The following is a 57,294-nucleotide window of genomic DNA, read 5'->3' as shown; positions in this document are numbered from 1 at the left end:
TGCGCCCGAGCCCCTGGATCGCATTATCGGCCTTCCAGCCGGGCTCCAGAAGGAAATGCACCCGCAGGCGCTGGTTCTTCGCACCAAGATCGGCGTGATAGCTGCGCCCCGTCCCCCCGGCATCGGAGAAGATCAGGATGCGCTTGGTGTCGTCCATGAACGCCTGTGTCTCGCCGAGGTTGGAGGAGGCAGGGCGGTTCTCGACCTTGAGCCGCCCCTCGCGCGTTGTCACGATGCGCCGCTTGCGCCCCGTGACCTCAGCCACCGCATCGCCCCCGAAATGCCAGAGGATCTGGTCGAGCGCGCCCTGCACCGGAGCAAGCGCCCCAAGATGCTCGATCAGATCGTCCCGCCGCCGCTCCGCCTCGCGGCAGATGATCGGGTTGCCATCACCATCGCGGGCAGGGCGAGATCGCAGATCGCCGTTCTCGTCGGTGTAGGGCTCGAAAAGCTGCGTCGGGAACGAATGCATCAGATAGTCCATGATGTTCTCGCGCGGCGTGAAGTCGACCTGCAGATCGTCCCAATCCGAAGGCGGGATCTCTTCGAGCCGCCGTTCCATCACCGCCTCGCTGGTCGAGACCACCTGGATCACCGCCGAATGACCCGCCGCCAGGTCGGCCTCGATGGCGCGGATCAGCGAGGGACACTTCATGGCGGTAATGAGATGGTTGAAGAAGCGCTGCTTGTTGCTCTCGAAGGCCGAACGCGCGGCGGATTTCGCCTGGGCGTTCAGTGTGCCTGCTTCGGAGGAAATGCCCGAGGCCTGCAGCGCCGCCTCCAGGTTGTTGTGGATGATCTGATACGCATCAGCGTAGCTGTCATAGATCGCGACCTGGGCGGGCGTCAGCTCGTGGACCAGCATCTCGTATTCGACCCCCGCGTAGGAGAGCGAGCGCGCAAGATAGTGCCCGAGCGCCTTCAGATCGCGTGAAATCATTTCCATGGCGGCGATTCCGCCCGCCTCCATCGCGGCAACGAATGCTGCCCGTGTTACAAAAGGGAAGTCTCCGGTTCCCCAGATCCCAAGTCGCGAGGCATAGGCGAGATTGCCGACGACTGTGGCGCCAGTAGCCGAGACGTAGAGGACCCGCGCATCGGGCACGGCGTTCTGCAGCGCGAGGCCCGCAAGACCTTGCTGGGAGGCCTTTTTGTCACCGCGGCCGGACTTTTCGCCGGCGGCATTCGCCATGGCGTGGCTCTCGTCGAAAGCGATGACCCCGTCGAAACCTTCCCCGAGCCAGGATGTCACCTGGTCGAGACGGGAGGCCTTACCCTCGCGTTCAGCCGAGCGGAGCGTGGCATAGGTGACGAAGAGGATGCCCTCTGGGAGACGGATGTCACTGCCCTGGCGAAACTTCGACAGCGGCACGATATCGCTTTCGCGACCGCCGAGCGCCATCCAGTCGCGGCGCGCATCTTCGATGAGCTTGTCGCTCTTCGAGACCCAGACTGCCCGGCGGCGCCCCTGTAACCAGTTGTCGAGGATGATGCCCGCGACCTGCCGCCCCTTGCCGCAGCCCGTGCCATCGCCAAGAAACCAGCCCTTGCGCAGGCGGAAGGCACCGTCGTCGCCCTCGGCCGCTGCCATCAGCTGGCCCTCGATCTCGCCACGTTTGAACCAGCCTTTGAGATGCGTCTCATGCGCATTGCCCGCATAGATGACACTTTCGAGCTGCGGCGCGGAGAGGAGACCGTCCGCGACAAGGGTTTTCGGCAGGAGCGGGCGGTAGGTTGGTACGGGTGGCGGGACCGAGGCCATGGCCGCTGATTGCACAAGTGCTGCCGGATGTTCCGCCGCACCGTCGATTTGGATCGCCTGAAGGTCATAGGCCTCGTAGACCGTGTCCTGCAGCGCGCCCTCGGGTTCGCTCCAGGCTTTTGGCAGGTAGTCGAGCGGGGCCGTCTCTATGTCGTCAAAGGGATGCCTGGCGCGTTCTTCGGCGAGGGCGCGGGTTTCCTGGCGTGCGGCGTTGCGCAGGGCGTTCAGGTTGGTGCGGGGCGGGCGAGACGGAACCGACAGGGCCGAACTCGTCGGGCAGGGCGGAGGGCTCTGGCGCTCGGGGCAATGGGCGAGCACTGCGGTGAGAAGATCGGCCGTGGTCGCGCGGATCGGATGATAGGCAGCCTCGATGTCAACCCGTGCGGCCTCCTCCGCGACGACAGTCCGCTTGTCGATCACCGTCAACCGCGTGTCGATCTTGGTGCCATGCCGCGCAAAGACCTTGCCGTCGATGGCGGCGGAAAAAACGGCGTCGGCGCCCTGTCCAATCCGCTGGAATGTCGATTGGAAGCTTTTCGTCGACGGGCGAAAGCTCTCGCCGGTGATGACGACCAGACGCCCGCCCGGCGCGAGGCGCTCCAAGGCGGACAGAACATGGTGGCTGGTGGCCTGCCGGAACTTACCCTCGACATGATTGGCAGCGGAGAAGGGCGGGTTCATCACGATGACCGATGGCGTGATCGACCGATCTAGCCTGTCGTCGATCGACGCGGCATCGTGGTCTGAGACGACGGCATCCGGGAACAAATGACCCAGCAAGGCGCGGCGGGTCTCACACAACTCGTTCAGCGCCAGTCGCGCTCCAGCGATCCGGGCGAAGATCGCCAGCATCCCCGTGCCGGCCGATGGCTCGAGCACCAGGTCGTCGCTCCGAAACCCTGCCGCTTGCGCGACGATGGCCGCGAGAGGCAGTGGGGTCGAGAACTGTTGCAGACGGACGCTGTTTTCGGAGCGCCGGGTGTGCGACGGTGCCAGACCGGCGAGACGTTCGATCATGCTGAGAAACGCTCGTGGCGAGGCAGCCCGCCGCTGCATCAGAGCGCCATAGCGCGAGAGCATCAGGATTTGGGCGACCTCGGCAGCCTCATACGCGTCCTTCCAGACCCAGGCGCCGCTGGTGTCACTGACACCGAAGATATCTTGCATGGCGGCGCGGAGAGACGCCGCGTCGATGGGCTTGCCCGCCTCAAGCTGCGGAACAAGAGCGGATGCGGCCTGCATCAAGTTTTGGGCAAAATCGCAAGAAGCACGTAGGGCAGGGGCCTCGGCATCGGTTGCAAGTGGGACGGAATGGGGGTGAGCGTTCATCGGCAATCTCCGGGGTTGAGGGTTGGCCCCGAGCCCCGTGCGCACTCTCTCACCCGGGAGGGGTCACCCCTCCCGCCCAGTCTCTCGCTCTTTCATGGCCTCGAAAATCGACGTCTTGGCAACGAGAGCTTATCCACAGAATCTGGGGATGATGCTGTGGGCGTTGTCGCGCAAACCCATGCCAGGCTGTAGGAACAGGACCGTGCCTGCTCTTTAGGCACCTCCAACTAAACGGACCCGACACACAGCACGCTCGGGGACCGAATGGCCAACGAGGAGAAATCGCAAGAATTCAGAATGGGGATCTGCAAATAAAAAGGCGGCATCCGGGAGGAGGTGGATGCCGCCAAATATTCCGGAACGGTTCAGGGAGGAGGAGAGAACCGATCACAGGATTAAAGATAGGGGCAATGCTGCCCGCACAATGGACAGGCTATGACATTTCTGCAATGCAGCAATACGTGCGATTGAGCGGCGGCTCATCATCGCTCCGGTGTGTCGCGGCACGTTATTCTATGGAGGAGCGGTCAATGCGCCGGTCGCGGGCGGCACATGTGGATCTGACCGAGGAACGGCAGTCCGCGCCTCCGGCAAACAATGCGTCTCATAGTCGCCAACAAACCCCCAGCAGGCATCAACCTCCTCGCCGTTCTGCTCGATGACATAGCCATAGACCCGTCCGCCGAGATAGGCGTCGTAGTCAACGATCTCTCCACGTAAGACGTCTTCAGCCTTTTCGCGCAGCGTCTTGGTGGCGCGTTTCACACCGAATTCTTTTCGCACATCTTCGAGCGTAACATAGACGAAACCGACCTGGCCGGAATCCCAGGGGCAGTGGAACCCGATGGTGTTCATCGCGAGGCCGGAATGGTCGTAGAGAAATACGGGCAGAATGATTGCCGTACGCTCGGCGCGGCCGCGCAGGCGATCCATTGAGAGATCGCTCTGATCCGAGACGCCCGCGAGGTCGCGCAAGAAGGCTTCGGGATTGTCGAAGCGATGACTGTCGCCCAGCCGATAGCGCCGGTGCCAGCAAATCAGCGTACTGAGGTTGGACCACTCGCGCGGGCTTTCAGGATCGGGATCTTGGTAGATCTTGATCGTATGGCCTTGGTAGACCTCTTCATGGACTGGGTATCGCATGTGGATTTCCTCTCGTTGAACGAAAACGACCCGCCAAGCCGGTAGGGCTCAAGCGGGTCGGCAAAGTGTTGGAAGGCGTGGCCGCAGGCGCCGCTTATGGTTTCAGGCGGCGGCGCGGTTCTGACGATGCTGAAGGTGCTCGACCGAGACTTTCAGCAGCCAGTCCTCGAACCCGAGCAGGGTCTGCTGATTGGCGACGGCTTGGATCCAGTCCGCACGCGGATCGCTGCCGATCTGCGTGGGATCGTTGTCGATCCGGCCATTGGCCATCCACGGCTCCGGCTGGATGCGACCGAGCCAGTCCCCCAGCGAGGGGATACGCCCTTGGCAGTCCTCGCGCACATGTTGTTCGCCGATCCATCGGATCGGGACGACACGCCCCGCGCTGTTGGTCAGGCTGCGACCGAGCAGTCTTTCGGCATCATAGATCCCGACCGTATGATGTTTTTGGGCTCTGTGAACGAAGAGGCCTAGGTGCTCCTTTGATGAGTCGAACCAGTCATGCACGAACTGATAGTCATCTGGCACACCGCCGAAACGGCGGGCGGAGCTTTCGGCGTGATGGAGGGGATGTGCCATGTCAGAGCCCCTCATGTTCGGTGGTCTCAGTCTCGATATAGCGGTTCGAGTGACTGACATCGATCTTGTCGGACTCGAGTGCCCAGGTCAGTATTCCGTATCCGCCTTCATTGTTCTCGAAGCCGGGGCTCAGCGCATAGGCGAAGTCCCAGCCGAAATCCTCCACTCGGCGGCGCATCTCTTCGGTCAGTGTGATCGTATCCGGCGTCATCACGACATCCTCAACATTGCCGGAATCGCCATAGCCTTCATATTGCACCTCAATGCCGGTCACGCCGAGGCCGCGTAGTTCGGCGAGCAGGGCTGCCCGGGTCTCGACCCGCCGTTCGGCTGCACGTTGTTGGGCCTCCAGCATCTGCGCATAGAAATCGGTTGCTTGTGTCATCTTGTGGTTCCTTTCGAACGGAGAGGGGAGGGCGACCGTCGAGCGAGGCCGCCCCGTAAGTTTCCTGTGGACGAGCTTCAGGCCGCCGCCGCGCGGCGCTTCTCGGCTGTGCGGTCGACGAGGTTGAAATACAGGTTCTCGGTCGCGCGCTTGAACCCCGGGGGTTTGCGCGGGGCAAGGCAGCGCACCGAGGCGCTGCAGCTCTCTCCATGCTCCATCGCGAAATGCGTCACCTTGCCGATCAGGTCGTCCATGCCCGCGGCCTGGATGCGCTTCTCGGGGTAGCTCGCCATCATCTGGAACTCGGTGACGACAAAAGCGCCATCACGATGCGCGGGGTAGAGGGTGATCTGGTAGTCGAGTGTCTTGGCCATATCTGGTCTCCTGCGGCGGGTGGGGCGCGACCATCGCGACCTGCTGAAACCCGCCAGCGCGAAAGGACCGCCCTCGAGGTGAGAGCGGTCCGGGGCGGTGCTGGGGAAGAGAGGTCGTCAGTATTCCGAAGGGAGCAGCAGGGTCAGGACCCGGCGTGTCTGCGTGGGATCGGACGGCACGGGGGAGCCGTATTGGTAGTCGGCGTCATAGAGGTCTAGCTTGAACCAGACCGTCGTGCCCTCAAAGTCGATGACCCCCATTTCGTGCCAGCCATGGGGATCGCTGTCGGTGTTGAAGCGGTCGAAGGCGGCAACGCGACGGGTCAGTTCCAGCAGGGCATCGGGCCCGAGTGCTGCGACGCCACCTGTCATCACAAACTGGCCCTGCGGGGCATCGGCAGCGGGGTTGTTCCCGAGGATCGAACGGCGAAAGGCATCGTTCTGCGCGGCGATGAGCGCTGCTTCCTGAACGGGGTCGAGGTCGAGGATGGTGGTCATGGGGTTTCTCCGGGACGGGCCAGCCGATCCGGTATCGGCTGTAGGCAACCCGACAGCCGGAAAGGGCCGCCCTCGATGTGAGGACGGCCCAAGGCTCATGCTGTGATTAGATCGGCAACCGTTTCGTCAGGCTGCACCCCCGCTGAGGAAGGCGGGCAAGGAAGATGGTTCACCGCTCTCCGCATCGGCCAGAGGATCTGCGGCTGGCACATCCCCTTCCTCGATCTCCGGCGCCTCAACAACCGTGTGGGCGTCGCCATCTGTCGCACCTATGAACACCATTCCGTCGGGCAGCCAGCGCGTCGTCTTGCCAACCGTCGCGGCGTCGAAACCCTCAGTCTCGCCGGCGGTCTCCGCGAAAGCCCGCTCCATCGCCGCCGCGATATCGCCCTTTCGCTCGCGATTGCGATCCTCGGCGTAGTCGTCGCCGATCAGCTCGCGCGCGGTCGCCACCGCATGCCCCTTGTTGACCCGTCCCCAGTAGTTCTGCGCGGTCGGGCGCCAACAGGCCGCCACATCGACATCAAGCCGCGCACCAATCTCCTCAATGATCGGGGAGGGGCGATTGTCGGTGCTGAGTTGCGGCTTGACCGCCAATCCCGTCGCCCAGGCGAACAGCGCTTGCTTATTCGCTACAGGCAGTGCCGACATTGCCCGGAAGTCCTCGGGTTTCTCTAGTTTCATCCAGTCGATGGCGAGATCCTGTTCCAGCGCCTCGAGCATCTTCTGCGCGACCGTGCCTTCATGCAGCACATCGTGACCCGAGGCCTGGAAGGGCCGGATCGAGATATCGAGTGCCTCGTTGTTGTAGGATCGCCCGAGTGCCTGCTCGCAGAGCGCGTAGAGTATCGCGTCGAACGCCACTTCAAAATCCGCCGCAAGATGCGCGCGAAGGATGTGTTGGCGCGTCGCGCGCAGATCATCCGCCAAGCTCGCCGAGATGCCGTCCGCCTTACGAAGTGTCGCGGCCGGGTCCGATATCGGCACCGGTGTGCTGGATGTTGGCGGCGTCACATGCGGGCGGGCAGCGGAGGAGACGTCGCCCGCATCAGCAGTGGCCTCGTCCGACTCGGGCGCGGTAGGAATATCCTCAGGCCGCACCAGGCCCTTCTCGACCCGCAGCGCCCCGTCATGTCCGATGGTCAGAACCACGCCGGCGATGGAGCGATCTTCTTGCGCATAAGGCTGCCGCTCACGCTGCAGGGCTTCGATCTCGCGCAAGCGCGGCTCAATGGCGTAGTACTCGTCGGTCTCCGCGTCCGTCCAGTCCTCACCGTCATTCTGCGCCGCCAGTTCTTCTTCACGCGCGATGAGACGCTCTTCCTCGGCCAGCAGATCCGGGTCAGGTTCGATGTCCTGCGGATAGACCCGCCCGAAACTGCGAAACGCGCCATAATCCACCGAGAGATGCACCTCGACCCATTTCCACTCCGCCTCGAAGGGTTTGGCCGCGGATTGCAGCTTCTCGATGGCGAGGCGCTCCAGAAGTTCGGGGTTTTCCATATGGGCGCTGGCACGGTCGTCGAAGAGATCGCGAAGCAGAACGCCGCCCGCCGCCTCGTAGGCCTCGATGCCAACAAAGCGCCCAAGGGCCGAGTTCGCCGAATGCGCGGTCTCAGTCAGGTGGCGTTTGATGCTCTGCGGATGGATGTGATAGCCGCCCTTCACCGCGTTCCAGACCGCCAGCTGGCGATCATGGTCGTCGGTCAGCGTGAAGGCCATCACGCATTCGAGGGTCAGATCACCCGAACGAAACTGTTCGATGATCTCGGGTGCGACGCGGGCGAGTTTGAGGCGGCGACGCACCAGGTCGACGGAGACGCCGAACTTCAGCGCAATCTCGTCTTCACTGCGTCCCTCGCCGATCATCTTGTCGAAGGCTTCGAACTGGTCAGCGGGGTGCATCGCCGCGCGTTGGAGATTCTCCGTGGCGGAGGTGAGGATGGCATTGCCCTCGTCTTCGACAAGACATGGTACAAGGTGATCGGCGGAGATTACTCCGTCTTCGGCGAGCTGTTTCAGCGCCTTTAGGCGACGGCCACCCGCGTCCACGGCAAAGCACGTCTCGGAGAGCGCATGGACTACCAGGTTCTGCTTGATGCCGTTCTCGCGGATGCTGGCAAGAAGCTCGGCGTCGTCGCTGGCGCTGGCGGCGACTTTGCGGACGTTGAGCGGACTCGGTTCCAGCTGGTCAAGTCGGATCAGTCGGATGTCGGCGGCGCCCTCAGGCGCTGCCGATCCCGCGGCTTCGGTCTGCTTAGAGGTGGCGGGTTTCGGTCGGGTCGTGGTCTTGGCCATGGTCAGGATCCTTGTCTCGCCGGACCCGGATGAGCCTCTCTCTATCCTTTCAAGCCCGGCACCCGGGCTTCCCTTTCTCTGGCTTTTCTCGAATGCCGATGATTCCGATTTTGACGACAGTCCACACGTAGACCCCTTTGGGGCATGTCTCGCCTGTAAGAATTTCGATTGCAAAAAAATACTTGCGCGCTCGAACAGCATCTCTTTGCATTGGTTATACCAATTCGGTATGCCAATATGTGAAAATATATTGATTCGAGGGAGCAACAAAATGGCTGGACCACTGGTAGGTATGAAGGTACTCGACATGTCGCGAATTCTCGCCGGGCCATGGCTGGGGCAGATCCTCTCGGATTTCGGCGCTGATGTCTGGAAGGTTGAGCGCCCAAAGACTGGAGACGATACCCGGCAGTGGGGGCCTCCGTTCGTACAGTTCGACAAACGCGAGGGGCGCGATGCCGCTTATTTCTTCGCGGCAAATCGTGGCAAGAAATCGATCTGTCTCGACCTGAAGGATGAACACGACCTGAATGTCCTGCGCAGCCTCGCAGAAAAAGCGGATGTCCTGATCGAGAACTACAAGTTCGGAGATCTGCGCCGGTATGGGTTGGACTTTGAGACATTGCGCAATACGAACCCAGGCCTTGTCTATTGCTCGATCACTGGTTTCGGACATTCGGGACCCTACAAGAAACACGCTGGCTATGACATGGCGATACAGGCCATCGGTGGCATCATGAGCCTGACCGGCGAACATAAGGACCGTCCAGGCGGCGGTGTTCAACGCGTCGGTGTCCCAATTGCCGACCTGCTGACTGGAACCTTCGCCGCTTCGGCCGTGATCGCCGCCTATCACCACAAACATCTGACAGGCGAAGGCCAGCATATCGACATGTCGCTTCTGGATACGCTGGTCGCCTGCCTAGCGAACCAGAACATGAATTACCTTGCAAGCGGGACTGTGCCCCAGCCGATGGGCAATGAGCATCCCAACATCGCACCCTATGGGGTCTTTCCGACTTCTGACGGCGAATTCGTGCTGGCCGTGGGGAACGACCGGCAGTACGCGGCGTTCTGCCGTGTCTCTGGTCTTAACAACGCCGCAACTGACAGCCGGTTCACCACCAATTCCGACCGGCTCAGTAATCGTGAAGACCTGACCGCGCTGATCAGTAAACGCACACGGCAGCACAGCACCACTCACTGGATGGAACTCCTGAACGCCGCGCATGTACCTTGCGCGCCGATCAATAATTTGGACGCAGTGCTTTCTGATCCACACGTTCTGGCACGGGGGATGCTGATTGACCTGCCGCATAGCGGTAGGGAAACGGTCAGGCTCGTGGCAAATCCGGTGCAGTTCTCCGGCACAAAGATCGAATACACCGCCGGTCCGCCGTTGCTGGATGAGCACCGCGAGGAAATTCTGAAGATGGTGCGGGATGAGCTCTCTGAGTCTGTCCACTCATGACTTGGAACAAAAATTCCAAACGTGTAGCGTACAATGGTGGTTGGGAGCAGATCCCGATCGCGCGTCCGTATTCCTAACCATGAAAGACCGCAATTGAATAACCAAAAGGCAATAGCCCAACTTCTGAACTTCATTCGCGAGCGGAGATACGAGAGCGGTGAGCGGCTCCCTTCGGAGCGGGAGTTTGCGGAAAAGTTCAAAACGACGCGACAGTACGTTCGCGAAGCCCTCACCGCTCTCGAAGCGATGCGGGTTGTCGAGCGGCGGCCGAGTTCAGGGATATTTCTGCGCGACCTGAACAGCGAAAGCAGTTTTGAAACGCTGGTTCTTCGCGCCGATTCAGACCTGCCGCTGCAAAAGAAGGAAGTGATGGACTCGCTGGAAACGCGTCGCATCCTAGAAGTTCAAGCCGTCGAACTGGCATGTGAGCGCCGTACCGACGAAGATATCTCCAAGCTTGAGAAGAACCTCGCGGAGACACGCACGCTGCTGGACAGATCAGAGTCGATCGAGGTCGCGGACCGCGAGTTCCACCAGCTCATCGTCCTGTCTTCGGGAAACTTCGTGCTCGTCCGGTTGATAAACGCCTTCTACGAGATGTCCCAGTTGCGACGAAAGCTCTTCTTTTCGGAGCAGTCACGTTGCAAGAGATCCTTTGCCGAACACAAGAAAATCTTCGAAGCCATCAAGAAGGCAAAACCGGATGTTGCCAGAAATGCGATGAACGCCCATTTGTCGGAGACCGTAAAGAGCTGGGAAAAACTCCTCACGGACCAAGGCGATAAAGACACGTAACTGGCAAGTTATTTAGGCGCTCTGGCGTTCGAGAACATCGCCAACCAAGCTTTTGTTCCCGGCTTTGCCTCCCACTGTTTGGCATCGTTCATAACTGATAGTCCCGCCTGAACGGCAGGGCGCGCTTTGATCGAGTTGTACCAGCGCTGGATATTCGGATAATTGGCTAGGTCCTGTCCCTGCATCTTTCGCGGACGCACCCAAGTAAACAGCGAAATATCGGCAATCGAGTAATCGCCAGCAACGTAGCCGCGCCCTTCAAGTCTCGTTTCCAGCACCTGGTACAGACGGGTCGCTTCATCGGTGTAGCGTTTGATGGCGTATTCGATCTTTTCCGAAGCGTAGACTCTGAAATGATGCGCTTGGCCCAGCATCGGGCCGAAGCCGCCCATCTGAAACATCAGCCATTCGAACACTTCAATCCGTTGCCGCGGATCCTCGGGAATCAGCTTGCCGCATTTCTCCGCGAGATAGATCAGAATCGCACCCGACTCGAAGACGCTGATAGACTTGCCGTCCGGTCCTGAAAAATCGACTATGGCGGGAACCTTGTTGTTGGGGCTGATCGCCAGGAACGCGCGGGCGAATTGATCGCCCGCGGTTATGTCTATCGGTTTGACAGTGTAATCAAACCCGGTTTCTTCGAGCATGATCGCTGCCTTGTAGCCGTTCGGGGTCGGCCAAAAATATAAGTCGATCATGACCAATCCCCCATCAGGCCGTCAGCTTCAAGCCGTTCGGCCTGTTTATCAGAAGGCCCGGGTTCATGATCCATGATGGATCCACCTCCTTCTTCGACGCGGCCAGCATCCGGGCATAAACCGGGTCGATTTCCTTGTCGAAGAAGGGTTTGAACGTACGCCCGACCGCGTGGTGGTGGGTGATCGTCGCGCCCAATTCGATCAGCGCCTGCGATGCCACGTCCGACAGCGCCTGATAATCTTCAAGACAGCGGTCATGCGTCGACGGAGCCATGATCGAGTAGTAGGGTGCCGGGCCATCCGGATAGAGGAACGAGAACCGTCGGCAGACGATGCCGCCGCCCGTGATACGTTTCTCGGCATCGGCAATCCGACGCATGAGCTCTGCGTCTATGCTCTTGAACTTGTCCCACGTATAGGCAGTCTCGAACGTAAAGCTAACGATGCCCATGGCTGCGCGAATGTGCATCAAGTATGGTAGATAGCGGAACTGTTTACGCCAGCTTCCCTGCGCGCCCGAACGGCTGGTTCCAAGCGCGTCAGATCCCGTGCCAGCCTGCTGACGGACGACGCCACCATGATCCCGGCAGATCTCGAGCCCGCGTTCCAGCCAGGCGTCCATCGGATGATCGGCTGACTCGAAGCCCAAAAGAAGCATTGATTCGGAGCCATCCCCGGCGCCATAGAAATAGGCGTCCTTTTCATCCAGGTACCGGCAGTTCGCGGGGAAGAGGCCCGCTTGGGTAATCTGCCGAACCGCATCTGCACCCTCATAGAAGTCTTTGAACGCAATCGACGCATTGGCGCGGAAATTGACACGCCCCTGAAGGCGCATCCAAGCCTCGGTGATGATCCCATGCGTGCCTTCAGAGCCGATGAAGGCTCGGTCCGGATCGGGACCCGCACCCGATCCGGGCAGGCGTCGGTTTTCCACGGTACCTGTCGGCGTGACAACCCGCAAGCTTTGGACCGATTCGTCAATATGAGTCAGCATGGTGGCGTAGTGACCCGAAGACCGCGTCGCGATCCATCCGCCTAGGGAAGAGAATTCCCAGGACTGAGGAATGTGGCGCAGGGTGAAGCCGTGCGGCTTGAGACCTTCCTCCAGTGCAGGTCCCAAGATGCCAGCCTGTATCCGCGCACTACGCGAGACAGGGTCAACCTCGAGGATCTGGTTCATGTTGCCCAAGTCAATGATGACTGCGCCTTCACAGTCTTCGGCTGGAGCAAAGAACCCGCCCGTCACGCTCGAACCACCACCAAAAGGAATCGCTGCGTAGCCGTTCTCGCCACACCAATCCAGCACAGCCTTAATCTCTTCCTCATCGCGGGGGTAGGCGATCACGTCAGGCGGGTTATCGAAGTTCCGCCGATAGATTTGCACCATGTCCTTGAAGCCCTTGCCGTAAGTATGAACGACACGGTCCCATTTCTCGGTGGTGCAGAAATGCGCGAGACTGGCGGGCGGCGTGATACGCGGTGCACGCAACTCGATTTCATCCAGCGTCGGATCGGGCAACAGTTTGAAACCTTCGACACCCAGCCGCTTCGCAACGCGTTCGCACATTGAGTCGATTTCGGACTGGGGCACCTCGTCGCCTTCGTAACCCCACGTCCAGAATTTCCGTTTGCGGCCAAAATACCGCCCATCAGTTGTAGTCAATTCCCATCTCCTCCGATTTTTTCACGGTCCGGTCAGCGGTGGTTCATCGAATCAGGTGATTGTCGGAACTTCAAACCGGTGATACCAGTTTGGGTGACCAATTTTAACAAGTCAAGCGCCTTCTTGCCCCGCCCTGGCTACTGAGTCACGGGAATGACCACGTAAAATTCCTTGACGCAGAGCCAAGTTCGTTTAATCTGATCATACCAGATTGGTAATACCACACCGGGGCTCCAAGTGCCGAATCGCCGAATGCAAACTGCGGCCAGGCAATGCCCTGATGAGTTTGAACACTCGCAGGAGACGCAAAAGCGGCCATACAACAAACACTTAGCGCGGCGTGTCTCTCATTGAACTTCTAAGGGAGGAAACTAAAATGAAATTAACTGGAAAACTACTGTGCTCAGCATTTAGCTCGGCGCTTGTCGCAACTAGCTTGTTGATCTCGAGCACAGACCCGGCGCAGGCCGAATTCCCAGAACGCCCAATACAAGCGATCGTTCCTTGGGGCGCCGGCGGCGGCGCGGACGGCATCGTGCGCAAGATTATGAGCATCGCAGAGCGGGAATTGCCGGAATCGATATTCGTCGAGAACTTGGATGGGGGCGTGACCTCGATCGGGATCAACAGACTGATGAATTCCAAAGCCGACGGTTACACAGTCGGTGCGCTTACCTACGACAGCGTTGTGACCGTGCCGTGGGAGAATATTTTACCTGGCTACAGCCTCGACAAGCTGGACATGATCGCCTTGGTGACCACTGAACCGAACGCCATGATCGTTGGCGGTGATACGCAGTACGATTCTCTGCAGACACTTCTGGGCGCTGCAAGGGCCGCTCCCGGCGAAATCAAGGTCGGCATCATGGGACTGGGCTCCATGACGCATCTAACCCTGCTGCAACTGCAAGAACTGACAGGGACAAAGTTCCGTATCGTTGCCTATCCGGATGGCAGCGCTGGCCAAAAGGAGGGCGTATTGTCGGGCGAGGTCGATGCCGCGGTCACGAGCCTTGGTGATTTTGCGCCACTGCTGACGGCAGGTGATGCGCGTGGTATTGTCGAATTTAGCGCCGATAGGAACCCTGGCTTTCCGAATGTTCCGATCAGTAGTGACGTCGGTCTAAGCCTTGAGACCGGCAGCTTCCTGTTGTTCGCAGTTCCGACAGGCACGCCGGACGAGGCCAAGAAAACTCTCGAAAACGTGATCAAGGGGGCTTGGGAAAGCGACGAGTTTCAGGATTGGGCGAAGAAAGTCGGAGTGACGGCCACCTGGATGGGCAGCGACCAGGTTACGGACTTCGCGTTGGATTTCCAAGAGACTATCTTCGACAAGCTCCAGGAACTGACGGACCAGGGCATTCTGCAGTAGCGCAGGACGAGAAAGGCCCTGTCTTAAACTGCCCGGTTTTGACCGGGCATGCAACCAATCGAGCCAAAGGATACCTAAAATGACCAAATCAGCTCGGCGCTTTCCGGTGCACGAATTGATGTTACCGTTGATCCTGTTCGCCGCCACAACCCTTTATTTTGCTGATGCCCTGCGCAGCGGCACACTATTCCGCTATGGTTTACCAAGCGCAGGCTTTATGCCCGTCGCGCTGAGCCTAGCGATGTACGCTGCGCTGATTGCTGTCGTGGCTGGCGTCATTCGGCGTTGGAAATGTAGCGTGAACGAGGTTTCATTGCCCGATGAGTCGGGCGGAATACCCGATCTTCAGGATCTAGAAACTGACACCACCAAGCCGAACCACATCGCAACCCTAGTCGTCATGGGAGTTTGCCTTCTTTACGTTTTGGCGTTCCGACCCCTTGGCTTCGTGTTTTCAACATTTCTGTTTTCGATTGGCCTGCTCGCGGCGTTCCGCTTTGGTTGGACAAGAGGACGAATCGGAATTGCGGTCAATCTCGGGTTGGCGGTCGGGATTTGTGCATTGGTCTACCTTTTCTTCACAGGCATTTTCGGCATCCAACTGCCTCGCTGGGGAGAGTGACCTAAATGGAGCAGCTTGTAAATATTGCCGGTGGCTTCCAAGTCATCGCACAGCCTATGGTTTTCCTTTATCTAGTCGCCGGCTTTTTGATCGGCACCTGTTTCGCTGCGATACCCGGCTTGACCGGGACTCTCGCGATCGCCCTGATCCTACCGATCACATATTCGATGGACGTCACCTCATCGCTAGTTATGTGCGCAGCGATTTTCATGGGTGGCCAGTACGGAGGTAGTATTACAGCCATCACGGTAAATATCCCGGGAGCGCCTTGCGCGGTGATGACCGCGTACGAGGGGAACATGTTGATGCGGAAGGGAAAGGGCGCGATTGCTTTGCGACATGCAGCACTTGCTTCGATGTTTGGTGGCGTGATCGGGGCAATCCTGTTGATGGGCCTTGCCCCGTTCATGGCTCAAGCCGCGCTTTTGGTGCAAACACCAGGGAAATTCTCGCTGATCCTATTCGCCTTCTTCGTGATCATCATTTCAAACGATCAGTCAATTTCCAAAGGTATCGTGGCTACGCTCTTGGGTCTCATGGTTGCTACAATTGGCATCGACGTCGCCAGTTCGAAGGCACGTCAGACCTTCGGCATACCAGCCCTCGTCGAAGGCATTGACCTAATGGCTGTTATCATCGGTGCATTCGCAATCAGCGAATTGCTTGTACAGGTCGCGTCCTATCGGGGCGAAATGCAGGTCAGCTCGAAGTCCGCCACCGGTAGTCGTTGGAGCATACGCGACTTCGTCCCACGCTTAGAGGACTTCCGGTTGATCGGTGCAGCACGCTACTTGAAATTTGCGAGCATCGGCTATTTCGTTGGGGTCCTGCCTGGGGCAGGCGGTAGCAGTGCGGCGTTCGTGTCCTATGCGGAGGCAAAGCGCAGTTCAAAGCGTCCTGAGGAGTACAACCATGGCTCTATCGAAGGTATCGCTGCGGCCGAAGGAGCGAACAATGCAATGTGCGGCGGTTCACTCGTGCCAATGTTGACTTTCGGCATCCCTGGCGATACGACAGCCGCGGTGATCTTGGGCGTTCTCATCATCAATGGCCTGCAGCCGGGACCACAGCTGATGACGGAGAACTTCGCAATCGTGACCCCGATGATGGTCGCGCTGCTGGTGGCCGCACTGCTGATCCCAATCACCTTGTTGTTTCTCGGACCTTTATACATGCGCCTTGTTTCCGTAAACAAAGCCGTTCTGTTTTCCGGGATTGCGGTCGTCGCCATGGTCGGCGCCTATGTGTCTACCTTCTCAATATTCCAGATGGGGGCAGCGTTGGCCGTAGGCGTCGTCGCCTATTACATGCAGCGCGGTGGCTATCCGATGGTTTCGTTCCTACTGGGCTTCATTCTGGGGCCTGATCTGGAGGTCTACATGCGGCGGAGCTTGGCAATTACCGACGGTAGCCCGTCCATATTCTTTACCAATCTAGACAGTCTTTTCTTCCTCGGCCTAATCGCCGTGTTCCTCTACTTCATGGTTCTACGGAAACCCTCTACAAGCGGTGTGCAGAATCAAGATTCTGCGTCCTGAAGACTGATTGGTGTAAGATGGAAGCTTTCAGATGAACTGTCTTCAACCTGCCTCTGATAAGGGTTTTACGCTCCCTGCCGGGGCTGGGCTCAAGTGGTCCGCAACAATCCCCACGATCAAGCCGTCGGAAACGCCAGATGCCCCGAGGCAATGACTTCGGCTATTCTGGATCCGGTTCACCTTGTGAAAGCGAAGCTGCGATTTCTCGGATAATTCCACCAAGCTTTTCCCGGGCTTCCGACGTGGCTTCCACGCTCGTCATGGATATGGCCAGACCTGCCACCGGCATGCCGTCCAACCCGAAGATCGGGGCGCCGACACAGACCATGCCTTCGCGGATTTCGCCGTCATCCAGAGCGTATCCCTTTTCCCGGCATTGCTGTGCGGCCACCTCAAAACGTCCCACATCCCGGACGCTTCCGGCGGTCAGGGGCGCCGGCCACGGCCGGTTCAGAAATGCCGCGCGCTTCGAGGCGGGCAGGAATGACAGCATCGCCTTGCCGGTGGCGGAATAGATCGCGGGCAGACGCATGCCGATCTGGAACGTGAAGTCCAACGGCTTCTCCGCGTTCTGGCAGGCCAGATACACGACCTGTTCACCATCGAGATACGAGAGGGTCACCGTATAGGAAGCAAGGCGTGGATCTGCGTCCATAATCCTGCGAAAATCCGAGGCTAGCGATGAACGCCGCAGATAGGCCGCGCTCCAATTCAGGCAATGCTGGGTCAGACTGTAGCCGACAGGCGCAGCAAAGAGCACACCGGCCTCCACCAATGTCTCACAGACCCCATAGACGGAGCTTTTCGGAAGCTGCAGATCGCGGGCTAGTGCCGACACACCCAGCGGCCCCGGGCTGGCGGCCAGCCTGTCGAGAACGCTCACCGCCTTTGCTGCGGCTGGAGCCCGGCGTTTCGATGTCCGGATGGTGGCCATATCCGAACCGGGTGCGGTCGGTTTGCTTGACATTCTTCGGCATCCTCTCGTATATTCCATATAACGAACGGCGTTCCTTATATGAAACAATCCATTGGAATGCAAGCCCAAACTGAGGATACCCAATGCGCATTGCCCTGAAAGACAAAGACCTTCTCAAATCGGCATGTCTGGTGAACGGCGCATGGGTCACCGCACGGCCTGGCGCCACTCTCGATGTCACGAACCCGGCGGACGGATCTGTGGTCGGCCGCGTTCCGATGATGTCCCCCGAAGAAATCCCCGAGGTGATCGAGGCCTCGCGCATCGCCCAGGCAGATTGGGCCGCCTGGCCCGCGAAAGAGCGCGCGGCCGTATTGCGCCGGTGGTTCGATCTGCTGACGGAACACAGCGCGGATCTGGCGCTGATCATGACGTTGGAGCAGGGCAAGCCACTACATGAGGCGCAGGGGGAAATCGCCTATGCCGCTTCATTCATCGAATGGTTCGCCGAAGAAGCCAAGCGCATCTATGGTGACATCATCCCGGCCCCGAAGCGAGAGCAGCGCATCACCGTCCTGCGCCAGCCCATCGGAGTCACGGCTGCAATCACACCCTGGAACTTCCCCGCCGCGATGATCACTCGTAAGGCCGCGCCCGCGCTTGCCGCAGGCTGTTCGATGATCGTCCGCCCCGCCGATCTGACCCCGCTCACCGCCCTGGCCCTTGGGGAGCTTGCCTGCCGCGCTGGCCTGCCGGCGGGCGTCTTGCAGATTGTCACTGGGCATGCAGCGGGGATCGGCAAGGTGCTCACCGACAGCAACGTCGTGCGCAAGCTTTCCTTCACAGGCTCCACCGAAGTCGGGCGTTTACTGATGGGGCAATGCGCCACCACGGTCAAGAAGCTGTCGCTCGAACTCGGCGGTAATGCCCCGTTCATCGTGTTCGACGATGCCGACCTCGATGCTGCAGTCGAGGGCGCGATGATCTCCAAATATCGCAATGCTGGGCAGACCTGCGTCTGTGCCAACCGCATATTGGTACAACGTGGTGTCTATGATGCGTTTGCCGAAAAACTTACCAAGAAGGTAAGGGCCTTGCGAGTCGGTGCGGGCACCGAAGAAGATACCGATATCGGCCCTTTGATCGAGGCGAGGGCGCTTGAAAAGGTCGAGAGCCATATTGTCGATGCGGTGAAGAAGGGAGCAACGCTCTTGTACGGAGGCCGACGGCTTGGTGGACTGTTTCTCGAACCTGCAATCTTGACGAATGTTACTCCGCAGATGGCCGTCGCCGCCGAGGAAACCTTTGGTCCCCTTGCCCCGCTTTTCACCTTCGATACAGAAGGAGAGGCTATCGCCATGGCCAATGACACGATCTTCGGCCTTGCGGCCTATTTCTACACCCGTGACCACGGACGCATGGTCCGCGTGTCCGAAGGTTTGGAATATGGCATGGTCGGCCACAATACCGGGCTTATTTCCAACGAAGTCGCCCCTTTTGGCGGCATCAAGCAGTCTGGCCTCGGGCGCGAGGGATCGAAATACGGGATCGAGGAATATCTCGAGATCAAATATCTCTGCAGCGCCGTTTGACGCCGCATTCGCGCGCTGCTGTCAACACGACCGCATTCCAGACCGCCCGTGTACTTTGTCTTGGGCGGGATGTCGGCCCTGAAACACGCAAAAACGACAGCCCCGATCTCGCCCTGAAAGGATATGCCATGAAGACTTACAGCACCGCCCTTGTGGACGGCAGAATCGTCCCGTTGGAGGGCGACCGCAATTCGATCATTGCCAGCCCGCTGACGGGGCAGGACGACCGCCGCACTTGCCACGGCGATGCCGCGGATGTCGATGCCGCCGTGAACGCGGCCCGTACCGCCTGCGACGCATGGTCCCAGACCGATGCCAGCACACGCCACAACGTGCTCGAGGCGCTGGCCGCCGGGATCGAAGAGCGCTCCCAAGAAGTGGCCGCCGCGATCACCGCCGAAGTCGGTACGCCCGAAAAAATCGCGCACGCAGTTCAAGCCGGGCTGCCCGTGCATGTGCTGCGCGGTTTTGCCACCGAACTGGACGGCGCACTGGCGGATGAAACCATTGCCCATTCAAAGGTTCAATACCGTCCTGTCGGCGTCGTTGCTGCGATTACGCCGTGGAACTATCCCTTGCATCAGCCCATGGCGAAAATCGGCGCGGCTCTCGCCGCCGGTTGCACATTGGTCATGAAGCCCAGTGACATGACCCCGCGCACCAATGCCCTTATGATGGAAATTCTGGCCAATACAACCCCGCCGGGCACCGTCAATGTGGTGCCCGGCGATGCCCGGACCGGCGAAACGCTATCCGGGCACGCGGACATCGACGCCGTCTCCTTCACCGGATCTGTCGAAGGTGGGCGTGCGGTCGCCCAGGCGGCAGCCAAGGCGCTAAAACCCTGTTTCCTAGAACTCGGCGGAAAGTCGGCGGGCATCCTGTTGGACGATGCCGCGCCGGATGTTGCGCTGAAGTCCATGGTCAACGGCGGATTTCTGAATAGTGGCCAGACCTGCAACGCGCTGACGCGAATTCTCGTGCCGAATACAATGCTGGACGAGGCTGCCACAAAGATCGGTACGCTGGCCGACAAAATGGCCGCGCGACTTGGCCCGTTGATCTCACAGGCCCAGTTCAACCGTGTACAAGGCTTCTTGGAGCGGGCGGATAAGGACGACACGGTCAGGCTGATCGCCGGTGGCCCTGGGCGCCTAGAAGGCCGGGAAGAAGGCTTTTTCGTGCGACCTACTGTGTTTGTGTCACAGAATGCCGACGCCGACATCGCGAGGGAAGAGGTCTTTGGTCCCGTCCTGGTGGTGCTGGGATACGGTGACGACGACGATTTGATCGCGCTGGCCAACGGTACCGACTACGGTCTGGCCGCCGCGATCTGGGGCAACGATACTGCCCGTGTCGATGCAATCGCAAGGCGCTTGCGCGCAGGTCAGATCGACGTGAACGGGGCGCCCTTTAATCCCCGCGCCCCCTTCGGCGGTTTCAAACAATCGGGCAGCGGCCGCGAACTGGGCCTGCACGGCATCCGAGAATTCCAGCGCCCGGTTTCAATCCAGAAAAAATCCTGAGGCCGCCTGGGCCCGAACTTGTAACTCCAATGCCCAGCCTCCAGCATTCGTGGGACACTGGCAACACCGATTGTGGAGATACAGATTATTTCAGGTTCAATTCAGGACGCTATGGACAGGACGATCCGGCACGGCGAACCGCGGAACCCTGCCCGCCACGCGGCACTCCTGCCGGGCATGGGCGTATTGCAACCGCCATGCCCGGCAACAGCGGGCGTCACCCGAAAACGGAATTGTCCCGCTGCATCAGGTGCTTGGCGATGATAATCTGCTGAATCTGCGTGGTCCCTTCGTACAGGCGCAGCAGGCGGACGTCACGATAGAACCGTTCGACCTTGTATTCACTGATGTAACCCGCGCCACCGTGAATCTGAACGGCCCTGTCGGCAACTCGGCCAACCATTTCGGTGCAGTACATCTTGGTACAGGCCGCGGCCATGCTCAGTTCATCGTTTCGACTGCCTGCGGGCACAGTGTCGTAAAGGGCCGCCGCGTTCTTCAGCATGGACTTCGCAGCGTAGAGTTCGGCCTGGCTGTCGGCGAACATGCCCTGAATCAGTTGGAAATTCGCGATCGGCTGCCCGAACTGCTTACGGTCCAAGGCATACGTCATTGCATCCCGTATCAGACGATCCGCCATTCCGCAGGCCTGGGTCGCAATATGCAACCGGCCCCGGTCGAGCACCTTCATCGCGGTGTAAAACCCCTTGCCGGGGATGCCGCCGATAATGTTTTCCGCCGGTACGCGCACATCTTCCAGGATCACGTCAGCGGTACGGGTACCCCGCTGCCCCATCTTTTTGTCGTGCTTGCCGATCGTCAGCCCATCGAGGCCTGCCGGAACGACAAAAGCCGAAATGCCTCTGGCCCCCGCTTCGCCAGTGCGAGCCATCAACGTGAAGGCGCCGGCGCGGTTCGCATTGGTGATGAATCGTTTCGTTCCATTCAGTACATAGAAATCGCCATCCTTCACCGCGCGCGTTTTCAGCGATGCGGCATCCGAACCGACCTCCGGCTCAGTCAGGGCAAAGGAGACGGTGATCTCTCCGGATGCGAAGCGCGGCAGCCAGGTCTCCTTCTGCTCCGCGGTGCCATCCATCAGAATCCCCTGCGAGCCGATCCCGACATTCGTTCCGAACAGAGACCTGAACGCAAAGGACGTATGGCTGATGTCATAGATCAGCTCGGCCTCCTGTGCCATCGACAACCCGATGCCGCCGTATTCCTCGGGGATCGAAAGCCCGTAAAGACCCATCTCCTTGATGTCCGAAACGATATCTTCGGGGATGTTGTCGTTTTCTTCGACATAGTCCTCAGCCGGGATAAGCCGTTCGCTCACGAACCGCTGAACGGAAGCGCGGAGAAGGTTGAAGGTGTCGTCGTCAAGTGCCATTTTCTATCCTTTGAAAATCGGGAACCGCGGGGAGGGGATTGGCCGGAACCGGGTCAACGCCTGTCGAACGCACCGCTCTGACGCGCCCGGTCGATATCTGTCTCGGAGTATCCTGCCAGCTCTTTCAGGACGGTCCACGTGTCCTGTCCCCGCATCGGCGCGGCTTTCGTCGCGCCGGTAAGCCGGCCGTCGAACAGCATCGGACTCTGGATATTGGGGACCCAGCCAAGCTGAGGATGGGCCAGTTTGGCGACCAGGCCGAGGGCCTTGGCCTCGCCACTCAGAAGCGCCCCCTTTAGATCACGCACCTTGCCCGCAGGGATCCGTGCACGGGACAGTTTCGATTTCAGTTCGTCCCAGTCGAGCCCGAGAAAGAAGGGTTCCAGGATTTCGAACAGCTTCTCGCGATGACGCAAGCGGTCGGGGCCAGTTTTGTATTCGGCCGAAGCAGCGATGTCGTCGCGTTCGACGACATCGCGGAACAGGCGCGCGAAGATCTCGGAGTTTCCGCAATGCAGAAAGAAACTCGCGTCCCGGCAACGGAAAACACCGGTGGGGCAACTGTCAGGGCTGGTGTTTCCATGACGTTCGGGGGATGTGCCCCGGCACAGGGTTTGCATCGCCGCATATCCGGTCATGGACAGCGCGCTGCCGAACAGCGGCACTTCGACATGACACCCATCCCCTGATACCTGACGGCGCACCAGCGCCGCAAGAACGGCATTCGAGGCAAACAACGCCGTGGCAATATCCATGACCGATGAGGCCGAGCGCACCCCGTCCCGGTCGCCATGTCCGTTCATCGAGACGAACCCGCTTTCGGCTTGAACGACCGAGTCAAAACCAGGGCGGTTCGCAAATTCGGTGTTCTTTCCATAGGCCGAAACCGAGCAATACACGATAGAGGGCCGGATCTGCCGGATCGCCTCATAGTCGAGGCCGAGCCTCTTCATCACCCCAGTTGCGAAGTTCTCGATCAGGACGTCCGCATCTGTCAGCAAGGCATGGATGGCCTTCTTCCCCTCAGGATGCTTCAGGTCAATTTCCATGCCGAGCTTGTTGCGGTTGGCCCAGAGATATGCGGCCCCCTCATCGGGAGCATTTTCGTCATGGGGCGGATAGGACCGGAAGCGATCGCCTCCCGGAGATTCGATCTTGACTACCGTCGCTCCCAAATCAGCAAGGAACATGCTTGCCAGCGGACCCGCCAAGTAGTGAGTCAGATCAAGAACCCGCAGTCCGCTCAGTGGACCTTTGGCGTTCTCCCCGGTCGGGCAGGGCAGGGATTCTATTAGTTCGCGGTCAAACATCGTCAAAATTCCGTCTTTCAATGAGCACCGTACCCGGTGCGGTTGCGTCAGGTGTTATCGGCCCCTTTCAAGTCATCCGCCTCGTCATCCGAGGCGCCGGTGGCCCCCACCCAGATGGCTGTCACCGAAACGAGCAGGGCCAGCGCGGCGAAGATCGCCACGAACATTGGGTAGTCTGAGAAGAACAGGCTTCGCTCGCCGACATGGAACAGGGTTACGCAAACAAAGGTCAGGCACAGAATGGATGCCAACGTTTTCATGAGGTTACCTCCTACAGGTCGAGTGTTTGTGGAAGCGGGAGTAACGTGTGCCTTCCCTCATACGCTTTGCTCCGGGTTGGGCCGTGCCCGGTACTTCTGCAAGGCTACGACGGAGAACAGGAACAACAGCCCGAGAAGATCCGTGCTCCATCCCGTAAACATCAGCAGAACTGCGGCACCCAGCAGCGTGATTCGTTCCACCCAGTGAAGGGACTGGACCATCCAGCCACACAATGCCGCAGACAGACATGTCACCCCCAGAATAGCGGTTGTCACAGACAACATGATGGCGCCGGGCGTGCCGATAAGCAGCAGTTCCGGGCCATAGACGAACATGAACGGAACGATAAAGCCGGCGGCTGCCACGCGGAACGCGGTCAGAGCGGTCCGCCCAGGTTTCGTCCGCGCCACCCCAGCCGCAGCGAAGGCGCCGAGAGCCACCGGCGGGGTCACATAGGACACCACGCCGAAATAGAGTACGAACATATGGGCTGCCAGCGGTTCCACCCCGGTCCGTTCCAGGCCGGGAATGATCAGCGCCGCCAATGTGACGTAAACCGCCGTCGTCGTCATACCCATACCCAGGATGATCGCTGCAATTGCGGTCAGCAGAAGCGAAGGCAACAGACTGCCCTGAGACAGCTCCAGGATCAAACTGCTGATCCGCAGTCCAAGGCCGGACATCATCACGGATCCTACGATGATACCCGCCGTGGCACAGGCCATCACGACTGGCACGGCGGCCCGCGCAGTCTCTTCTAGGCATTCAATAAAGCCGCTGAAAGTTAGCCGGGTCTCACGGCGAGCATAGGACAGCGCGATGGTAGTCACGCATCCATAGAATGCGGCGACCGTGGGCGTGTACCCGATAATCAAGATGGCGGTGATCGCGACGATCGGCAGCAACATGTACCCACGCGAGCGCAGAAGGGGCCAGAGCCGGGGGATTTCGCTTTCCGGCAGCGCCCCGATATTGCCCTTCTTCGCCTCCAGATGGACAGTCACGAAGATTGACCAGAAATACAGGGCGGATGGGATTGCTGCGGCCAGCATAACCTCTCGGTAAGGGACGCCGGCAAACAGCGCCAGGATGAAGGCGGCCGCACCCATGACGGGGGGCATGATAACGCCGCCAGTCGAAGAAGAGGCCTCGATTGCAGCGGCGATTTCGGGTTTGTACCCGCTGCGTTTCATTAGTGGGATGGTCACCGCCCCGGTCGTTACGACATTGGCGATCACGCTGCCGCTGATCGTGCCGGTGCAGGCGCTGGAAACCACTGCCGCTTTCGCCGGGCCGCCAGCATACCGTCCGGTGGCCGCCGTTGCGAGGTCCATCAGCAATTTACCCACGCCTGTTTTCAGGAGAAGCGTGCCGAAGAACAGGAACAGTACGACGTAGCCGGCAGTCACCGAGACCGGGATTCCCAGAAGACCGGAGGTCTGCACGAAATTGGTATCGACAAAGGCTGTCCAACTGACGCTGGTCCCTCCTAGCATCCCCGGCAAAGCGCCCGAGATAAGTGCGTGGGTCATTAACAGGACAGCCAGAAGCGTCATCGCCATCCCGACTGCTCGGCGCGTGGCCTCAAGCACCAGAACGATAAGGATAGTGCCCATGACGACATCGGAACCCGACAGATACCCAGTCTGCATTTGAAAGGTGTCTGAATCCCGGATGACATATATCAGAATCGCCGCGCTCAGACCCACCGCGAGGATCCGCGTGGCCAGATCAAAGCGCCTCCAGGCGGCCGATGACATTTCCTCCCGCACCGGCAGAAGCAAGTAGCACAGCATCAGCGCGAGGCAGACATGGGTCAGCCGAAAGTTCATCGCTCCCGGCGCGGGATAATATCCGAAAAACAGGTGATACAGGGAAAAGAACACCGACAGAGTAAGAATGGTGAACTTTGCGGATGTCCGGCTGAATTGTATACGCATCTGGCACCGTCGGGTTGAAGAGTTTCGAAAGATATAGGCGCACTCGAAAGGCGCCGCATGGCGTCAAACGAACTTGGGTGTTCGCAAAGCTCCGCCGCCAATGTGACGGCGCGCTCCGGTTGGGGATCGAGTCCGGGGCGCGCTCCGATTGTCACTCGGCGATGGACACACCTTGTTCTTCCAGATAGCGCAGGGCGCCGGGATGGAACGGGATCACCGCAGCCTTGGTCGACGCCTGAATGTCGAATGCCTCGCCCGACTGTCCCGCGAACAGGTCGACAAGATCCTCGCGATGTTCATAGAGAACCTTAACCATCTCATAGGCCCGTTCTTCTGGCAGATCCTTGTTCACGATGAACACCTGCATGACGCCGATGGTCGGAACGGGCTGGTCGATGAATTCGTACATGTCGCTTGTAACCTCGTCAGCGAAGAAGACACCGCCTTCATTCTGTTTCGATTCGAGGATACTTGACCTGACCTCATCATCGATCGGAATGAGGCGCACCCCCGGATTGCTGTCTAGGCTCATGATCGTCGAGGCCGCGCCACCAAGGAAGAACAACGCGTCAAGCTGGCCGTTGACCATCATGTTCATGCCATCGTCGTGACCCACGCCGAAGACATTTCCGCCGCTCGACTGGATACCGTCGAATGTAAGTCCGGCCCCGGTCTCAAGAACCATTTCCGCGATATCCCGTGTACCCCAGCCGATCGGGGTGGGGTTGATGCGCTTGTCGGAAAGATCTCCGAGCGTTTGGACGTCGCTGCTCTCGGGCACTGCCACCTGGAGTTTCCCCGGGGCGATGGCGGCAAGGACGCGCAGATTTTCGAGCTCCTCACGGAACGGGGCCGTGCCGGCGTATGCCTTCTGCGCCAGATCGGTATAGATAATTCCGACATCCGCTTCGCCGGCATTCACCTGCCGGGCATTGGGAACCGATCCGCCCCGCGAACTGGTGACCGTCAGTCCTTCGATATTCTGCTCGAGGATCTGCGCATAGCGTGCACCGAGCGAGTACCAGAGTCCTCCAGGCGAAGCAGTCACAACCTTCATCCGGTCGGCGTCGGCATGACCCATGGATGCAAGAACGCAAGTGGATGCGACCACCGCAGCCAGCAGCCCGCGGTTCGCCGTCTTACAATGTGTGAGAATACTCATTTCTTCCTCCCTTTGATGTCTAACAACAGCTGGAATAGGTCCCGCCCTCCCCAGCTGGGCGATGCAGGCCTTGTCATCAAAAGCCCGATCACCATAGTTCACTAGGTGAACATATCGTTCACTAAATGCGAAGACATCGATAAACTCTCCAGGAAGACCTGTCCAGTACTTTTTAGGATCACTGCTGTTGCCCGCCTATCGCCCCATGAGCATCAAAGGTGTGTTGACAGGCTGCGATTGTGTCAGTAGGTTCAAGCTTATCCACCTAGCGAACAAAGTAGTCATTAGATGAACACATGAAGAATAACCGATCAATCGAACGCTGCTTGCTGATTTTCCGTATGTTCCGTGTCAATCCACACCCAACGGCCAGCGAGCTTGCTCGCCTGACAGAACTGCCGCGGGCCACTGTGTTGCGCTTTCTGCACACCCTGGAAAAAGAAGGTTATGCAGCGCAGGATAGCGAGCGATGGCGGCTGACCGCAAAGGTACTCGAAATCGGATTTGCCGCACTTGACAGCGCAAACGTCAATGAATTGGTCCAGTCCAGCCTCGACGCTCTTGCCAACAAGTTTGCGGGAACCGCGAACATCGGCGAGAAGTCCGAAAATCGGGTCACGATCATTGCACGCGCCGTCGCCAGCCCACAGGTCCGTCGCTTTCATGTAACAAATCTACGCGTCGGCAGCACCCTTCCCGACAATAGCGCATTGTATCAGGCCCTATCGCTGACTTCTCCTGAGGAATACAGCATGAAGTTTTACGAAGACGTCAATCAGCTTTCGCTGGCGGTGCTGCTCCACAGCGGAAGAAGCAGGCTCTTGTCACTCGGGATATCGACCAGCCGCGATGTCCTGAACGATGAAAAATGCATCGAGAGCGCGATAGAGGTCATCAAGAGCGAAGCGCATCGCATCGGTCACATCATGGGCATCGACCCAGTTTATTGATGAGAACATGCCCCTCTCCGAAAAATCCAACAGCATAGATGGTGCCCCATGATCGACAACACTTTCACCAATGGAATCCTTGAGATTTGCATCAACCGGCCAAGCAAAAAGAACGCCCTGAACCATGAAATGTACCATGAGCTTGAGCGGCTGTTTCTGGAGTACGGGCAGCTTGCTGACTGCAGTGCAATTGTCATCTACGGTGCAGGAAACTCGTTTACAGCAGGTGCAGATCTTAATGACTTCAAGACCAAACGGGAACCCGGTGATTCACCAGCCGTGAAGTTTCTCCGCGCGCTCTGCGATTCCAGAGCGCCGGTCATTGCGGCGGTTGAAGGTGTGGCCGTCGGGATCGGAGCGACACTGCTGCAACATTGCGATTTCGTCTATGCCACCTCCGGCGTCCGTTTCCGAATGCCGTTCGTCGCCCTCGGCTTGGGTCCCGAAGGCGCTTCGTCTTATCTTCTGGAGCAGATCGTCGGGCGGCGGACGGCGCGCGACTGGTTGATTACAGGACGTTTCTTCAATGGCCAGGAAGCTCTTGAGGCAGGTTTCGTCACTGAACTTGTCGCCGACGGCACCACGCTGGAAAGAGCGCGTGAAACCGCAAAAGGCTTGAGCGAACTCCCGATCAACAGCGTGCGGACAACCAAAGAGATGCTGGGACAATGGCATTGTACCCAGACCCATACGGCCTTCAACAATGAAGTTAAGATGTTTGCCAAACAGTTGGCTTCGTCGGACACCCAGAGCACAATCACATCAACAGGTAAGGCAGGCGGCTGACGCCTGCCCGGTAATATCTGCGACAACAAAACAGGACACTTACAATGTTAGAATCGGTTGACCGGATTCTGGTCGTCGTGAACGACCTGAATGAGGCACAGAATAATTATAGCAACATCCTCGGGGCTGCGCCTGTCCGCGATTACCGCAGCGATTTCCTTGCTGCCGACGTGCGAGTGATGGAGCTGGGAAAAAGCTGGGTCGAACTGGTCAAGCCCAGTGACGACGGCCCGGCAATGAAGCGGCTTCAGCGCTCGGGTGAAGGGTTGCTGTTCGGAGGCGTGAGCGTCTCCGATCTCGATCTCTTTTCAGACCATCTGAATCAAAAAGGCATCAATTTCACCAAGGCGGACGGGCGGATCTATCTCGATAGCGGGCAATTGTATGGCCTGCCCCTGGCCGTAAGCGAATCGGGCGCCCGGATCTCTGGTCAGGACAGCGCTTTGACAGCGTTTCTTTACGAACTCACCGTCGTCTTGAAAACGCAATGGACACGGGTTGCGGATGATTATTCCGGCTATTTCGGGCTAGATGCCAAGAATCGCGTTGGTATCACCTTTCCGCGCTTCGGATATGAGGGCAGCCTACTGATGTTCAATGACGAACATCTTGACCGAATCGAACTGTCGGAGGCTCATGATCCCGCCTATCCCATGGGGCGGTTTTCCTCCAAGCACGGTGACGGCCTTTACATGTGCTATGTCGAAACCAACGACATTGCCGAGTTGATTTCCCGTCTGGAACATCACGGTGCCCGCTATGTCCGCCGCACCGATACACCTGTCGAACGCGACGGCCTATGGCTTCATCCTTCCGCACTCAATGGCGTGCTTATGGGAGTGTCTCGCAGGACTCTGGCTTGGCAGTGGTCTGGCAAGCCCGACCGGGTCGAACCGCTGGATTGATGAACGTCCGTTGCCAGACCCGAGATACCGCTATCCGGATGTGGCATAACCGGGCAACGGCCGCGCGCATGGATTTGCGTAGCCGCCCCGAAAACAACCATAATCGGTCGTCCACCGAAAATATCTGAACGCCAAGTAATCGTGGCGGAACGATTGCGCCGGCCCCGACCGATCGCGTCCGAAATTAGGAAGGGAGAACCGCCGATGAAAGTACTGGTGTCTGTGAAGCGCGTGATCGATTACAACGTGAAAGTTCGCGTCAAAGCGGATGGCAACGGTGTCGATCTTGGCAATGTGAAGATGTCGATGAACCCGTTCGACGAGATCGCGGTCGAAGAGGCGATCCGCCTGAAAGAGGCCGGCAAGGCCGAAGAGGTGGTCGCGGTGTCGATCGGGGTGAAACAGGCCCAGGAAACCCTGCGCACCGCGCTGGCCATGGGCGCCGACCGGGCGGTCCTGGTCGTGGCCGCCGATGACGTGCATCAGGATATCGAGCCGCTGGCCGTGGCGCAGATCCTGAAAGCGATCGTCGACGAAGAACAGCCGGGCCTGGTGCTCTGCGGCAAACAGGCGATCGACAACGACATGAACGCCACCGGCCAGATGCTGTCGGCGCTGCTAGGCTGGTCCCAAGCGACGTTCGCCTCCGAGGTGAAAGTTGAGGGCGACGCGGCCATCGTGACCCGTGAGGTCGATGGCGGTCTGCAGACGATCAAGGTGCAACTGCCCGCGATCATCACCGCCGACCTGCGTTTGAACGAGCCGCGCTACGCGTCGCTGCCGAACATCATGAAGGCCAAGAAAAAGCCGTTGGACGAAAAGACGCCCGCCGATTACGGAGTCGATGTCACGCCGCGCTTGACCGTTGTCACAACGTCCGAGCCCGCCGTGCGCGAAGCCGGTGAGATCGTTGGTTCTGTCGACGAGCTGGTGGCGAAACTCAAAGAAGCGGGGGACGTGTAATGTCTGTACTTCTTCTTGCCGAATTAGCCAATGGCGAACTGGCGCTGGACGCCACCGCCAAGGCCGTAACCGCCGCCAAGGCGATCGGCGATGTGACCGTTCTGTGTGCGGGGGCCTCGGCATCCGCAGCGGGCGAAACCGCCGCCAAGATCGACGGTGTGGCCAAGATTCTGGTCGCCGAGGACGCCTCGCTGGGCCATGGCCTGGCCGAACCCACTGCAGCCCTGATCGTGTCGCTGGCAGGTGGCTACACCCACATCGTGGCGCCCGCGACAACCGATGCGAAAAACATCCTGCCCCGCGTCGCGGCATTGCTGGATGTGATGATCCTGTCGGACGTGATCGGTGTTGTTGACGCCGACACGTTTGAACGTCCGATCTATGCCGGTAATGCGATCCAGACCGTCAAATCGGGCGATGCGACTAAGGTCATCACCTTCCGCGCCTCGACCTTTGACGCCGCTGGCAAAGGTGGGTCAGCCGCTGTGGATACCGTTTCGGCGGCGGATGCACCGGGCCTGTCCGAGTGGGTCGAAGACAAGGTCGCCGCAAGCGATCGCCCCGAACTGACCTCGGCCGATGTGGTCGTGTCGGGTGGTCGTGGCGTCGGCTCGGAAGAGAATTTTGCCCTGATCGAAAAGCTCGCCGACAAACTGGGCGCAGCGGTCGGTGCCTCGCGTGCCGCCGTCGACAGTGGCTATGCCCCGAACGATTGGCAGGTCGGTCAAACCGGCAAGGTCGTCGCCCCCGAGCTCTATGTCGCCATCGGCATCTCGGGCGCGATCCAACACCTTGCAGGTATGAAAGACAGCAAGATCATCGTCGCCATCAACAAAGACGCAGAGGCCCCAATCTTCCAGGTCGCAGACTACGCACTCGTTGCCGATCTTTTTGATGCCGTGCCAGAGCTGATCGAGAAGCTATGAACCAAGCTGGTTATTTACATAAGTTCACTTATGCGATTTTTGGCTGACCCCAAATTTCACTGTAGAATTCGTCCTCTACAACCTCCCTGTGGACGACCGACTGGCGGCACCGGTATTGCCGGTGCCGCCCTTTTCCGAAAGAACGATTGAACGGCCCAGAATGTTTGCGAGACGGATCATCCCGTGACCTGCGTATCGGCAGGCATCCCATTCCGGCGATCTCGCGCCGTTGCAAGATTTCTATTCCACACATCCGAATGTAACATATATCGCGTGGCGATATTTCGCGCACCGTGTCCGTTTCACGGGCATGAACTTGCGGGACCGTGTAGCACTGAACATCCAAGACTTGAGACGCGCCCGCGGCCTCAGCCAGGAGGAGCTTGCTCATCGGGCCGACGTGAGCCGCGGCCATGTGGGCAAGGTCGAGAACGCCAAGTTCGCGGCCTCCCTCGACCTTCTCGAGCGAATCGCCAAGGCCCTGAAGGTCGACGCAGCCGAACTCTTCACAAAACGCTAGCTCCTTCCCGCCAGCCATCGCTCGGTTCGGTTTTCATGCGCCGCAATCGCTAGTCTAACGGTATGGCAGGAGTTCTATGCGCAAGAAAAAAACAGGTTGGCCCTTTCAGGAAGGGTTTATCATCGACGGAACACGGGAAACCCATGTGTTCACCGACTACCGCTGGAATGATGGATCCGTAAGTCGGCGCGAGTTTGTCGATCCGGAAAGCTACGACGTGAGACTTGTCATCGTGCGGCCGTTTTCACTCAAGCTGCCAGGTGGCGAGGATCAGTAGGAGAACCACTCCGAGTGGCCCATGTTGCCCTCGAAGTCGCCATACTCGACCATGATGCTGCGGGAATAGAAGTGCCATAGACCACCGCTGGTCGGGTAAGCGATCTCTTGACCGCTTTCCGAGATGAATGTCGCGGGCCATGGGGTATACGATCCGTAGACCCGCTGAATGTACCGGCAAGACTTGTTCTCGCGATCGCAGGAGCGGATCGACCAATCCCACTGACGCGGCTCGTCGCGCGGTTCGTAGGAGCGCCCGGTGAACCAGATCACATGGGTCCGGTTCAGCCATTCGTATTCCGGCAGGTTGGTATCGAGCTCACCCTCGCCGCCGGGCCCACCCAGCTCGACTGGAACATGGGCAAAGGTGCAGACCCCGAAGGGCGGTAGACTCGGCCAGGGCGTGATCCGACGAATCATGGTGCGATAGGCACGGGCGCAGACGGCGCTCGGGGGGAAGCCGCCGGCCATGCAGAGCATGATGGCGCAGTCAATATCATAGGCCTGCGCCTTCTCCGGGACCCCAAGAGACGCCAACACCCCGAATGCCGCCGACATCACCTGTCGTTTCATGTCACTCTCCCGCAAAAGTTGCAGCAACTATGGTGCAGTATGTATTTTTCTGCAATATGTCGTATTGACTCCATATGACTTTATGGCCTTAGTGTCGTGCAGTAGAAGGGCTCTCAACGGGAGAGTCCGAACATGCCGATAGCGCGCAACCAGATCCTGGTCACCATCGATGGTGTCAAAGACCTTAAAGATGAAGGGATAGCGTTCCGCTGCCGGTATGAACTCGTGGGGTTCACGGACGATGGCAAGCCGCGCTACCAGTGCATCTACCTGCGCGAGGGCGAGCCGGAAGCCATTCTGGTCTCGACCCGGATCACCCCGCACGGGCCGGAACCGCGGTATTTCAACATATGGCCGGGCCTCTTCAAACATCACCTTGAGTTCGGTGACGGGCGCGATCTTCGCTTTGGTCCTGACTACAGCATCTCCCTCGAGGAGCGCGGCTGACGTCATCGCCTTCAGCCGCGACGGCACGGCCCGGACCTTTGGCTGGACTTTTCACGGGGGAAGACCTGCTTGGGCGGGACTGGATGATTCCGCTGATGCAGAGGTTGTACTGGCCTCGCTGGATGCCACGCTACCGTCCGGTCGCGACAACGTCCTATCTCTGATCCGCGCCACCGCCGAGCGCCATTCCGGCAATCGTGCCCTGAATCTGGTCGACCTCGATACGGAGGGTTGGCAGGCCCTGTTCCGCGCCCTTGTCGAAGCCGAAAGCAGCTACAACTCGACGGCCGTCAGTCCAAAGGGGGCCTATGGCTTGGGCCAGTTGATGCCGGACACAGCCCGGGCCCTCGGGGTCGATCCGCGCAATCCCGCCGAGAACCTCGACGGCGCGGCGCGCTACCTGCTCGCACAGCTGGCCACCTTCGAGAATATCGACCTGGCGCTCGCGGCCTACAACGCCGGTCCACACCGCGTGGTCGAATATTCAGGCGTGCCGCCCTTCTCCGAGACCCGGGACTACATCGCGCGCATCCACCGGATCCGATCTCGTCTGGCGGGAGCGCCCGTTTCCGCGCCGGATATCCGTGTCGTAGACCGCGCCCCAAATCGGGTGCCGGTCCTCATCGATCTTCAGTAAAACAAGGGAACTTCGCATGCTTCGACATCGCCTCAGCCACCTCTTGCCTGTCGCTACAACCTTGGCGGCTTTCGCAACGCCTGCTCTCGCGCAGGACTTGTCACCGATCCAGACCATGCTGGAAACCGTCGAGGCCGCGCTGACCGGGCCGATCGGGATTGCGGTCGCCACGCTCGCGATCATCGGCACCGGCTTCATGTGCATGATGGGACGGCTGAACTGGGGCTGGTTTGCCTCGGTCATCATCGGGATCGTGCTGATTTTCTCGGCCGGCACCATCGTCGACGGCTTCTCCTGATGAGCCGGAAAGCAATGTGCCTTTCCCGCAAGACGGAATCCTGCGGTCAACTCGAATGCGCCCATGCTTCGCAAACGCTGCCTCGAGCCGACCTGCGGATTCATTTTCATCTCTGAGCAGGGAAGCATCGAAGTGGCAGAACGATCCCCCCTCTTTCTGGGCCTCGCCCGTCCGCCCAAGTATCTGGGCCTCCCTGTCGGATACCTCGTGGTGCTGGCGACCGGGGTCGTTCTGCCGTTCATCTGGACCAAGTCGATGGTCTTCTTCCTGATTGGTCTCGTCGCCTATCCGATCCTCTGGTTCGTCGCCGACCGCGAGCCGCATTTCTTCGAGGTGCTGCGGGTCTCCTACGGCTCGGTGCGCCCGACGAAGAACCGAGCCCTGCACGGAGGGGACAGCTTTGGCGCTTGATGCGGGCACACTTTCCACTCACGGACCCGCCCTGCATCAAGCGGGCGGCGGGGAGTTCGCGCGGGAAAGCTACCTCGCGGAACACCTGCCGTATTTCGCGCTTGCGGGTGACGATGTCATGGTGCTGCGCGAGGGCGACTTGATGGCCACCCTGCGCCTCGATGGGCTCAACCCGATGACCAGTGAGGACGTCCGGCTCGATGCGCTCAAACGCGCGGTCGCGGCCATCGTCGCCCAGACGGGCAACGCCTTCGGCTACTACATTCACCGTATCTCCGTGCCGCAAGATCTTGGCATGCGCACCATCGAGGGCGACAGCTTCGCTGCCGCGATCGATGCGCGCTGGCAGGCCCATGTCAAAGACCTGCGCCCGGCCAAGCGGCAACTCTATCTCAGCGTCATCCGACGCCCCGACATCACCGCCCGCATACCGTTTCTGCGGGCGCTGGCCCGCAAGGCCTGGGTCAAGGATCGTGCGACACGCGTGCAGGAGCTGAACGAGGTCATGGGCTTTTTCGAGGTGGCGTTGTCATCGGCCAATCCCGTTCGGTTGACCCGAAAAGGCGGCGAGTGGCTGGGCTACCTCAACACGCTGAACGCGGGCAGCTTCTCCCCGATTGCTTTCGGCCAAAGCGCCTTGCCCCTTTCGCACACCCTGAGCAACTGCTGCGCCACTTTTGACGGCGACGTCGTGACCCTGACCGACGCGGTGACCGGGCGGGTCAAATACGGCGCGCTCTTTTCGATGAAGACCTATCCGGCGCTCACCGATGTCACCCTGCTCGACGCGCTCGACCTGCCACTCGACATCGTGCTGACGAACTCTTTCAGTCCAATCCCGAACAACATCATGGCCGAGCGCATCCAACGGATCATCCGCCAAATGCATGCCTCCGACGATGCCGCCGTCTCCTTGCGCGAACAGCTCGGACAAGCCGCAGACGACCAGGAAGCGGGCCGCATCGCCTTTGGAGACCATCACCTCTCCATCGCGGTCTATGCGCCAGACCGCCAAACGCTCGAACGGGCAGCCGCCCAGATCAAGCGCGTCGGCCAGGAGATCATGTCCGTCATCGTGCGCGAGACCATGGCGCTGAAGGCGACCTACTTCGCGCAATCGCCCGGCAATTTCGGCTACCGGGCGCGCAAGACGCCAATCTCCTCGATCAACTTCGCCGACTTCGCGGCCCTTCACGGCAGCGTCGAAGGACGTGGACCAGAACAGTCGCCCTGGGGTCAGGCCATCTCCGTGCTGCCCACGGTCGGCACCTCGGGCTATCGCTTCAATTTCCACGAGGCAGGAAGCCCAGGCAAGGAACCGACCGTCGGACATACACTCGTTCTGGGACGCACCGGCACCGGCAAGACGCTCACCACCGCCTTCCTCGCGGCGCAAGCGCAACGGGTCGGCGCGCGGCTCTTCTTCTTCGACAAGGATCGCGGGTTAGAGATGGCCGTGCGCGCCCTCGGCGGTCGCTACAACGAAATCCGCGCCGGGGTGCCTTCGGGCTTGAACCCTCTCGATACCGAGATCGACGAGCGCGGCCTTGCCTGGCTTTCCGACTGGCTTTCGACACTTCTTACACGAGGCGGCACTCTCACCGGCGAGCAGTCGCGCCACATTCAGAGCGCCGTGGCCCAGAACGCCCATGCCGGGGGTGCCCTGCAGAAGTTTTCGAGCTTCGAGACCCTGTTCCAGTCGCTTGATGACGATGGTGAGCTCCAGTCCCGCGTCGCCGAATGGGCCCCGGGCGGGCGCTATGGCTGGGTCTTCGACGAGCCGGAACATGGTGCCGGGCTCGAACTGGCCTCTGACATCATCGGTTTCGACATGACCGAAATCCTCGACATGACCACCGAACGCATGGCGGTGCTCTCCTACATCTTCCGCCAGATCGAACGGCTGGTCGAAGACCGCCGCCCCACCATCATCGTGCTCGACGAGGCCTGGAAGCTCCTCGACGATCCGTATTTCGGGGCGCGGCTGGAAAACTGGCTGGTCAGGCTGCGCAAGATGAACTGCGTCGTGATCATGATGACGCAGTATCCGAGCCAACTGCGGGATAGTCGCGTCGGCAAGACCATTGTCGAGACGGTCCCCACCCAGATCCTTTTCCCGAACGACCGCGCCACCATCTCGGATTACGACTTCCTGCGCGTGAACGCCAAGGAGGCAGCACTCCTCGTCCAGCCCACCATCGGCCAACGCATCGCGCTCGTCCGCTCGGCCGGCGACAGCGTCTTCGTCGATGCTGACCTCTCCGCGCTTGACGAGTTGCTCCCCATCCTTGGCGGCGGCGGTACCGGCGAAACCCGCGTGCCCGCCGATTGGCGCGCCAATCCCGATTTCTGGAGACATGTGATATGAGTAGAAAACCCCACCTCGCGCTTTGCGCCGCCGCGAGCCTCCTGTCGGCTTGCGAACAGTACACCGAGAAAACCTCTCCCTGCTTCGGACGCAACGGCGAGCCGCAGGTGACGCGGTCCACCCTCACCTTCTCGACCATGGGCGCACCGGTTCAGGAGGCTGCAAAGCATGACTGCAGCTTCGAGCCCCTCCCCCGTCCGGAATGACCCGCGCCGCGATCATATCCGCCAGCATCTGCCTCGGTCTCAGCGCCCTGCCCGCGCATGCACAGGGCGTGCCGACGCAGGACAATTCCACGATTGGCCGTGCCATCGCGCAGGTGACGGCGCTGGTCGAGGATCTCGGCGTCCAGCAGGACAAGGATCGCACCGAATCCACGCTGGCCGACGTGCAGGCCGACCAGCTGCGCGTCCTCGAGGAGATGACCGCGGCGATCACCGGCCCCGGCTTCGATATCCGTTCGCTCGAGGGCAATGCGGATTTCGGGGTGGCGGCGGTCTATCCCAATACCGACCCGAGCCCCATGAACAGCCGCCTCTTCGGTGAGGGCCGCGAGACGGTCGAGATGATGATCGTCGAGGTTGCGGGCGAGTTCGCAGGCGCGCCCGGTGTGGCCCGCGCCGGTCTCTCGGCCACCCAGTGGCGCTGCCTCTTCCAGGCCCTGATCAAGCAGGAGAGCCGCTTCAACGTTGCGGCCCAAAGCCCGGTCGGGGCCTATGGCCTGACCCAGCTCATGCCCGGCACCGCCTCCGATCTCGGCATCGACCGCTATGACGTGAAGGACAACTTGCGCGGCGGCGCGCGCTATATCACCACCCAGCTCAACCGTTTCGGCAACATCCCCCATGCGCTTGCGGCCTATAACGCGGGCCCCGGCCGGGTCACCGAATATGGTGGCGTGCCGCCCTTTGCCGAGACCCAGGGCTATGTCCGCAACATCTCCAAGTTCTACAACGAGTACCTGGCCGTTGTGGGCGGCGCCGACGCGCTCGGCACGCTCTCGCCCTCGGACTTTGCCCTAGCCGAATATGCCAGCATCTCCGAGGCCGGCGTCTATTACGCCGCCGACAGTTCGGCGACCACCGATCAGGTCATCAACCGCCTCCGCGCGATCATCCTGCAGATCGACGCGCAACCCAATGCCAAGGCGGCCTGGGAACTCAACACCTACGCAAAGGCCGAGATCGGCCGCATCCTCAACCTCCGCGTCCGGCTGATGGCCGCAAACCAGCAGCGCGAGGCGGCCTACGCGCAGCACCTCGTCGCCGACCGGCTGGCCGAGCGCGACTTCATGCAGATGGGAGTTCCCGAATGAGACGATTTTTTCTGGTAACCGCCGCTGTCCTCCCGCTCGGATGCGGCGGCCCAGCTACCGCTCAGGGCGTGCCGACCTTCGATGGCTCACAGCTTGGCCAGCTCGTGGCCCAGCTCGAGCACATGGCCGAGGACCTGAACGTCCAGATGCAGCAGCTTGCCACGATGCGGCTGGAGTTGGAAACCCAGCTGTCGCAACTGACGAACCTCGAGGCGCAACTGACCTCGCTGATCGAGGGAAGCGAGCTGGGCGAGCTTTTTGCCACGGTCGAGGAGTTCCGAGCACTCCGCGGCAAGCTGGTCGCCCCTCTCAACACGGCGCAGTCACTTGCCAGCGGCGATTTCCTGAGCGGCTTCAATCCCGGCGCGGAACTGTCCGCTTCGGTCGAGCGGGTTCTCTCGGGCAGCGGCTTCACCTCCGAGCGCCTGAGCACGCTTTCGGGATCAGACCAGCCCGCCGACAACCGTATCGCCACCTCGGCCGGGGCCAGCGCCATGCTGTCAGTTGCTGCGCAGGAAAGCCATGAAGAGGCTGGCCAAAGTCTTGAGAGGCTCGAGACCATGGTCGGGCTTATCGACGATCAGGACGGGCTGAAAGCCGCCGTCGATCTCAACACCCGCGTCACCGCCGAGCTCGGCATCATCCTGACCCAGATCTGGCGGCTGGAAGCGGCCCAGGGCGTCAGCGCGGGACAGCTCGGCGTCGTCGATGCCGCAACCCTCGCGGATGAGCGCAAGTTCCGCTCGATGGCAGTGGATCCATGAGAATATCAATGCGCCTCGAAATCCCAGACATTCGGTCCCTTGGCCTCGCCGCGCTTGTCGCGAGCGCCCTGCCCTGTGCCGCGCTGGCCCAGACCCTGAGCACGAACCCGTCCGGCGACACGCCTTTCAACTCGATGGCCATCGCGCGGGACGAGGGCGATGAATGCCGTGTCCCCAAGCCGCCCATTGATCTGGCCGAGACCGCCTACCTGCGCAATGGCTACCGCGCGATCCTGCGCATCCTGATCGCCGAAGAGGCCCTCGCCTCTGAAAGCTGCACCTGCCTGATGGACCAGTTCACCTGGGATCAGGCACTGGACGCCCTGCCCCGGTTCCAGACCTCCGACAACCCGCGTCTGCCCTTCAAGGTGCTGGAGCTCTACGCCAAGGCCGATGCGCTGGAAGCCCAGGTTGCGGAAGGCTGCGCCGAGTAGATGGGGGTTATTCGCGACATCCTGGGACAGGTCGACGCCGCGGTGAACACCGTGGCGCAGGACGGCTTTGTCTCCTCGGCGGCTTCGGTCGGCAACGTCATCACGGCGGGCGCGACCCTCCTCCTCGTCCTTTTGGGCATCAACGCGGTCATGCAACTGCGCCCCCTGCCCTTCGGCACCGGCTTTGCCTTCGGGATCAAGGTGGCACTGGTGGGGATATTCGCACAGAGTTGGGACAATTTCAGCGTCATCTATGGCATCGTCACGCAGGTGCCCGACTCCGTCGGCGCCTCGATCCTGGCGCTTACGGGCTCGGGTGACGAGGCCGGGGTCTATGAGAGCCTCGACAACATGGTCGCCCGCATCACCGCCTATGGCGACACGATCGGCGACCGCGCGGGCTGGGTCTTCGGCGCGGTCCTGGGCGCCATCTTCTTCGTCCTATCGGCTGTCTTCGCCGCCGTCACCGCCGGGATCATCGCCTTCGCCCGCATCGTCTTCGCGCTGATGATCGTCATCGCCCCCTTCATGATCGTGACCTCGCTCTTCAAACCCACACAATCGCTCTTCGAGGCCTGGACCCGCGCCACTATCGGCTATGCGCTCATGCCCGTCGCCGCCGCCGGGGCCGCAGGCATCATTGTCGCGATCGCCGAAGCAATCGGCGACGCCTCCGGCGATCCGGGCGACGTCGAGACCGTGAGCCTCATCCTGCCCTTCCTCGTCATCCTGATCCTCAGCGCCGGGATCATGGCCTCGGTCCCCTATATCGCCTCCAATCTGACCGGTGTTGTGGGGATTGCGTCCAATGCCGTGGGCCTGACAGGCCTTGCGCGCCAGGGCTTCGTGAACACGCGCCAGTACGGCACCGGCACCACCTCGCGCCTTGTCACGGGCAAATCCCCGCATGAGCTGAACCAGATGGCCAATACGGGCGTGGTGAAAACCGGCGAGATGATCCGTCAAAGCCCCGGCGCGCTTCTGTCGGCCGCCAAATCCTTCCGCAAACCCTGATCTGAAAGACGACTGACTTGAAGAAGACTGTGACCAGTACCCCTGCTGACCGCGACGCGTTTGAGGCGGATTTCATCTACGGGCCGCGGCGGCGCGAGCGTTTTGCGTGGTTTGTCGCGGCAGCGGGCGTGCTGGTCGGCGTTGCGGGCATGGTCGCGGGTGCGAGCCTCTTTCCGCTCAAGACGACCGAAACCTTCGTGGTCGTGGTCGACAAGGAAACCGGCGAGATGGACCGGGTCGCGGCCGTTCAGGCGCTGACATTGTCGGAAAGCGACGCCATCATCCAGGCCAATCTCGTGGCCTATGTCGACGACCGCGAAACCTATGACCTGACCGACGGTGAGCAGCGCATCAACTCGGTGCTCGACCGTTCGGACGGCGATGCCGCCCGCACGCTGCGCGATCTCTGGTCCTCGACCAACGAGGACTACCCGATCACCGTCTACGGTCGCGATGCCAAGATCGAGGTGGTGATCAAGTCGGTGAACCAGATCGAGCGCGGTGTAGCGCAGGTCCGTTTCACCCGCACGCTGCGTCGCCCGCGCGATACCCGCACCGTGACCCGCTCTTACGTCGCCACCGTCGGCTACGACTTCCAACCCGAAACCCGCCAGCGCCTTCAGGACGTCTGGGCCAACCCCTTGGGCTTCGTGGTGACCTCCTACCGCGTCGACGCCGAGACCCTGGAGAACTGACCAAGATGAAACTGCTGCCCGCGCTCCTCCTGGCGCTTACCCTGCCTGTTGCCGCCTTCGCTGAGGCCACGCCCCAGGGCGGCCCGCTCGACATCCGCATCCGCACAGCCATCTATAACGAGAACCAAGTCTACCGGATCGAGACCGATCTTCGGCATTCGACCACGATTCATTTCGGGGCGGGCGAGCGCTTCGAGGCCGTGATCGTCGGTGATACCGAGAGCTTCCAGGTCGACCCGATCCCCGAGCTCGGCAATGTGCTCACCATCAAACCGCATGTGGCGCAGGCCTCGACCAACATGACGGTGATCACTAACCGCCGCACCTATTCGTTCCATTTGCGCGAAGGCTCGATCCCGAACCGAACCGGCATGTTCTTCGAGGTGCGTTTCCGCTACCCCGACGAGGAACGCCGCGCGGCAGGTACCACCCAGCCGAAAGGCCTCATAGCTCCTCGCAACTACAACTACCGCGTCTCGGGGATCGGCGATTTCCGCCCCAGCCATATCTATGACGACGGGCGTTATACCTATTTCGTCTTCCCGGAGAATGGCCGCCAGCCCGCCCTCTTCAAGGCCGATGATCAGGGCCGCGAGCGCACGGTGAACTGGACGCAAGCCGGCAACACCGTCCGGGTGCTCGGGGTGAACACCTACTGGACGCTGCGCATCGGCGACGAGGCGATCTGCGCCTGGCGCGACGAGAGCGCGATCTACGTGAGCAATTGACCATGGCCGATCAAACCCCTCCCGATCTGCAGGACCGCCTCGACCAGTTCAGCCAGCGCGGCAATTCCAAACGCCGCGGCAACAGCCTTGGGGTCGGCGCGCTCGCCGCAGCCCTCGCCCTCGGCGGGGCAGGGGTCGCGTATTTCCTGGCAACCGGATTGCAGGAGCGCGACAGCGCGCTCGAGACCTCCGATGTCGAGACGTTTCAGGACCGTCGCCCCGGCACCGGCGGGCGGCTGGAGTTTCCGCCCGACGAGACAGAGCAAAGGGTCAACGACGCACTGATCGCGGTCGAAGAGGCGCTCGACGTGCCTGCGGCCCCCGCACCTGAACCGAGCGCCGAGGTGCTAGCGGAAATCGCCAAGCTGCGCGAAGCCCTCGCCGCCAGCCAGGCCGCCCGCAACTCGGAAATCCAGTCCGCCGTCGCGGATCTGCGCGAGGCCTTCGAAGAACAGAAGGCCGCGCTTGAAACCACCCTGGCCGCCAGGGAAACTGAGCTGGCCAATCTGCAGCGCCAGACCGAGACCCGCGTCGAAGGGCTGCAGGCCATGCTCGATGCCGAACGGGCGCAGCGCGAGGGGCTCGAGGCCGAGCTCGACCGCGAAGGTCTCATTGCTGACCAGCGCCTTCTGGAAAAACGCCGCCGGCAGGAAGAGGAACAGCGTCAGCGTGAGGCCGCACGCATCGCAGAGGAGCTTCTGACGGAGCAGATCAAATCCCCCGCCGTCGTCTATGCTGACGGTCCTCGCGGCGGCGCAAGTGGCGCAGCGGTGGCCGATCCCGCAGTCCCTGGCGCCGGCGGGCCGCTCCTCTCCGGCAATGAGCAGTTCCTGCAGAGCGCGCGGCCGCTCGAAGTGCAAGAGGCCGCCCGCCTCACCCATCCCGAGCGCACGCTGACCCAGGGCTCTGTCATCCAGGCCGCGCTCCAGACCGCCATCAACAGCGACCTGCCCGGGTCTGTCGTGGCGGTCGTCTCCGAGTCGGTTCCGGCCTTCTCCGGAGACCGGATCCTGATCCCCCGGGGCTCCCGCCTTTTTGGCCAATATCGCTCCGGGATCGAGATGCACCAGAAGCGCATCCTGATCCTCTGGACCCGCGTCCTGACCCCGGACGGCACGTCGATGGAGATCGCGTCCGTTGGCGGGGACCAGCTTGGCCGCTCAGGCCTCACCGGCCTCGTCGACACCAAATTCGCAGAGCGCTTTGGCGGGGCGGCGCTGATTTCCGTGATCGGGGCCGCGCCGACCGTGGCAGCCGAGAGCACCAACAACGAGACAACCAGCATCGTTTTGGGCGATGTCGGCAGCGATCTTCAGGACGCGGTCGGATCGGTCATTGCCGACCAGGTCTCGATCGCGCCGACGATCTATGTCGATCAGGGGGCCTCGGTGACCGTACTCGTGGACCGGGATGTGGTGATCTATTGACCGAGGCGGCATCACCAGCGTCATACCTCGAACGCTATCTCGACCCGTTCCGTGACCTCCTGCGGCGCGACAACGTGGTCGAGATCGCGATCAACCCGGACGGCAAGGTCTGGCTCGAGGTCGCGGGCGACGCCACCATGCGCCACGAAGGCCAGACCGTGGGTCGCACCACAGCCCTCAACATGGCCCAGACCATCGTTGGCGACGCCAAGGCACGCGTCTCTGAAAAGAACCCGCTTGTCTCCGGCAAGGTAGAATATGCAGGACGCCCGCTCCGGGTCCAGGTCGCCGTGCCGCCCGCCATCGACCGTGGTGCCTCGATCACCATCCGCCTCTTCGCCTCGGGCAGCGTCAGGGATTATGCCCCGGCCTATCTGTTCGGCAAGGCCGTCTCGCTCGATGCACTCCGCGCCGAGAAGATGAAGAACATCACCTCCCTCGCCGAGGAGAACCTTGAGGCGGCACTTCAGACCCTGGTCGAGGCCCGGCTCAACGTCCTGATCAGCGGCGGCACCTCGACCGGCAAGACCACATTCGCCCGCCACCTCCTGACCCATGTCGGTGAGGACGAACGGTTGATCACCATCGAGGACGCCTTTGAGCTCTTTCCCGACCAGCCCAATACCGTCGCCCTTCTGGCCGACCGCGGCGTCGGTTCGCAACGCAGCGCCAATGCACTCCTTCAGGCCTCCCTCCGCATGCGCCCCGACCGAATCATCGTCGGCGAGCTGCGAGGCGCCGAGGCCCTGACCTATCTCGAGGCGATCAACACTGGCCATGGCGGATCAGTCTCCACGATCCATGCCGAGACTGCCGAACTCGCCATCGACCGGCTGGCGATCATGGTGCTGCAGGCCGGCACACCGCTGACATTCGCCGAGGTGCGCGAGTACATCCGGAAATCCATCGATGTGATCGTCCAGCTCGGGCGCGCCGAAGGGAGGCGGGGGATTACGGAATTCTACCTGCCGGGGGATTCAGGTGCCAGTTGAGCAAGCATTATCGATCACTTCCTAGAGTGGCGTCGGACGCTTTGCCCGAATTTCCCTTCGACGCTCCCAAGTGACGACGATTAGGATGGCTACGAGTACCATGTAGAGCTTGCCCAAAACCTGTCCGGCCAAATAGTCCAAACTGCCGAACGCGAGCCAAAGAAAAATCAAGCTATCAACAATCAAACCAACAATGCTACTGACCAACGCGGCCACCACGAATCCGCGCCGACGCAGCGGAGCAAAAACGGCGAAATCTGAAAGTTCTGACAAAAGAAATGCGGTTGTGGAAGCGATTAAGAGCGCTTGAGGAGAAAAGAGCGCAGATATGAGACTTCCCAATAGAATGGCGGAAAGCGCCCAGTACGCACCAAGATCTCTGTGGACAAGATCACGCAACACCAATGCCAGGCCGACCATTAAAACTCCACTCGGCGCAGATGTTCCCGGCAGGACTGGAATCAAGCACGGCCCATTGGGAACGCAGTGTGTTCCCACGTTCTGTATGAGCCAGTTCGAAGCTGGTCCAGTCAGCAAAAATCCAATGTAAGAGAGGACCACGCCACCTTGCACGGTTCTTGCCTTTCGTCTTGAAATCGATGTCACTCGCAACAGGCTCCCATTATTACCCTCCGCCCAAATGTACTGCTCCTGCACCGACAAAACGGTCGCTGAAATTTACGCCGTTGAGAAGGGAGCTTCCTATTCTCCCGAGCACCACCGACGTCATTCCCAAACTTGTGGCAACCATGCCAATCGTCGTGGCGAGCGCGCCACTATCCCGCCAAAGAAGGCTGGCGCTGTTCTCGTAGCAGCTTTCAAGAAATTCGATATCAGCGATGAACTGAAGAGTTGTTCCAGCTGCCGCCGAACAGAGAGAATTCACGCTGTTCGAATTTGCATCTCTCACAGGGTTCGGATCTTGGACTAGCTTGAGGGTGTGCGAGGAAGGATCATAGACACCAACGGGCTCATCCTCCTCAACCGGAATGCAAAGTATCGATAAGACATGCAACCCACCCGCTGACGGACTTGCTCGGCCGACCCATGGGACACCGAACCGCCCTGAACCCCGACATCGCTCACGCATCACGTGAAAAAGGAGGTCTCCCAATTGCTGCTGGGAAACCCGCCCCGAGATTGCGGACCGGCGGGCGGCCAAGGCATCCGACAAACCCACATCAGGAAGGAATTGCGGCTTCGGAAGCTTGAGGCCCCGGCTTCCTGGTATTTTTGCTCTCGTCGCTACCTGGGGAGGCAGTATCGGGCGAGGTTCATCATCAATAGGCGACACCGTAGATTTCCTTGGTCACCTGGTAATGCTTCACACACCCACGACACTGGCCGCAGGCCAAATTCCCAGTGTGGCAAGAATGGGCCCATGCCAGAATCCCGCGCGGGACACCTGAACGGCGCACCAGTTCAGTGGTCGTTATGTCAAGGGCTGGAGCCGAGATGCGGATGCCGCCCTCTTGCACAGCGGTCACCCTATCCATTGCATCGTAGAACTCCGGACGTCCATCGGCGTGCGTACCGTCAGACGAGACCGATCCGGTCATCAACTCAGTTACGCCGAGAACTATTCCCCGAGCAGCGGCAAAGGTCACGAGCAACTGATTACGGAATGGCCACCATTCCGGTACGGGCGCGACACCGAGGGCATCGTTTCCCGCCATATCACCGGAACCAATGGCGCGGCAGTCGATCGCAATGATCTCATGCTGCATCCCGATTTCTTTTGCCACTTGGCTCGCAGCAGTAATTTCTGCCTCGGCTGCCCGTTGGCCATAGTCAATTGTAATGGCAATTTCAGGACGCTTCCAAAAGGCAACGGAAATGGAGTCCATGCCTCCGGACAAGAGAAGTGCTTTCATGGTTCGGCCCAGACTGTTTGGTAGATCGCGGTCACCAAGTCTTCGTATACTCGACAGCCGGTGCCCATAGGCATCTTGAGATCTTCTGGCCGCACATTCTGCGCAAATGCAATGACCGGAGTTCCTTTCGCCACCGCATAGCCAATTTCGAAAATCGTCCCGGCGTCGCCCCCATTCAAAATCGCGAGCACAACGGAGCACTCGTCAAGTCCCGCGAGATCTTGTTTCGCGACCACATCGCCCGGACCAACGCCCACATCATGAAGTGGCGAGAATACTTCGACTTCCATGTGCAAGAGCTGTTCGCGAACCTCTTCGACAATCCAACGCTCGGCCAAATTGAAGAACGGTGCAGCCAGATAGACCTTACCTCCTCTCGGTTTGACCGCGTCATTGACCTCCTCCCGCAATGTACCTTCAGACGGCAGAGGGAGAGAACGCGTGCCGCAGTAATAGGACGTCGCTCTGGATGCGAGATCCGCGGCCTCCGCAGCCGGTCTTTCAAGTTTACCCCAGTAGTAAGCAAATGCTGCAGAGAACACATCTCCAGACCCAATCTTCCAGACATTCTCGCTTCGATACGATGGCACTGGCACTGGGGTCTCACCTCGAACGTGGACCATCGCACCATGGCCACCCATTTTCAGAACAACAACGTCAGCCTTCCATTCTGCGAGGATATGTTCGACGATTTCGGAAGGTTCAGTACGCCCAGAGAGCCGACGGCCTTCAAGTCTGTTCAAGATGACGGCCAGAGTCTCAGCGCTGGAACCATTCTCGTGATAGGGTCGAGGGTCGAATGCCGATTGTGGATCGTAGACAATCCGCCCCCCGGTAACACTGGCGCTCCCTTCGAGCATACCAAAGCGCAGCACAACGTCTCCCGCCACATCAAAGGGCGTGTACTGAGGAATAGCGTCGGGTCGCGGCGTAATCCTTGGTGTGCCAAGCGAATGCATATACTCGAACTCGACGCCTTCTTCGACCTCCGGGCCGAAGGTTTCTATCCCGAAGGCAGCTGCCAGATTATCAATTCCTGCTAAAAGCGATTTCGCTCGAACCGTGTGAAGGACAATTGTCTCACCGAAATCAGCCAGAGCGACAGCTGCGCGACCCGCTGACCCGAAGATGTCGTCCCAGTGCGGCTCAATGCAGCTTTCCCGATAAACCCCACCTGCTATTGTAATCATGCAGGCCGGACCTGAAGTGTAATTGCAGCACCGGACCGGCTTGCAACTTCAGCGACATACTGGTGACCATTTTGAATGCAGTCCACAATTTGCATATGGCCGGTATGGGTCAACGCTCCAGCAACACCGGCAGGCGCATGCACTTCTAAAACGGGACGCGGACCACCCAAGTTCAAAACAACGTCCAACACGTCTCCAACAGCAAGGGTCGAAACAACGGCTGGTCGGGGACTGTTCAGGGGCGCTTGCTGAAAAATCGCGCAGGGATCAGCTCCGCCTCCTCCAGTGCCACCACCGCCCCCGGCACCTGGTCGATTGGGGATCTTCGGCGGCGTGTAATCGTCACGCCCTCCACCACCACCTGACATCTAAATCCTCCTAAATCCAAAGCACCGCTAACCACCTCAACCTAGGGGGGAATGCATCCCAAGAAAAGCGTTTAATCAACGTATTATGGATTTCACAGCGCTAGATTGAGTTGAACAGGTTCGACCTTCGGCGTGTATACTTCGGCCGAAGGGTCGGCGAGCCGTCGCAAGATTGCAGCGGGTATCTGACGCATGTTCATCCAGATGACGGAATCCAAGATGGAAGCTCTTACAGAGATCGCTTCCGCGAAATCTAGAAACGCCTCTTCCAACTCGAGGTAATGGCGGTTGACAGATTTCTCTTCTGGAAATATCTGCAGCATTCTGCCTGCACGAAGTATGTGAATATCCAAAATCGAAACGCGATCGCTGTCACGCCAATTTCGGACAATCCAGGAGGCTGTCTTTGGACCTATTCCTGGCAACGTTGTCAACGCATCACGCAGCACTCTGTCGGGAGCGTCTTGGTCCAGATATCGCAACGCGCGCATGGACCCCGCAAGATAGGTTGATTTCTGTCGTGCAAACCGGTAGCGAACAAACTTCCCGTTCAATTCAAGCGGGTCTGCGAGCAACTCAAGAACAGATTCCTCATTTAACAGCCGACATGGGTCTTCAGCGTTCACCACTCGCAGACGCTCGTATGCAGCCAGCCCCACTTCCGCAGGAATACCGTAGCCACCGAGCAGGCAAGCAATGAGTTCCTCTTCAAGGCTCCGACCAAGCTTGTAGTGCGCCGGTGCCTCGACTTCCCACATCCAAGCTTGCGCGGCCCAATAAGCGGGCGACCCAATTTCCTCGGCGAACCCCCATACCAAGCCATTGATGTCCAAATGTTGATCAGCCGAGGGCAAGTTACGACCGACGTAGCCTGCCTCCGACCTTGCATAGACGGTCTGAATTGACGAATGAGCACTAGAATGCATAATATGCATATATCCTGAATAATCCCCGACGACAATGAGTGACCTGATAGCAGAAGTGGAAAATGTGCGGCAATCCGCTCGAATGAGTCAGGCTGAAGTCGCTCATCAGATGGGTGTTTCGCAAGGCCAGTATAGCAAGGTTGTTGCGAACCGCGTGCCGTTGGCACCCAAGATGGCGGCCAAGATGAGAGCTTGGCTGGAACAGCACGAATCGACAGCAGTCAGTATCGATCGCGAGATTCTCGATAAATGCATTGAATTGATGCATTTGCTTCGCGCGCGCGTCGGAGCTGCAGAAGAGAGCGACAGGAAGAGCGATTGATGTTGCCCGCCCTTGGTCGACGACACCGGGTCGCGGCTGGCGGTGGGCGAGAATGGCATCGGCTCTGAAATTCCGGTACCGGAAAATCGTTTCAATTCTTGGCATTATCCACCCAGCAATTCCTCGATGAAATCCTCTTGGCCGTAGAGCGCCGTCTCCCATTCCTTCGGCACCGCCGCTTCCCGCTCCAGCGTCTCTGGTCCAGGTTGCCCGCGCCCAGCCTCTATCGCCATCACGCTCATCGCGCGGGCTTCGCGGCGCTGCGAACGATCGCGGACAGGCGCGCGTTCGGCTGGTTTGACAGTCTCGTCCGCACGGGTCTCGTCACCTTCTTCATCACCACCCCAAGGCCCGACGCCCTGAACACTTGGCGGATAGGGGAAGGGCTTGCCCTCCTGGCGGGCCAGCATCTGCTTGAAGAACGGATCGTCGTAATACTTGATCCGACTTGCCTTGATCGGGTGCTGGGGTGACGCAAGGATGATCACCTTGTCGGGATCCATCAGGCGCGCTTCGGTCTCGGAAAGCAGCGGCCGCTCTTCGAGCCGGGCCGAGGTCGAGGTCGCGCCAAGGAAGCCCTTGTTGCGACCATACATCCGGGTCACTGCCTCGCGGGTGGTGCTGCCGACGGCGGCGGATACCTCCTTCACGGTGCGCTGGTCGCGGGGCGTGATGTAGAGCTTGAGCCCTGCCCCGTTCTCGAGACTTTCGCGGCCTTCGGGTCCGTAGATCCGGTCGAGCGAGGCCAGTGACTGCGCGATCATCGCGACGCGGCCGCCATAGCTTGCCAGCGAATGGATCGCGCGCTCGAGGTAGGGCATCGCCCCCATCTGCTGGAATTCGTCGATCATCATCATGACGGGCCAGGGCTCGTCCGGGCCCGGCTCGTTCAGGCGGATCGACGCTATGAGATCGGCGAACATCAAGCGCAGGAGCGGGGCGAGAGTTGCGATGTGATCCTCGGACACCGCGATGTAGAGCGACTGTGGGGTCTTCCGGAAGGTCGAGAAATCAAAGTCACTCGCCTCGGTGGCCGAGCGCACCGCCGGGTTGTCCCATTGCTTGAGACCGGCCGTCATCAGCGCCTGAATGTTCGAGGTCAACAGGCGCGACGAGGCAGAAGCCGCATTGGTCCAGAGCTCGCGCAGGATATCTTCCTCAGCCTCGTCGGCATAGGTCTTGTACTGGGCGTTCTTGTATTCGCCCCCGGCGACGATCTGGTTCACCGCGCCAAGGTTCGGCGTGCCGCGCTGGATCGCCAGCAGGCAGGCCGCAACGAAGATCGACTTGCCGGCCTCGGAGAAGGTGTCGAGTTGTTTGTTGTCCTTGTCGAGGAAGAGGTCAGCGAGGATCGAGACCTCGGTGAAACGCTGCGCGAAGCTCGGGGCCTTGGCGATCCGGGCGAGCGGGTTGTAGCGATGTGTGGCGTTGGCCCAATCAAACGGGCTGAAGCGATAGACCTCGTCACCGTTCAGCGCCCGAAGCCGCGCGGTTTTCTCGAAGTTCTCGCCCTTCACGTCCAGCACCACGACCGAGCCCGCAAAGCTCAGGAGGTTCGGGATCACGAAACCCACACCCTTACCGGCGCGGGTGGGCGCCACCATCATCACATGCGGGATCGTGGTCGAGGAGATGAACTCGGCATTGGAGTGCGGCGCGCCGAGCTTGCCGCAGACGAGGCCCTTGCCCGGGGCCTGCAGCATGTCGTTTTTCTTGAGTTCCGCCTTGGTCTGCCAGTGCGCGGAACCGTAATCGTCCCGTTCCTTCTTCCACGTCCAGGCCAGTGCCAGGGCGCCGAGCCCGATGGCCCCGAAGCCGACCGCGCCGAAACCCACCTTGAAGGCCTCTGGGTGCGCCGCGCGCGTGCTGGCGGTCGCCTTCCAGAGCGCCAGCATGTCGAAACTACCGAAGCCGGTTTTCAGGGCCAGGGTCAGGTAGAAGGCGGCGACGATGGTGCCGATGACGGCGCCACTGATCACACCGAATAGGAGCGCGGCCCAAAGGGGAAGTGTCTTGGTCATGGCGGTCATCCCCTTCAGAATTCCATCTCGTCATCGAGACTGCGATCACGGCCAAGATCGCGGCCCAGTTCCTGCGCTTCCTGCTGGCCACGCAGCCGCGCAACCTCGGTCGCCTTGTCCTGCTGCAACCCGGCGGCGCGATCGGTGAAGACCTGGTCGCCCGTTTCATCGAAGGTCATCTCGAGGAACTCCTGCGTGACGGTGATCTGGTCGAGTTTGCTCGGCAGTGCCGCGTCCAGAACCTCGAAGTTGCCGCGCCGCAGTTCAGCCAGGCCCTCCTCGCCCAATTCCTTGAAGAGCTCGGAGTGCAGGGTCCGCTCGACGATCCCCTCCTGTTCCTCGGTGAGCTTGCCGTCCCGCAGCATGTCAGCCAAGTCTTGCAGGTAGGGATTGGGCGTCCGGTCGTCCTCGTCGATGAGCGGCAGCGTCGCCTCCTCCTCATCTGCGAGGGTCCGGCCGACCTCGACGCCCAGTTCCTTGGCGCGCTCCATCAGCGCATCCATGACCCCGTCGACCTTTTCCAGCGCGGCATCTAGATGATTGTCATTGGCTGTCTCAACGCTTAGGCCATCCTTGGCCAAGACCGCGTTCATGTCCCGCTCGACCCAGTCCTGTGCCATGCCATAGTTGCGGGTGCCGCCCGCACTGATGCGTGCCACCAGTTCCCCGCTGTCCATTCCGGCCTCCTCGGCGCGCTCGAGCACGTCACGCAGCCCCTCGTCATTGCCGGACTGCAGCGCGGCGATCAGCACCTCGCTGCCCGCCCCCGGCGGATAGGGTTCTTCAAGCTGCTTGCCAAACCGCGCGCGCAGTTCTGGGTCCGGCACCATCTGCGAGAGGTCCGCGATGATCGGCGCGGCCTTGGCTTCAAATGCGGCGCGCTCGGCCGGTTCCAGTTCTTCGGCCTTGAGCCTGAGCGCTTCGATCGTGCGCTCGGAATAGTCGATCGCGTCACCGACGGTCTTGATGTCCTTCATGTCTATCTCTCCTTCGGTGAAGTTCCACGGCGTGCCGGAGCCAAGCCCGTCCGCCATGCCGCGCACGGCACGCGCCATGTGGCGCTGGTCCATGCGGTCCAGCAGGTCGGCGAGGGTCTTGTAGTCCTTGGCAAAGCCCACCACCTGCGCCTGCGCGATGGCGGATTCCTGCGCCGTCAGGGCGATCTCGCGCGGCAGCCTCGCCTCTTCCTTGGCGCGATAGATTTCCTTGATCCCGGCGGGCTTCTCGAAGATGCCCCGCTCGAGCCGGGTGGTGGCGTCGAGCATCACGCCGTAGCGTTCGGCGATCTCGGCCTGCTTCTCCCGCATCAGCTGCGGCGACATCACGCCCTCGGCCCAGCAAGAGAACCATGCGCCCTTCTCGACGCCACGGTTGTTCAGAATGATGTGGGCGTGCTTGTGCGCCCGGTCGTCATGGACCGCGAGCACATAATCCCACTGGTCGCCGTATTCACCGCTCTCGAAGAAATGCTCGGTCCAGTCCATCGCGATGTCGCGCACCTGGTCGACCGTCACGTCGGTCGGGAAGGACAACAGCATGTGTGAGGTGAAACCGAGCTTGGTCGAGCCGCGCCAGGTCCCGGCCCAATCCTCGATGATGTCCTCTTTCTGCTCCTCCGTCAGCACCGCCGCATCGGTCAGCGCATTGGTCATCGTCGAGTAGGTGTAGACCGCCTTGTCGTTGATATAGGAGATCTGCGCCCCGAGCGAAGCACGCGTCTTACAGCCCCCGGCCCGGATCCGCTTGAACACCGCAGCCCGGCTCTGACCCGACGCCGCCTTCAGCGCGTTGCGCGCCGACATGGATCCGACACGCGCGAAACTGCGACCCTGCCGACGCCCTGCCAGCCGGGCGTCGATCCGCGCCGCCGCCTGGCCCCGGATGCGCTCATCTTCCCAGAGCCGGCCCATGACCGAGGTGTAGAGGGCGAGGGGATCAGCCATTTCGAGAGTTCCGGTTCTTCAGAAAGTCATCGGCTATCGCCGTTCGCGTTCGAGGCTTGCCGCGAGGCAGCGAAGGGCGATGCAATTCTGAACCGGAACTCTCACGCACCAGCCTCAGACCGCTATCGATCGCGCGCGGGTCATCCTCCAGAACCGTGCTCTCCGCCCCCTGCCCTTCTTCCTTTTCCGGCCACTCCTGATGACGCAGCGCCTGCGCCGCATCCTTCATCCGGCCCATCTCACGGCTCATGGACTGCGCAAGATCGAGCAGTTCGATCAGCACCGCGCGATCCGCCTCCGAGACCTCCAGCCGACCGCGATGGACAGCCTTGGCGAGCACCAATCCGGCGTCGCTCACATCCTTCGCCTGACGCCATGCGGCGCAGAACTCCGCGACCAGATCGCGCGGCACATCGAGGAACCCGCACTGCGCGCGCAGCACCGCATTCAGCGCCTGCGACCGGTTGGCATAGCCCCGCTCGCGCCACTCCGCGTCGAAGGCGTCCAGCTCGGATCGGCTGGCCCGGAAGGCCACTGTCTCGCTTGGGTCACGCACCGCGATGCCCTCGCCAGCCTCCTCTTTCGCGAGCCGGTTCACATGGCGCGGAGAGATGCCAAACGCCGCCGCCAGCTCCTTCGCGCTTTCGCCTGCCACAAAGCGCCGCGCGACTTCAATGCGCTGCTCAAGCTTCAGGTTTTTCGCTGGCCTCGGCACTAGGGCGTTCTCCCGCTTTCAAGGAAAGGATGCATGCGTAGACGCGCGCGAGGCAGCGATTGCTCGCTATCGCGTTCGCGTGCGGCGGAGCATTCAGCTTTGCGGGAAACGCCCATCACAGACCCCTCGGACAAAATGTGCAAACATTGGCCATATCCTGCCAACGTCTTCCTTCTCTCCTTCGCTTGTACGTCAATATAACACATTGCGCAATATTATGTTTTGCGTGTCGTATCTTTTTGCTGACATTGGACGCCATCAAGACCGCGCGTAGCGGCGCGACATGGAACGAGTCCCGCCCTCATCGATGCAGGACAACCAGGTCGAAAAAGCTTCCGAAACTTGTGCTCGAGCCGCACGCGACAACGAGCAGTCCAAGCGCCCGAACCAGCCACGGATCGGGCGCCAGGAACACGAAGACGGCCCGCGCGAGATAGCGCGGGTCACACCCTGTGAGGGCGTCACGAAACTTCAGAGAGACGGCGTCAGACCCCTGCGGATCCGAAGACCCGCAGGGGTGTCTGGGTCAGTGACCCTGTCCCTGATTGTGCAGATCGTCGTAGCGGCTGCGGGCGATCAGCGCCTCGGTCTCGAGGCTGTCGAGGGTCTCGGGATGGGCGTCTTCATCAAAGGCGGCGAGGTAGGCCTCGAAGGCCATGTCGGCTTGCAGTTCGGCGAGGTCGATGGATTGTTCGAGTGTCATGGTGTGATCCTTTCCGTTGATCGTCGTTGGACGGATCGTGGAAAAGACCGGGGGCATGAGAGCGGGCTGCACCCGGCACGGGGCGGAATGAAATGGAGCACGCCGGGGGCAGGTTTGTTGTGAGCGATGCCCCGCAGCGCTCAAGGCGCAGCCGTCCAGAAACCTGCCACCGGCGTTGCCGGCCGCTCGACCCCGGGCTAGCGATCTGATGGGCCAACAGGTCGACGGAAAGGCGCGCGGCAGTGACCCTGACGTGAGACGTTGCCCCCCGGACACATGACGTTTGTCTGCGATTTACACCCTCGCGGCAAAGGGTGAGTTCGCTGCCCTGGCAGCTTCGCCAACACGACCCGGGCGCGGGTTGCTCGAATGAGAGAAGGAGTTCGCTTGCCTCGCTCAGCTGGCTGCCAGTTCTCCCTGCGGACATTCGGTTCCGCCTCGGGTTCGCGCGATCCACACTGTCACTGAACTGGGCGATCGGAGCCGCATCTGCGACCTATCCAGCTTCCTACCCGCCACGGCGACGTTGTCCGAAATATGACGCATCCTTCGGACACGGGTTTCGGACCCGAACTGCTGCCATTCCTCAGAACGAGAAAAAGCCAGACCGCCGGAGCGGTCTGGCCGTTGGCTTAGGCGGCGTCTTTGGGACCCCAGGGGATGACGGCCTGCAGGGACGGGTCGTCCTGGTTCGCGGCCTTGCCGAGGTTGGCGTTGAAGCCGTGGTCGCGGATGGTCAGCGTGTAGTAGTCGGCGCCGGTCTCCTTGTTCTGCTTCTTCCAGATGCCGCCGCACTCGACCAGCTTGCCGCGCGGAGAGCGGCCGAGGACGCGGTGCGTGGGGGCCATCGGGTTCGAGCTCGCGACGGGTTCGACCGTGATGTCGAGGTCGAAGGTCAAGGTCGAGATGGAGCCGACGCCCTTGGCGGTTTCGATGTCGGCGCTGGTGAATTTGATGCAGTTCGTGGTCATTGCTCTTCTCCTTGTTTGCGTTGCAATGATGGTCACCTTGCAGCTGGCCAAGGCCCGGCCACACCGAAGGCGAAGCGTGAGCTGGAGAGGGGCAGGCGCCGGTCTTTTTGCCTCGCGAGGAATGACCCGCAGGGGCAGGGGAAAAAGATCGGCGACAACCTTTGTGGACGGGACGACAGCTGCGACCAGCTTGTCATGCAACTCAGACACCCGGAGAAGTGCGGTGGCCGCGAAGGAAGGTGGGTGAACTGCAAACAGAGAGGCTGCGGGGGGCGGTGTCTTCTCTGTCTTCTTGCACCGATCCGGACCCGGGCGAGTCAGAGCTTTGCCTGACCCTGGCTCACGTGCCGCAACGGCTGGTTTCCGTGGCCAGGCGATGTGTGTTGTCTGGAAGAGCAGTAGGGATGCCGTCGAAGCCTCTACAGCCTGCTCAGCTCACCCGGATTTCGAAAGGACCCTCCACGGCAGACCGAAGTATTACGATTTGCGCGTCACGACCACCACCGGCCTTGTGCCAGCTGCGGCCAATACAATCCGGCGGTCGTCGGACGTCGTTTGCGGCCCATGATGACGGGGCGGGACAGCATGTCCAGCAATGCAAGAAACAACACCGAGCAAGACGCGAGGTACGAGTTCACTGTTGTCACGCGCCCGCCCCAGAGACCGTAACCGGAACGGCCGAGATGAAGCGTTGCCACGACCATGCGACGGCTGGTCGGGCTGGCTCTGGAGGAGACTGCTCGGCCAGCAGCACGTCGCAGGGAGAGGCAGCGTATCAGCTCGGGGAGGTCGGCTGCGCGCAGCCGACGAGTAGGGCGCGGTCCTGACCAAAGGGCAGGAGGGGCCAAGATCAAACAACAGGACTTCTGAGGCACAATTGTCATCCTCTGTTACAAGGACCAAACTGGCGCAAATTTCCGAGAATTCCGAAGGCAAGCGGCACTAACGCTCGCAGCTTTTCCAGTGACGACAAAGGAGGTTTTTGTCATGCCTGTTCTAGGAACAGCTTTCGCTCAGCTGCAATTCAGAAACCAGATCGGGCATGTGTTCGGCAATCAAAGCGTATGTCAACTGTTCGCCACGCTTGCTGAGTTTCCTGATCCACTCGTCCGGCATGGCAGAGAAGTCGGTAGGATATCCATGTGCATCTTCTCGTGACACAAGATCCGATGGCGGAACGGCGAGGCGGGAGTCATCCTGCCCAAGAAAGGGCATGGCAAACCTCTTAATCTGTCCAGATGACTTTAAATCGAACAGGCGCTTCACAGCAGCATTCTGAGCCCTGTCAAAGATGCAAGTGAACGTGCTTGTAAGCCGCGCCATGAAGAATTGGCTGGGCGGATCAAATCGCAAACCGTAACCCGCGCGGCAACTTATGATCGTGTCCACGCCAGAAACGTTCAGGCTCACCGAAGATTCCCGATCAGGCCAAAGCGGCGCAAGGCCCAAGTTGTCGTATACCCCGCCGTCGGTCAGGGTGACGTGCTCCTCGCGCCGCGATCCGTCAGGTTTGTTGAAAGCGAGACGTTCATCAAGCGCCGGCAGAAATAGCGGATATGCTGCGGAGGCTATGACTGCGTGCGCAAGAGTCGTCTGTGAACCGGCAAGTTCCCCGAGACGCCACGATCCGGACTTCTCTCGCGAAAAATAGAACGCCGAACCTGTGCGCAAATCCGCAGCGTTGATAATCAGAAGTGGGCGCGTCGCGGGCAATTCCCGCAACTTAAGTCCGTGAAAGACATCTTCGTCCAAAACCCTACGTAGGATCGTCGTCCTGCTCGCGAAACGCGGCAGCGGTGCGCGTAACTTGTCGAAGCTCCAGCGTGTACGTGCGGTCGGTGGCAGCATCAGCGAAAGGAGGCGCGGTCCGGTCGCGATCGCCAAGATTGCGAGGTTGATCACCCCAAGAAGGGTAGCACAGTAGATCGCGCGCAGGCCTTCGGTGGTCGTGAACACCTTGCGCAAGGCCGGGCGCACCAAGCCGGAGGCAAGCAACGAACGCACTTTCGTCTCGAAGACCGGAAACGGTTCGTCATTGGCCGCATAAAGTGCGCCAATGACGCTTCCCCCCGATACGGTGGAGATGACCCGAACTTCGCCAAGAATTCCCAGATCATGCAAGGCGCGCAGACATCCTAGATGGAAGGCGATGGCGCGGGATCCGCCGCCCGAAAGCGAGAGGCCAATGACGGGCTTACTCAT

At 60.4% G+C, this 57,294-nt stretch carries 54 protein-coding genes (1 of these 54 only partly in view); 28 read left to right on the top strand and 26 right to left on the bottom strand.

The genetic code is table 11. The annotated features are described in order from the left end of the window. The 7 genes from AC0J5K_RS22775 to AC0J5K_RS22745 all read right to left on the bottom strand — a co-directional run. Positions 1-3,091: the 5' portion of a strawberry notch-like NTP hydrolase domain-containing protein gene (locus tag AC0J5K_RS22775; protein WP_473010007.1), read on the bottom strand. It extends 1,307 nt beyond the left edge of the window; 3,091 of the gene's 4,398 nt are visible here — the first part of the coding sequence; the start codon lies at positions 3,089-3,091; the stop codon falls past the left edge of the window. 513 nt (positions 3,092-3,604) lie between these two features. Continuing rightward, positions 3,605-4,234: a hypothetical protein gene (locus tag AC0J5K_RS22770; RefSeq protein ID WP_473010006.1), complete on the bottom strand. Its 630-nt coding sequence runs from the start codon at positions 4,232-4,234 to the stop codon at positions 3,605-3,607. Between the two features lie 102 nt (positions 4,235-4,336). Continuing rightward, positions 4,337-4,813: a DUF6915 family protein gene (locus tag AC0J5K_RS22765; RefSeq protein WP_473010005.1), complete on the bottom strand. Its 477-nt coding sequence runs from the start codon at positions 4,811-4,813 to the stop codon at positions 4,337-4,339. Position 4,814: 1 nt separating this feature from the next. After that, a complete protein-coding gene (locus AC0J5K_RS22760) occupies positions 4,815-5,198 on the bottom strand; it encodes a DUF6878 family protein (protein WP_473010004.1) in 384 nt (127 codons plus the stop codon). Positions 5,199-5,275: 77 nt separating this feature from the next. Continuing rightward, on the bottom strand, positions 5,276-5,572 hold the full coding sequence (locus AC0J5K_RS22755; RefSeq protein ID WP_420415696.1) for a hypothetical protein: 297 nt from the start codon (positions 5,570-5,572) through the stop codon (positions 5,276-5,278). Positions 5,573-5,689: 117 nt separating this feature from the next. Further along, positions 5,690-6,070: a DUF3768 domain-containing protein gene (locus AC0J5K_RS22750; RefSeq protein WP_473010003.1), complete on the bottom strand. Its 381-nt coding sequence runs from the start codon at positions 6,068-6,070 to the stop codon at positions 5,690-5,692. Between the two features lie 126 nt (positions 6,071-6,196). Beyond that, positions 6,197-8,368 (bottom strand): ParB/RepB/Spo0J family partition protein, encoded by a 2,172-nt coding sequence (locus AC0J5K_RS22745; protein WP_473010002.1) that lies wholly within the window; start codon positions 8,366-8,368, stop codon positions 6,197-6,199. Positions 8,369-8,639: 271 nt separating this feature from the next. Here AC0J5K_RS22745 and AC0J5K_RS22740 point away from each other — a divergent pair, with 271 nt between their 5' ends. Together AC0J5K_RS22740 and AC0J5K_RS22735 are read left to right on the top strand one after the other, a co-directional pair. Next, positions 8,640-9,839 carry a CaiB/BaiF CoA transferase family protein gene (locus AC0J5K_RS22740; protein WP_420415693.1) on the top strand — a complete coding sequence of 400 codons (1,200 nt, stop codon included), beginning with the start codon at positions 8,640-8,642 and terminating at the stop codon, positions 9,837-9,839. Between the two features lie 93 nt (positions 9,840-9,932). Further along, positions 9,933-10,634, top strand: coding sequence for a FadR/GntR family transcriptional regulator (locus AC0J5K_RS22735; protein WP_420415692.1), 702 nt, complete (start codon positions 9,933-9,935; stop codon positions 10,632-10,634). An 8-nt stretch (positions 10,635-10,642) separates the two neighbouring features. Here the strand turns inward: AC0J5K_RS22735 and AC0J5K_RS22730 are convergent, their stop codons facing one another. Further along, on the bottom strand, positions 10,643-11,335 hold the full coding sequence (locus tag AC0J5K_RS22730) for a glutathione S-transferase family protein (RefSeq protein ID WP_473010001.1): 693 nt from the start codon (positions 11,333-11,335) through the stop codon (positions 10,643-10,645). A gap of 13 nt (positions 11,336-11,348) precedes the next feature. Further along, entirely contained in the window at positions 11,349-12,998 is a 1,650-nt protein-coding gene (locus AC0J5K_RS22725) for an FAD-binding oxidoreductase (protein WP_420415690.1), read from the bottom strand. A 376-nt stretch (positions 12,999-13,374) separates the two neighbouring features. Between AC0J5K_RS22725 and AC0J5K_RS22720 the strand changes: the two genes are divergently transcribed. From AC0J5K_RS22720 to AC0J5K_RS22710, 3 genes are all read left to right on the top strand, one after another. Further along, complete coding sequence (locus AC0J5K_RS22720; RefSeq protein WP_420415689.1) at positions 13,375-14,370, top strand: Bug family tripartite tricarboxylate transporter substrate binding protein; 996 nt, start codon at positions 13,375-13,377, stop codon at positions 14,368-14,370. A gap of 79 nt (positions 14,371-14,449) precedes the next feature. Next, the gene (locus AC0J5K_RS22715; RefSeq protein ID WP_473010000.1) at positions 14,450-14,992 is read left to right on the top strand and encodes a tripartite tricarboxylate transporter TctB family protein; all 543 of its coding nucleotides are present in this window, start codon (positions 14,450-14,452) and stop codon (positions 14,990-14,992) included. Between the two features lie 5 nt (positions 14,993-14,997). Then, a complete protein-coding gene (locus AC0J5K_RS22710) occupies positions 14,998-16,530 on the top strand; it encodes a tripartite tricarboxylate transporter permease (RefSeq protein WP_420415687.1) in 1,533 nt (510 codons plus the stop codon). A 160-nt stretch (positions 16,531-16,690) separates the two neighbouring features. Here AC0J5K_RS22710 and AC0J5K_RS22705 read toward each other — a convergent pair whose 3' ends face one another. Further along, positions 16,691-17,497 (bottom strand): IclR family transcriptional regulator, encoded by an 807-nt coding sequence (locus AC0J5K_RS22705; RefSeq protein WP_473009999.1) that lies wholly within the window; start codon positions 17,495-17,497, stop codon positions 16,691-16,693. A 92-nt stretch (positions 17,498-17,589) separates the two neighbouring features. Here AC0J5K_RS22705 and AC0J5K_RS22700 point away from each other — a divergent pair, with 92 nt between their 5' ends. Beyond that, a complete protein-coding gene (locus tag AC0J5K_RS22700) occupies positions 17,590-19,038 on the top strand; it encodes an NAD-dependent succinate-semialdehyde dehydrogenase (RefSeq protein ID WP_473009998.1) in 1,449 nt (482 codons plus the stop codon). A gap of 128 nt (positions 19,039-19,166) precedes the next feature. Continuing rightward, positions 19,167-20,564 carry an aldehyde dehydrogenase family protein gene (locus AC0J5K_RS22695; protein WP_473009997.1) on the top strand — a complete coding sequence of 466 codons (1,398 nt, stop codon included), beginning with the start codon at positions 19,167-19,169 and terminating at the stop codon, positions 20,562-20,564. Positions 20,565-20,781: 217 nt separating this feature from the next. Here the strand turns inward: AC0J5K_RS22695 and AC0J5K_RS22690 are convergent, their stop codons facing one another. From AC0J5K_RS22690 to AC0J5K_RS22670, 5 genes are all read right to left on the bottom strand, one after another. Beyond that, positions 20,782-21,957 (bottom strand): acyl-CoA dehydrogenase family protein, encoded by a 1,176-nt coding sequence (locus AC0J5K_RS22690; protein ID WP_420415683.1) that lies wholly within the window; start codon positions 21,955-21,957, stop codon positions 20,782-20,784. A 53-nt stretch (positions 21,958-22,010) separates the two neighbouring features. Next, complete coding sequence (locus tag AC0J5K_RS22685; protein WP_420415682.1) at positions 22,011-23,267, bottom strand: CaiB/BaiF CoA transferase family protein; 1,257 nt, start codon at positions 23,265-23,267, stop codon at positions 22,011-22,013. Positions 23,268-23,314: 47 nt separating this feature from the next. Further along, complete coding sequence (locus AC0J5K_RS22680) at positions 23,315-23,527, bottom strand: hypothetical protein (RefSeq protein ID WP_420415681.1); 213 nt, start codon at positions 23,525-23,527, stop codon at positions 23,315-23,317. Between the two features lie 57 nt (positions 23,528-23,584). Next, positions 23,585-25,468, bottom strand: a complete 1,884-nt coding sequence (locus AC0J5K_RS22675; protein ID WP_420415680.1) for a TRAP transporter permease — start codon at positions 25,466-25,468, stop codon at positions 23,585-23,587. Between the two features lie 151 nt (positions 25,469-25,619). Continuing rightward, complete coding sequence (locus AC0J5K_RS22670; protein ID WP_420415679.1) at positions 25,620-26,630, bottom strand: TAXI family TRAP transporter solute-binding subunit; 1,011 nt, start codon at positions 26,628-26,630, stop codon at positions 25,620-25,622. Positions 26,631-26,926: 296 nt separating this feature from the next. On the opposite strand from AC0J5K_RS22670, the gene AC0J5K_RS22665 reads away from it, so the two are divergent. From AC0J5K_RS22665 to AC0J5K_RS22635, 7 genes are all read left to right on the top strand, one after another. Continuing rightward, positions 26,927-27,580 (top strand): helix-turn-helix domain-containing protein, encoded by a 654-nt coding sequence (locus AC0J5K_RS22665; protein WP_473009996.1) that lies wholly within the window; start codon positions 26,927-26,929, stop codon positions 27,578-27,580. Between the two features lie 48 nt (positions 27,581-27,628). Beyond that, entirely contained in the window at positions 27,629-28,366 is a 738-nt protein-coding gene (locus AC0J5K_RS22660) for an enoyl-CoA hydratase/isomerase family protein (RefSeq protein ID WP_420415755.1), read from the top strand. A 44-nt stretch (positions 28,367-28,410) separates the two neighbouring features. Next, positions 28,411-29,271, top strand: a complete 861-nt coding sequence (locus AC0J5K_RS22655) for a VOC family protein (protein ID WP_473009995.1) — start codon at positions 28,411-28,413, stop codon at positions 29,269-29,271. 204 nt (positions 29,272-29,475) lie between these two features. Continuing rightward, a complete protein-coding gene (locus AC0J5K_RS22650) occupies positions 29,476-30,234 on the top strand; it encodes an electron transfer flavoprotein subunit beta/FixA family protein (protein WP_473009994.1) in 759 nt (252 codons plus the stop codon). Then, entirely contained in the window at positions 30,234-31,160 is a 927-nt protein-coding gene (locus AC0J5K_RS22645; RefSeq protein ID WP_473009993.1) for an electron transfer flavoprotein subunit alpha/FixB family protein, read from the top strand. The genes AC0J5K_RS22650 and AC0J5K_RS22645 overlap by 1 nt, the downstream gene beginning before the upstream one ends. A gap of 310 nt (positions 31,161-31,470) precedes the next feature. Further along, positions 31,471-31,680, top strand: coding sequence for a helix-turn-helix domain-containing protein (locus tag AC0J5K_RS22640; RefSeq protein ID WP_473010030.1), 210 nt, complete (start codon positions 31,471-31,473; stop codon positions 31,678-31,680). A 76-nt stretch (positions 31,681-31,756) separates the two neighbouring features. Then, positions 31,757-31,957 (top strand): hypothetical protein, encoded by a 201-nt coding sequence (locus AC0J5K_RS22635; RefSeq protein WP_473009992.1) that lies wholly within the window; start codon positions 31,757-31,759, stop codon positions 31,955-31,957. Here AC0J5K_RS22635 and AC0J5K_RS22630 read toward each other — a convergent pair. Beyond that, positions 31,951-32,529 carry a hypothetical protein gene (locus AC0J5K_RS22630; protein ID WP_473009991.1) on the bottom strand — a complete coding sequence of 193 codons (579 nt, stop codon included), beginning with the start codon at positions 32,527-32,529 and terminating at the stop codon, positions 31,951-31,953. The two genes, AC0J5K_RS22635 and AC0J5K_RS22630, sit on opposite strands and share 7 nt — an antisense overlap. 132 nt (positions 32,530-32,661) lie before the next feature. Between AC0J5K_RS22630 and AC0J5K_RS22625 the strand changes: the two genes are divergently transcribed. From AC0J5K_RS22625 to AC0J5K_RS22565, 13 genes are all read left to right on the top strand, one after another. Further along, positions 32,662-32,976 carry a hypothetical protein gene (locus tag AC0J5K_RS22625; RefSeq protein ID WP_473009990.1) on the top strand — a complete coding sequence of 105 codons (315 nt, stop codon included), beginning with the start codon at positions 32,662-32,664 and terminating at the stop codon, positions 32,974-32,976. Continuing rightward, a complete protein-coding gene (locus tag AC0J5K_RS22620; protein WP_473010029.1) occupies positions 32,915-33,613 on the top strand; it encodes a lytic transglycosylase domain-containing protein in 699 nt (232 codons plus the stop codon). The genes AC0J5K_RS22625 and AC0J5K_RS22620 overlap by 62 nt, the downstream gene beginning before the upstream one ends. Positions 33,614-33,629: 16 nt before the next feature. Beyond that, on the top strand, positions 33,630-33,911 hold the full coding sequence (locus AC0J5K_RS22615; protein ID WP_473009989.1) for a TrbC/VirB2 family protein: 282 nt from the start codon (positions 33,630-33,632) through the stop codon (positions 33,909-33,911). Positions 33,912-34,043: 132 nt separating this feature from the next. After that, complete coding sequence (locus AC0J5K_RS22610) at positions 34,044-34,322, top strand: VirB3 family type IV secretion system protein (RefSeq protein ID WP_038070148.1); 279 nt, start codon at positions 34,044-34,046, stop codon at positions 34,320-34,322. After that, positions 34,312-36,690 carry a VirB4 family type IV secretion/conjugal transfer ATPase gene (locus AC0J5K_RS22605; protein ID WP_473009988.1) on the top strand — a complete coding sequence of 793 codons (2,379 nt, stop codon included), beginning with the start codon at positions 34,312-34,314 and terminating at the stop codon, positions 36,688-36,690. The genes AC0J5K_RS22610 and AC0J5K_RS22605 overlap by 11 nt, the downstream gene beginning before the upstream one ends. 202 nt (positions 36,691-36,892) lie before the next feature. Further along, complete coding sequence (locus tag AC0J5K_RS22600; protein WP_473009987.1) at positions 36,893-38,005, top strand: lytic transglycosylase domain-containing protein; 1,113 nt, start codon at positions 36,893-36,895, stop codon at positions 38,003-38,005. Beyond that, entirely contained in the window at positions 38,002-38,769 is a 768-nt protein-coding gene (locus tag AC0J5K_RS22595; protein WP_473009986.1) for a type IV secretion system protein, read from the top strand. Before AC0J5K_RS22600 ends, AC0J5K_RS22595 begins: the two co-directional genes overlap by 4 nt. Positions 38,770-38,777: 8 nt before the next feature. Next, positions 38,778-39,203: a hypothetical protein gene (locus tag AC0J5K_RS22590; protein WP_473009985.1), complete on the top strand. Its 426-nt coding sequence runs from the start codon at positions 38,778-38,780 to the stop codon at positions 39,201-39,203. Beyond that, positions 39,204-40,217, top strand: coding sequence for a TrbL/VirB6 family protein (locus AC0J5K_RS22585; protein ID WP_473009984.1), 1,014 nt, complete (start codon positions 39,204-39,206; stop codon positions 40,215-40,217). Positions 40,218-40,234: 17 nt separating this feature from the next. Continuing rightward, positions 40,235-40,912, top strand: coding sequence for a VirB8 family type IV secretion system protein (locus tag AC0J5K_RS22580; protein WP_473009983.1), 678 nt, complete (start codon positions 40,235-40,237; stop codon positions 40,910-40,912). Between the two features lie 5 nt (positions 40,913-40,917). After that, complete coding sequence (locus AC0J5K_RS22575) at positions 40,918-41,640, top strand: TrbG/VirB9 family P-type conjugative transfer protein (protein WP_473009982.1); 723 nt, start codon at positions 40,918-40,920, stop codon at positions 41,638-41,640. A 2-nt stretch (positions 41,641-41,642) separates the two neighbouring features. Beyond that, the gene (locus tag AC0J5K_RS22570; RefSeq protein WP_473009981.1) at positions 41,643-43,067 is read left to right on the top strand and encodes a TrbI/VirB10 family protein; all 1,425 of its coding nucleotides are present in this window, start codon (positions 41,643-41,645) and stop codon (positions 43,065-43,067) included. Further along, positions 43,064-44,059, top strand: coding sequence for an ATPase, T2SS/T4P/T4SS family (locus AC0J5K_RS22565; protein ID WP_473009980.1), 996 nt, complete (start codon positions 43,064-43,066; stop codon positions 44,057-44,059). The genes AC0J5K_RS22570 and AC0J5K_RS22565 overlap by 4 nt, the downstream gene beginning before the upstream one ends. A 21-nt stretch (positions 44,060-44,080) precedes the next feature. Here AC0J5K_RS22565 and AC0J5K_RS22560 read toward each other — a convergent pair whose 3' ends face one another. The 4 genes from AC0J5K_RS22560 to AC0J5K_RS22545 form a co-directional block, all read right to left on the bottom strand. Continuing rightward, positions 44,081-44,479: a VUT family protein gene (locus AC0J5K_RS22560; protein ID WP_473009979.1), complete on the bottom strand. Its 399-nt coding sequence runs from the start codon at positions 44,477-44,479 to the stop codon at positions 44,081-44,083. An 860-nt stretch (positions 44,480-45,339) separates the two neighbouring features. Beyond that, positions 45,340-45,933 carry a 7-cyano-7-deazaguanine synthase gene (locus tag AC0J5K_RS22555; protein WP_473009978.1) on the bottom strand — a complete coding sequence of 198 codons (594 nt, stop codon included), beginning with the start codon at positions 45,931-45,933 and terminating at the stop codon, positions 45,340-45,342. Further along, on the bottom strand, positions 45,930-47,123 hold the full coding sequence (locus AC0J5K_RS22550) for a PfkB family carbohydrate kinase (protein ID WP_473009977.1): 1,194 nt from the start codon (positions 47,121-47,123) through the stop codon (positions 45,930-45,932). Before AC0J5K_RS22550 ends, AC0J5K_RS22555 begins: the two co-directional genes overlap by 4 nt. 460 nt (positions 47,124-47,583) lie before the next feature. Further along, entirely contained in the window at positions 47,584-48,324 is a 741-nt protein-coding gene (locus AC0J5K_RS22545) for an 8-oxoguanine DNA glycosylase (RefSeq protein ID WP_473009976.1), read from the bottom strand. A gap of 127 nt (positions 48,325-48,451) precedes the next feature. Between AC0J5K_RS22545 and AC0J5K_RS22540 the strand changes: the two genes are divergently transcribed. Then, a complete protein-coding gene (locus AC0J5K_RS22540; protein WP_473009975.1) occupies positions 48,452-48,739 on the top strand; it encodes a helix-turn-helix domain-containing protein in 288 nt (95 codons plus the stop codon). A gap of 104 nt (positions 48,740-48,843) precedes the next feature. Here AC0J5K_RS22540 and AC0J5K_RS22535 read toward each other — a convergent pair whose 3' ends face one another. The 6 genes from AC0J5K_RS22535 to AC0J5K_RS22510 all read right to left on the bottom strand — a co-directional run. Next, a complete protein-coding gene (locus tag AC0J5K_RS22535) occupies positions 48,844-50,760 on the bottom strand; it encodes a type IV secretory system conjugative DNA transfer family protein (protein WP_473009974.1) in 1,917 nt (638 codons plus the stop codon). Positions 50,761-50,774: 14 nt separating this feature from the next. After that, entirely contained in the window at positions 50,775-52,703 is a 1,929-nt protein-coding gene (locus tag AC0J5K_RS22530; RefSeq protein WP_473009973.1) for a relaxase/mobilization nuclease domain-containing protein, read from the bottom strand. Next, positions 52,696-53,418, bottom strand: coding sequence for a hypothetical protein (locus AC0J5K_RS22525; protein WP_473009972.1), 723 nt, complete (start codon positions 53,416-53,418; stop codon positions 52,696-52,698). The genes AC0J5K_RS22530 and AC0J5K_RS22525 overlap by 8 nt, the downstream gene beginning before the upstream one ends. Positions 53,419-53,944: 526 nt before the next feature. Beyond that, positions 53,945-54,121, bottom strand: coding sequence for a hypothetical protein (locus AC0J5K_RS22520; RefSeq protein ID WP_473009971.1), 177 nt, complete (start codon positions 54,119-54,121; stop codon positions 53,945-53,947). A gap of 632 nt (positions 54,122-54,753) precedes the next feature. Further along, positions 54,754-55,092 (bottom strand): DUF736 domain-containing protein, encoded by a 339-nt coding sequence (locus AC0J5K_RS22515; protein WP_473009970.1) that lies wholly within the window; start codon positions 55,090-55,092, stop codon positions 54,754-54,756. Between the two features lie 996 nt (positions 55,093-56,088). Then, a partial coding sequence (locus AC0J5K_RS22510; RefSeq protein WP_473009969.1) for a patatin-like phospholipase family protein occupies positions 56,089-57,294 on the bottom strand: 1,206 nt, incomplete at its 5' end.

The organism is Marinovum sp. E3 (assembly GCF_055755275.1).
The sequence above is the reverse complement of the archived record's forward strand: the minus strand, read 5'-3'. Positions and strand labels throughout refer to the sequence as shown.

Excerpts from the sequence above, each read along its gene's own strand:
- AC0J5K_RS22750 (WP_473010003.1), bottom strand. The coding sequence starts at position 6,070 with ATGACCACCATCCTCGACCTCGACCCCGTTCAGGAAGCAGCGCTCATC.
- AC0J5K_RS22695 (WP_473009997.1), top strand. The coding sequence starts at position 19,167 with ATGAAGACTTACAGCACCGCCCTTGTGGACGGCAGAATCGTCCCGTTG.
- AC0J5K_RS22645 (WP_473009993.1), top strand. The coding sequence starts at position 30,234 with ATGTCTGTACTTCTTCTTGCCGAATTAGCCAATGGCGAACTGGCGCTG.
- AC0J5K_RS22575 (WP_473009982.1), top strand. The coding sequence starts at position 40,918 with ATGAAACTGCTGCCCGCGCTCCTCCTGGCGCTTACCCTGCCTGTTGCC.
- AC0J5K_RS22745 (WP_473010002.1), bottom strand. The coding sequence starts at position 8,368 with ATGGCCAAGACCACGACCCGACCGAAACCCGCCACCTCTAAGCAGACC.
- AC0J5K_RS22585 (WP_473009984.1), top strand. The coding sequence starts at position 39,204 with ATGGGGGTTATTCGCGACATCCTGGGACAGGTCGACGCCGCGGTGAAC.
- AC0J5K_RS22615 (WP_473009989.1), top strand. The coding sequence starts at position 33,630 with ATGCTTCGACATCGCCTCAGCCACCTCTTGCCTGTCGCTACAACCTTG.
- AC0J5K_RS22555 (WP_473009978.1), bottom strand. The coding sequence starts at position 45,933 with ATGAAAGCACTTCTCTTGTCCGGAGGCATGGACTCCATTTCCGTTGCC.
- AC0J5K_RS22540 (WP_473009975.1), top strand. The coding sequence starts at position 48,452 with ATGAGTGACCTGATAGCAGAAGTGGAAAATGTGCGGCAATCCGCTCGA.
- AC0J5K_RS22670 (WP_420415679.1), bottom strand. The coding sequence starts at position 26,630 with ATGAGTATTCTCACACATTGTAAGACGGCGAACCGCGGGCTGCTGGCT.
- AC0J5K_RS22730 (WP_473010001.1), bottom strand. The coding sequence starts at position 11,335 with ATGATCGACTTATATTTTTGGCCGACCCCGAACGGCTACAAGGCAGCG.
- AC0J5K_RS22560 (WP_473009979.1), bottom strand. The coding sequence starts at position 44,479 with ATGGTCGGCCTGGCATTGGTGTTGCGTGATCTTGTCCACAGAGATCTT.
- AC0J5K_RS22755 (WP_420415696.1), bottom strand. The coding sequence starts at position 5,572 with ATGGCCAAGACACTCGACTACCAGATCACCCTCTACCCCGCGCATCGT.
- AC0J5K_RS22700 (WP_473009998.1), top strand. The coding sequence starts at position 17,590 with ATGCGCATTGCCCTGAAAGACAAAGACCTTCTCAAATCGGCATGTCTG.
- AC0J5K_RS22685 (WP_420415682.1), bottom strand. The coding sequence starts at position 23,267 with ATGTTTGACCGCGAACTAATAGAATCCCTGCCCTGCCCGACCGGGGAG.
- AC0J5K_RS22515 (WP_473009970.1), bottom strand. The coding sequence starts at position 55,092 with ATGACCACGAACTGCATCAAATTCACCAGCGCCGACATCGAAACCGCC.
- AC0J5K_RS22570 (WP_473009981.1), top strand. The coding sequence starts at position 41,643 with ATGGCCGATCAAACCCCTCCCGATCTGCAGGACCGCCTCGACCAGTTC.
- AC0J5K_RS22520 (WP_473009971.1), bottom strand. The coding sequence starts at position 54,121 with ATGACACTCGAACAATCCATCGACCTCGCCGAACTGCAAGCCGACATG.
- AC0J5K_RS22635 (WP_473009992.1), top strand. The coding sequence starts at position 31,757 with ATGCGCAAGAAAAAAACAGGTTGGCCCTTTCAGGAAGGGTTTATCATC.
- AC0J5K_RS22660 (WP_420415755.1), top strand. The coding sequence starts at position 27,629 with ATGATCGACAACACTTTCACCAATGGAATCCTTGAGATTTGCATCAAC.
- AC0J5K_RS22680 (WP_420415681.1), bottom strand. The coding sequence starts at position 23,527 with ATGAAAACGTTGGCATCCATTCTGTGCCTGACCTTTGTTTGCGTAACC.
- AC0J5K_RS22740 (WP_420415693.1), top strand. The coding sequence starts at position 8,640 with ATGGCTGGACCACTGGTAGGTATGAAGGTACTCGACATGTCGCGAATT.
- AC0J5K_RS22760 (WP_473010004.1), bottom strand. The coding sequence starts at position 5,198 with ATGACACAAGCAACCGATTTCTATGCGCAGATGCTGGAGGCCCAACAA.
- AC0J5K_RS22710 (WP_420415687.1), top strand. The coding sequence starts at position 14,998 with ATGGAGCAGCTTGTAAATATTGCCGGTGGCTTCCAAGTCATCGCACAG.
- AC0J5K_RS22600 (WP_473009987.1), top strand. The coding sequence starts at position 36,893 with ATGACCCGCGCCGCGATCATATCCGCCAGCATCTGCCTCGGTCTCAGC.
- AC0J5K_RS22625 (WP_473009990.1), top strand. The coding sequence starts at position 32,662 with ATGCCGATAGCGCGCAACCAGATCCTGGTCACCATCGATGGTGTCAAA.
- AC0J5K_RS22705 (WP_473009999.1), bottom strand. The coding sequence starts at position 17,497 with ATGTCAAGCAAACCGACCGCACCCGGTTCGGATATGGCCACCATCCGG.
- AC0J5K_RS22550 (WP_473009977.1), bottom strand. The coding sequence starts at position 47,123 with ATGATTACAATAGCAGGTGGGGTTTATCGGGAAAGCTGCATTGAGCCG.
- AC0J5K_RS22530 (WP_473009973.1), bottom strand. The coding sequence starts at position 52,703 with ATGGCTGATCCCCTCGCCCTCTACACCTCGGTCATGGGCCGGCTCTGG.
- AC0J5K_RS22655 (WP_473009995.1), top strand. The coding sequence starts at position 28,411 with ATGTTAGAATCGGTTGACCGGATTCTGGTCGTCGTGAACGACCTGAAT.
- AC0J5K_RS22595 (WP_473009986.1), top strand. The coding sequence starts at position 38,002 with ATGAGACGATTTTTTCTGGTAACCGCCGCTGTCCTCCCGCTCGGATGC.
- AC0J5K_RS22535 (WP_473009974.1), bottom strand. The coding sequence starts at position 50,760 with ATGACCAAGACACTTCCCCTTTGGGCCGCGCTCCTATTCGGTGTGATC.
- AC0J5K_RS22590 (WP_473009985.1), top strand. The coding sequence starts at position 38,778 with ATGCGCCTCGAAATCCCAGACATTCGGTCCCTTGGCCTCGCCGCGCTT.
- AC0J5K_RS22690 (WP_420415683.1), bottom strand. The coding sequence starts at position 21,957 with ATGGCACTTGACGACGACACCTTCAACCTTCTCCGCGCTTCCGTTCAG.
- AC0J5K_RS22640 (WP_473010030.1), top strand. The coding sequence starts at position 31,471 with ATGAACTTGCGGGACCGTGTAGCACTGAACATCCAAGACTTGAGACGC.
- AC0J5K_RS22665 (WP_473009996.1), top strand. The coding sequence starts at position 26,927 with ATGAAGAATAACCGATCAATCGAACGCTGCTTGCTGATTTTCCGTATG.
- AC0J5K_RS22630 (WP_473009991.1), bottom strand. The coding sequence starts at position 32,529 with ATGAAACGACAGGTGATGTCGGCGGCATTCGGGGTGTTGGCGTCTCTT.
- AC0J5K_RS22765 (WP_473010005.1), bottom strand. The coding sequence starts at position 4,813 with ATGGCACATCCCCTCCATCACGCCGAAAGCTCCGCCCGCCGTTTCGGC.
- AC0J5K_RS22715 (WP_473010000.1), top strand. The coding sequence starts at position 14,450 with ATGACCAAATCAGCTCGGCGCTTTCCGGTGCACGAATTGATGTTACCG.
- AC0J5K_RS22675 (WP_420415680.1), bottom strand. The coding sequence starts at position 25,468 with ATGCGTATACAATTCAGCCGGACATCCGCAAAGTTCACCATTCTTACT.
- AC0J5K_RS22770 (WP_473010006.1), bottom strand. The coding sequence starts at position 4,234 with ATGCGATACCCAGTCCATGAAGAGGTCTACCAAGGCCATACGATCAAG.
- AC0J5K_RS22650 (WP_473009994.1), top strand. The coding sequence starts at position 29,476 with ATGAAAGTACTGGTGTCTGTGAAGCGCGTGATCGATTACAACGTGAAA.
- AC0J5K_RS22720 (WP_420415689.1), top strand. The coding sequence starts at position 13,375 with ATGAAATTAACTGGAAAACTACTGTGCTCAGCATTTAGCTCGGCGCTT.